Source organism: Acinetobacter cumulans, assembly GCF_003024525.3.
GTDB classification, from domain to species: Bacteria; Pseudomonadota; Gammaproteobacteria; order Pseudomonadales; family Moraxellaceae; genus Acinetobacter; species Acinetobacter cumulans.
Genome location: NZ_CP035934.2, coordinates 979,024 through 1,036,694, shown reverse-complemented (window position 1 = coordinate 1,036,694; position 57,671 = coordinate 979,024). Strand labels below are relative to the sequence as shown.

The following is a 57,671-nucleotide window of genomic DNA, read 5'->3' as shown; positions in this document are numbered from 1 at the left end:
AGATGCGTCCGATGCATCATCACTGCCACAGGCGGTTAAACCAATAGGCAATGACACCGCACTCACTCCAGCCAATGCACGCTGAATCAATTCACGTCGATTTAAAATTGGTTTCATAAAGATTTCCTTTTTTTAAGCAAAATAAGAAATCCGTATTTCAATTTCATCTCAAACACATGAATATTTGATTAATTTTCATACTTAATGGCTATTTTTGGATTTTTTTTAGACATAAACTCATGTTTTGCTTGAAAATAAAGCAATTAATGTTATTTATGCTTGCCAAGTTACATTTGCTCCTCTATTATTGCGCTCATGCCCGAGTGGTGAAATCGGTAGACACAGGGGATTTAAAATCCCCCGACCTTCAAGTCGTGCCAGTTCGAGTCTGGCCTCGGGCACCATCCTTCTCCTATAGAAACGATGGTACAAATAAAGAACCCAGCTTTAAGCTGGTTTTTTTATGTCTAAAATTTAATAAAAATATCTCATCAAAAAATAAAGCTCGAAATTCGCACCCAGCTCTAAGCTTAAGTCAGATAAATTACAGTTAATAAAAATCATGCTGGGACATAAAATTTTTAGCTAGATTTACGTGTATATACTGAAATAAAAATGTTCGCTACAACTTATCAGTACTTAAAATTGCAGAAAGATTTCTGAACGTCTCACCTCAACCAACCACTGATTAATTTACTAAGCGACTCCTAAGACTCAATCACTAAAAAATCCAATAGCCAGATACAACAAGAGAGTGGCTTACCACTCTCTATTTGCAACCAACTCTTCCATTTCAATATCCATATACCCTTCCTCTTGTACGGCCATCATCATTGCTTCAGCAATATAATCAGCAGCCGTATCATCAAGTGAAGAGTCCAAATCTTCAAACTGAGGTTTCATCTTATTCACCAGTGAAATTGTTTCATTGGCAAATTGATAAATATCAGTTTCAGAAAGATTCGCTTTAGCGACTTTTTTAGCAAACAGGACAATCAATTGTTTAACTTCAGCAACCAAGATATCTGGGTAATAATCATCGTCAAACATCGGGAGAAGAAGATCTGCAAACATACAGGTTCTCAATACAAACACATTAAGCGAGCTTATATACCATATTGATTAAATTTCGCCAAATGAAACCGCTTAAAATTTCATACCACAAGATTTACCTCCTGTGTCATGTTATGTTTAGTCTTCGGCCGAACGCATAGCATTCCACACTAAAATTGCATCTTTAGTGGCTTTTACATCGTGCGCGCGCACCATACAAGCACCCTGCTGAATACTCATCAAATGTGCTGCTACAGATCCAACTGCACGGTCTTTTGCATCCACAGCCCCCACAGCTTCACCAATAAAACGTTTACGCGACAACGCTGACAAAATTGGATAACCCAGTACATTCAGCTGATATAACTCTTTTAATAATTTTAAATTCTGCTGGGCATTTTTAGCAAAACCAAAGCCTGGATCAATCATGATATTTTCAGCTTTTACACCTGCATCTAGAGCATCTTGTACTCGCTGTAAGATTTCCGCCATGACATCCGTAGTCACATCATTATATTGATCCAAATGATTCATCGTGGTTGGTTCACCACGCATGTGCATAATAATCACGGGTATGTCTAAGCGAGCTGCAGTTTCTAATGCTTGTGGACGAGTTAAGGCACGTACATCATTCCAAATATGTGCTCCAGCATTTACAGCTGCAGATATCACTTCTGGTGAAGAGGTATCAATTGAGATCACCACACCTAATTTTGCTAATTCTTCTACTACTGGTACCACGCGTCGGATTTCTTCTTCGATAGCAACTACAGATGCACCTGGTCGGGTTGATTCGCCCCCTACATCAATGACTGTTGCCCCTTCGGCAATCATTTGCTTTGCACGTGCTACCGCTTCATCTTTACCATTGTGTTGCCCGCCATCACTAAATGAATCTGGTGTCACATTTAAAATCCCCATCACATGTGGGGTCGACAGATCTAATGTCAATTTGCCACACTTTAAGATTTTATTTGGTAAAGGCATTAAGCGCATACAACATCTCCTACATGAATCTAACTATGTTATCAATTTTGTGTATGTGAAGGCGCAATTGTGCTAACCCAAAAACAAAAAAGAGCCTCATTGAGACTCTTTTTTAAACTTACGCAGTTAATGCATTAATTTGCAGGTAACGGCGGTGGCGTAGCTGGACCATCTGTAGGCGTAACATCAATCACAGGATTTTCTGCTACATATACTTTAGGTGGTTGAGGCTCACGACCTTCCATAATGTCACGAATTTGTTCGCGATCAATGGTTTCCCACTCAAGCAATGCTTTCACCATTGCATGTGCAATATCCATGTTGTTTTCAAGAATATCGCGAGCTACACGGTACTGCTCATCAATAATACGACGAACTTCAGCATCTACTTGTTGTTGCGTTGCTTCAGAAATCGTACGGCTACCAATGCTTCCCATAAACGACTGTTGAGAATCATCTTCGTAAACCATAACGCCTAATTTATCAGACATACCGTACTTCGTTACCATTGCACGTGCCATTTTAGTTGCACGTTCAAAGTCATTTGAAGCACCAGTCGACATTTGATTAATGAACACTTCTTCCGCAATACGACCACCAAACAAAATAGAAAGTTCATTCAACATTTTGTCTTTGTAATGGCTCGTTTGGTCATGCTCTGGCAACTGCCAAGTCACACCCAATGCCCAACCACGTGGCATGATCGTTACTTTATGTACAGGGTCAGTGCCAGGTAAAATTTCCGCAACAATTGCATGGCCTGCTTCATGATAAGCCGTTGCACGACGCTCTTCTTCACGAAGTACCATCGATTTACGCTCAGGGCCCATATAAAGCTTGTCTTTTGCATCTTCAAAATCATGCATATCGACAGTGTTTTTATTACGACGAGCAGCAAATAATGCAGCTTCGTTTACAAGGTTCGCCAATTGCGCACCAGAGAATCCTGGTGTACCACGAGCTAATACTTTAACGTCAACGCCAGTTGTTGATGGCAATTTCTTCAAGTGAACATTTAAAATTTGTTCACGGCCTTTAATGTCTGGTAAGCCCACCATCACTTGACGGTCAAAACGACCTGGACGAAGTAAAGCTTTATCGAGAACGTCTGCACGGTTAGTGGCAGCAATCACGATAATACCTTCATTACCTTCAAAGCCGTCCATTTCTACCAACATTTGGTTCAGTGTTTGTTCACGCTCATCGTGACCACCACCTGTACCCGAACCACGATGACGACCTACTGCATCAATCTCATCGATGAAGATGATACATGGTGCATGGCGTTTTGCTTGTTCGAACATGTCACGTACACGAGACGCACCCACACCCACGAACATTTCAACAAAGTCAGAACCAGAAATACTAAAGAATGGAACTTTGGCTTCACCCGCAATGGCTTTCGCAAGTAAAGTTTTACCTGTACCCGGAGGACCAACCATCAACACGCCTTTAGGAATTGTTGCACCTAAGCGTTTAAATTTTGCAGGATCTTTTAAGAAATCAACAATTTCAACAACTTCTTGCTTCGCTTCATCACAGCCAGCAACATCGGTAAATGTTACTTTAATTTGATCTTCTGTCAGCATTTTGGCCTTAGACTTACCAAAGCTCATCGGACCATTTTTGCCACCAGCACCGCCACCCATATTCCGCATAAAGAACATGAATAACAAAATGATTAACAATACTGGGAAGCTTGCAATTAAAAGTTGCATCAATAAACCTTGACGCTGAGGTGCAGTACCTTCAACAACAACGTTATTTTTAATCAAATTCGGCATCAGTTCAGGATCTTGAACCGCTGGGCGAATGCTTTCAAACTCAGAACCGTTTGATTTTTCACCACGGATTCTTTCACCATCAATAGTGACGCGTTTAATTTGACCAGCATTCACCGCTGCAACAAACTCTGAATAATTCAGCGCTGTCGGCTGATTGCGGTCACTGACGTTGCTGAAGATAAGCACCAGCACACCCAGTATGACAAGCCACAACACGGCATTCTTAAAAAGATCGCTCAAAGCTTTATTCCCATTTCAATCTAATTTGATCATGCCCAATACTGGGTGACCCTAATTTAACGCTGCAGATCAGCAAGCAATAATGTAAACCGTACAAAATGCACAATTTTTAACGCATTGGCAAGTAAACTTTATTTCAAAGCTTTCTTACGCCCCTGCCCGACTAAAAATACTTCTTTAGATCGAGCACGCGATGCAGCAGGTTTAGCAGTTTTTAATACATCAAAACTGTCTACGATCTGCTTACGAAACTCATCAAAACCTGTGCCTTGGAAAACCTTAACAACAAATTGACCATTTGGACCAAGTACTTTGTTCGCAAAATCAAGCGCAAGCTCACAAAGATAAATTTGACGTGGCTGATCTACGGCCTTATTACCTGATGTATTGGGGGCCATATCAGAAATTACAACGTCAACTTTGCGTCCATTTAAAATATTTAACAATTTATCGAACACTTCTTGCTCACGGAAGTCACCTTGCAAGAAAGTAACATCGGGCAATGCATCCATTTCCAAAATATCAGAAGCAATAACTAAGCCTTTTTCACCAACCAATTTACCCGCAATTTGCGACCAACTGCCTGGTGCAGCACCCAAGTCTACAACGACCATGCCCGGCTTAATAAGCTTATATTTTTCTTGCATTTCTAGAAGCTTGTAAGCTGCACGAGCACGATAGCCTTCCTTTTGTGCTTTTTTCACAAAAGGATCATCTAAATGCTCTCGCATCCAATCACGACTACTTTTAGATAACTTTTGGTTGGTAATGCGCGTCGCCATAACTCTCTAAATAAAAATAACTTCTAATATTTTATTGTACGTGAAAAACACACTTTTTGCAGTATGCATGTGTATATAAATCATTATCCAACACATGTTTTTCCAATAAATTACATCGATAAATTGCATAGAATTTACAGCGTTTCAATCTCACTTTTGTTATACTAAGCCGTTTTAAAATTTAGGTTATACTTATGGCGGCTTTATCTATTCAAGAACGTAAACGCTTACGTCAAATTGGTCATGCATTAAATCCTGTTGTAATGCTTGGCGACAAAGGCTTATCTGAAGGCGTAACTGAAGAATTAAACCGCGCGCTTAACGACCACGAACTGATTAAAGTTAAAATTGTAGCTGAAGACCGCGAAGCACGTGCTGCGCTTATTGCTGAAGTGGCGGCAGTGTCTGGTGCTGAAGTTGTACAAACAATTGGTAAAATTGCATTGCTTTACAAAAAAGCACCAAAGCAAAATCCAAAACTTTCAAATCTTGTTCGTCACGCACATTTGTCAAACTAATCTCCCTGTATGGCTAGTTTCGAACTCAGTGCCTTTGATCGCCGGTTTCAAGCGATTTCTGTAGTTGGTGCAATTGAACAACAAAGTCCGTTTACCTTAAACACAGGTTTTTGGATACGTGACCCCAATCAACTGATCCAATGGCCAGAAGCTGCTGTATCTAATCCGCGCCGTGACTTTCTATGGGAACAGACCTGCTTCGAGATTTTTATTGGTGTACACGGTGAAGACTATTACCGTGAAATCAATCTTTCTCCCTCCGAAGCATGGCAAGCCTATCAGTTTGAAGAATACCGCTATCCGGAAAATATGCCGCCGCAAGCAGCGTATGATATTGAGCTGAACCAATTAAAGCGCACGCATTACGGATTAAATGTCAGTCTTGATCTGACCGAATTTATGCTGGTTCATAAATTAAAGTGGAGCGATCTTTATATTGGTCTAAGCGCAGTACTCCAAACCTCACAAGGTGAACAGTATTACGCAATGCAACATAGTAGCCCACAAGCAGATTTTCATAACAAGCGCGACTGGCTACATCAATTTTGATGTCCATCAAAAGCACAAAAAAATGAGGCGATTAGCCTCATTTTTTTCGCCTAGAACTTAGCTTTAATAACAAATACTTCACTCATGTTAATCGTCATTCAACGACAACTTATTTCTTTATTTGTTTTACCTTAAATTTTGCACGCATAGCCAAACTCAGAACTAACACAACAACTAGGCTAAATTCAAAACTCCAAATTAAGACAAAAAAAATGGGCAGTCCCTGCCCTACCCATTTTTTATACTAAACACCCACTTGAGTTTACTTATGTATATTCATTACTCAGTAAATTTCCCTTTCAAGTGAACTTCAGCTGAAATATTTAGTTTTTTAACGTTGAATTTTGAGCATCTGCTTTAACTGGATTCACTTTTTTCCATGCTTCTAACGTATGCTCTTTTGAGCGCTTAAACGTTTCCGTAATTTGCTCTTTGTGCTTACCTGAAATTTCAGAGACATCTGCTTTCAATTCTTTACCTAATTTAGATAAATCATCTAATACAGCATTAAATTCAGTTTTGACAAATGTTTTCAACTCAGTGAAATCTTTTTGCGATGTACCAAAATGACTTTTTAACAATTCAATTTTTTGCAAAATGTCTTGTTTCAATTGCTGTAGTTGACCTTGCACATTTGCATTCAGCACTTTCGCTTCTTCCTGAAGTTTTTCTTTACTATCTACAACTGCCTCTACAGCTTGTTCAGTTGCTTCTTTCGCCACTTTTTCAAGCTTATCAGCACCCTCTGTTGCAATAGCCTTCAGGGTCGTTTTCTCTGTACTTGCTTTTTCTTGAGTTGCCATGATTGTTATACCTATAGTTATTCATGAAACTACATATTAGCGATTGTTGATAAATTTTAATTTATGATTTGTCAGACAATAATTAATTGCTTACATTTTTTGACAAACAGCAAAAACAAACTTTTTAAAGAAATGCAAGCGCTTTATCTCATATATTCACGACTTTTAGAATGGACTTTCAAGGGGTTCCTGCGTATAATGCCGTGTTAAGTTCAAGCGAGCAGACATAGGGAGGGTAGGTTTTAAAGTAACCTTCCTTTTTTTTCGTCTTCTCGCTTTTTTACAGCCTAAATTTCAGGAGCTTTGGTTTGAGCACCCCAGCAATTTTAGCCCTTGCCGACGGAACTATCTTTAAAGGTACTTCTATTGGTGCATCGGGTAGTACGACTGGTGAAGTCGTTTTCAACACTGCCATGACTGGCTATCAAGAAATTTTGACTGACCCAAGTTATGCACAACAACTTGTAACCCTAACTTACCCACATATCGGTAATACAGGTTGTAATGATGAAGACGCTGAGTCAGGTCGAATTCATAAAGTATGGGCCAACGGATTGATCATTCGTGACCTACCTTTATTGCATAGCAACTTCCGATCTACGCAGTCATTAGGTGAATACTTAAAAGAACATAATGTTGTTGCCATTGCGGATATCGATACCCGACGATTAACACGTATCTTACGTGACAAAGGCGCGCAAAACGGCTGTATTCTTGCTGGTGAAAATATCACTGAAGAACAAGCATTAGAAAAAGCACGCGCTTTTGGTGGTTTAAATGGTTTAGACCTCGCAAAAGAATGTTGCGACCCTGAAGGCTTTGAATGGTCTGAAGGCTCTTGGACACTTGGCAAAGGCTTTTCTCAGCCTGAACTTAAATTCCATGTTGTTGCATACGATTACGGTGTCAAAACCAACATCTTGCGTATGCTCGCAGACCGCGGTTGTAAATTGACTGTCGTGCCTGCGCAAACTCCTGCTGCTGACGTACTTGCGTTGAATCCAGATGGCGTGTTCTTATCGAACGGCCCCGGCGATCCAGCTGCATGTGACTACGCAATTGAAGCTGTAAAAACAATTGTAGAAGACGCTCGCAACGTACCTGTATTTGGTATTTGCTTGGGTCACCAAATTCTTGCACTTGCAAGCGGTGCTAAGACTGTGAAAATGCCTCACGGTCACCACGGTGCCAACCATCCTGTACAGAACATTGAAACTGGCACAGTGATGATTACTTCGCAAAACCACGGCTTTGCAGTGGATGCAGAAACACTTCCTGCAAACCTTAAAGCTACGCACAAATCACTGTTCGACCAAACTCTTCAAGGGATTCATCGTACAGACAAACCTGCGTTCAGTTTCCAAGGTCACCCTGAAGCAAGCCCTGGTCCACATGACTGCGCACCATTGTTCGATCATTTCATCGAACTTATCGAAGCATCTAAGAAGTAATTAAGGAAGCATCATGGCTAAACGTACTGACATTAAAAGCATCTTAATTATTGGTGCTGGTCCGATTGTCATCGGTCAGGCATGTGAGTTTGACTACTCAGGTGCTCAAGCGTGTAAAGCGCTTCGTGAAGAAGGTTACCGAGTTATTCTTGTAAACTCGAACCCTGCTACGATTATGACTGACCCTGCTATGGCAGACGCCACTTACATCGAGCCAATCACTTGGCAAACTGTAGCTGCAATCATTGAGAAAGAACGCCCAGATGCTGTTCTTCCTACAATGGGTGGTCAAACTGCATTGAACTGTGCGCTTGCACTTGATGAGCACGGTATTTTAGAAAAATACAATGTTGAATTGATTGGCGCGACCAAAGAAGCAATCGAAAAAGCGGAAGACCGTAAACTTTTCGATATCGCAATGCGCAAAATCGGTTTGGAATGCCCACGTGCTGACGTTGCAGAAAGCATGGAACACGCTTTGGAAATCCAAGCACGTTTCGGCTTCCCTGTAATTATCCGTCCATCATTCACGATGGGTGGTTCAGGTGGTGGTATCGCTTACAACCGTGAAGAGTTCATTGAAATCTGTGAACGCGGTTTCGATCTTTCTCCGACTAAACAATTATTGATCGATGAATCGTTAATTGGTTGGAAAGAATACGAAATGGAAGTTGTTCGTGACAAAAACGACAACTGTATCATTGTATGTACCATTGAAAACTTTGACCCAATGGGCGTGCACACAGGTGACTCAATCACTGTTGCTCCTGCACAAACATTAACAGACAAAGAATTCCAATTACTCCGTAATGCATCTTTAGCTGTACTTCGTGAAATTGGTGTTGAAACTGGCGGTTCTAACGTGCAGTTTGGTATCAACCCGAAAGACGGCCGTATGGTTGTGATCGAGATGAACCCACGTGTTTCTCGTTCATCTGCCCTTGCATCTAAAGCAACTGGCTTCCCAATTGCAAAAATCGCTGCGAAATTGGCTGTTGGCTATACCCTTGATGAATTGAAAAATGACATCACTGGCGGTACAACTCCTGCTTCGTTCGAACCTGCGATCGACTACGTTGTAACAAAGATTCCACGTTTCAACTTCGAAAAATTCTCACAAGCTGACGCAACGCTTACAACTCAGATGAAATCTGTAGGTGAAGTGATGGCGATTGGTCGTAACTTCCAAGAGTCTGTACAAAAAGCCCTTCGTGGTCTTGAAGTTGGCGCTTGTGGTTTTGACGAAAAAATCGAAGTGGGTTCTGAGGGCGCGCGTGAGAAAATCTTACAAGAGCTTAAAGTTCCAGGTCCTGAGCGTATTTGGTATGTAGGCGATGCATTCCGTCATGGTTTCACACTAGACGAAGTATTTGCTGCAACCAATATCGACCGTTGGTTCTTAATCCAAATCGAAGACATCATCAAATCTGAAAACCAAATCAAAACTTTAGGTTTTGGTGATTTGAACGCGGACAACATCCGTTCATTCAAACGTAAAGGTTTATCAGATCTTCGCATTGCGAACTTGATGGGCATTTCACAAAAACAATTCCGTAAACACCGTTGGAACTTGGGCGTAACGCCAGTTTACAAACGTGTGGATACATGTGCTGCAGAATTCGAATCTGACACAGCTTACATGTACTCAACTTACGATGAAGAATGTGAAGCAAATCCTTCAACTCGTGACAAGATCATGGTAATTGGTGGCGGTCCTAACCGTATTGGTCAAGGTATCGAATTCGATTACTGCTGTGTACACGCAGCGCTTGCTATGCGTGATGACGGCTATGAAACAATCATGGTGAACTGTAACCCTGAAACTGTTTCTACAGATTACGACACATCAGATCGTTTGTACTTCGAACCAATTACACTTGAAGATGTACTTGAAATCGTGCGTATCGAGAAGCCTAAAGGCATTATCGTACAGTACGGTGGTCAAACACCTTTAAAATTGGCTCGTGCTTTGGAAGAAGCTGGTGCGCCAATTATTGGTACCTCACCTGACGCGATTGACCGTGCAGAAGACCGTGAACGTTTCCAACAAATGATTCAACGTCTACAACTTCGCCAACCAAACAACAGCATCGTAAAATCTGCTGAAGAAGGTATGGCTGAAGCTGCGAAAGTTGGTTATCCACTTGTAGTACGCCCTTCTTATGTATTGGGTGGTCGTGCAATGGAAATCGTTTACAACGACGAAGAATTAAAACGCTACTTACGTGACGCGGTTCAAGCATCAAACGAAGCGCCAGTACTTCTTGACCGTTTCCTAGATGACGCAATCGAAGTTGACGTAGACTGCGTATCTGACGGTAAAGACGTTGTGATCGGCGGTATCATGCAGCACATCGAACAAGCTGGTATTCACTCTGGTGACTCTGCATGTTCTATCCCTCCTTACTCTTTATCTAAAGAAGTACAGGACGAAATGCGCCGTCAAACAATTGCAATGGCGAAAGAGCTTGGCGTAATTGGTTTGATGAACGTACAGTTTGCTGTTAAAGGTAATGACGTTTACATCTTAGAAGTGAACCCACGTGCATCACGTACTGTTCCATTCGTATCTAAGTGCATCGGCGAATCTTTAGCGAAAGTGGCTGCACGTTGTATGGCAGGTCAATCTCTAGAATCTCAAGGATTCACTGCAGAGATTATCCCTGAGCACTTCTCTGTAAAAGAAGCAGTGTTCCCATTCAACAAGTTCCCTGGCGTTGACCCAATTCTTGGACCTGAGATGAAATCTACAGGTGAAGTAATGGGTGTGGGTAAAACATTTGGTGAAGCATTCTACAAAGCTGTTTTAGGTGCAAACGAACGTTTACCTGGCCTACCAACTGAAGGTGAAGTGAAACATGCATTTATTTCAGTGCGTGATTCAGACAAGCCACGTGCTGCAGGCATTGCGAAACAACTTATTGATTTAGGCTTCAAGATTCTTGCGACTGATGGTACATTTAACGTTATCAGTGAAGCTGGTCTTGAATGTGAGCGCGTGAATAAAGTCACTGAAGGTCGTCCTAACATTGTGGACCGTATTAAAAACGGCGAAATCCACCTTGTGATCAACACGACTGAAGGTAAAAAGGCACAAGAGGATTCATTCTCTATCCGCCGTTCAGCACTCCAAGGTAAAGTGTACAACACCACTACATTAAACGGTGCAGATGCTGTATGCCAAGCCCTAGCAATTAAATTGCCAATGGATGTATACCGCTTGCAAGACCTTACCAAAGGTTAATTAAGCTACCGAGAAGTCCCGTCACCTTCTTGGTGGCGGGCTTTTTTCATTTATATACTTTGTCTTTTTGACAATTTTTTGAGGGACAACCATGCAACGTTATCCTATGACTCCTGAAGGCAAAATTGCCTTAGAGAAAGAATTACACCAACTTAAAACTGTGGATCGCCCACGTATTACTGCTTCTATTGCTGAAGCACGCGAACACGGTGACTTAAAAGAAAATGCAGAATATCATGCAGCCCGTGAGCAACAAGGTTTCTGTGAAGGTCGTATTCAAGACATCGAAGGCAAACTAGGTGCATGCCAAGTTGTTGATGTAAAAGACCTTGAGCAAAACGGTCGTGTCGTATTTGGTGTAACAGTGACGATTGAAAACCTAGACACTGAAGAACAAAAAACTTACCGTATTGTTGGTGATGACGAAGCTGATTTTAAAATTAATAAAATCTCTGTGAACTCACCGATTGCACGTGGTCTTTTGGGTAAAAATGAAGGCGACGAAGCAAAAATTCAAACACCAAATGGTGAAGTTGAATATGAAGTTGTTAAAGTTGAATACCTTTCTTAATTGAAATGATTCACCATTGAAGCCCCTCTTTAGAGGGGTTTTTTATTGCCATTTGAAAATACTTACTTGCCAACTTGCAACAACATTCAAACGTTTAAATCATTATTGTCATTGCAAATTTTGCGCATTCTATTAGTGTAATCACATCAAATTAAAATAATTGAAGTGTGCATGCATTATGAAAAATGGACGTGCCAGCAATACCGCTCAAGCAGCAGCCGCTATTCGCGCTTACGACAACCTTAGCAATCAGCCACCGTTATTTCATGATGCTTATGCTATCAACATGACCAGTCCCGCATGGCGATTTATACTTTCAAATAAGGCGCTCATGCGACTATTAAAAACGTCGCCCGTACGACACGCATGGGATTTGCTGGTCACACAAGTTGCATTACGTTCGGCTTATAGTGAGGACTGGCTATACGAAGCGCTCGATCGTGGCGTAAAGCAATATGTGATGATTGGCGCTGGCCTAGATTCTTTTGCTTTACGTGCTGCAGCCAAATACCCTGATGTCAAAATTTACGAAGTTGATCATCCAGATACTCAAGCACTAAAAATTAAAATTTTAAGCGAACATGGAAAAATTCCAGAGAATGTCGCATTTGTGCCCATTAATTTTGAACAAGAAAAACTCAGTGAGGCACTTGGAAAAAGTAGCTACGATGCCAATCAAATTGCACATTTTTCTTGGCTAGGCACAACACATTATCTCAAACCAGAAACAACACTCAGTACTTTAAAAGATCTGGCAAGTTGCGCCGCCATTGACAGTGAACTTGTGTTTGATTATTCGGTGCCATATCAAAATTTACAGGGTATTGAACGCCTTGGCACCATGTTACTCAGTCAAGTGACACACTTACTCAATGAACCAATCATTGGTTTTTTTAATACACAACAACTGCACGACTTAATGCGGGATTTGGGCTATCTTGTTGTAGAAGATTTAACTGGAAAAGATATTACAGAGCATTATCTAGCATGGCGTAAGAATGGAATACGTCATACAGATGCAGCACATTTAATCCGTTTACAGTTTATTTAGACTTTTGCACCCAGTGATATAAAATAGCACTGCACTTGTTTAGCTTTTTAAATTGTATGTCTGAAAAATTGATTAATTCTCCTGTGAATCATTGGTGTGAATTTGAGTTTATCTCTAAAACAGTTAAAAACCCCAATATTCATATTAAGGGCAATTATAGCTATTACTCAGCTTACTGGGATCAGGGCTTTGAGCGCTGTGTCGTGCGTTATTTGCATGACAAGCCTTCAACTGTAGATAAACCAATTGATCAGCTACATATCGGTAATTTTGTCTGTTTTGGCGCAGAGTGCGTGATTATGATGGGTGGCAATCAATTGCACCGTACGGACTGGATTTCAGCTTTTCCATTCGATACGCGCAGTTTTGTACCTGCAGGCGATACCATTATTGGTGATGGTTGCTGGATTGGCTCTCGTGCCATGATTATGCAAGGTGTGACGCTTGGCGAAGGTGCTGTAGTCGCCACAGGTACAGTCGTAACCAAAGATGTGCCACCTTATGCAGTCGTAGGCGGTGTACCTGCAAAAATTATTAAATACCGCTTCTCCGAAGAAGATATAGAAAAACTGCTTTCTCTAAGACTCTATGACTTAGATGAAAAGCAGTTTTTAAAGATGCGGGATGATTTTCAAAGTAATGATATTGAAAGGCTTTTTAATATACTGTAAATTCATCCAACTATATTTTTGAAAATTTTTAAATGCTTAGAATAAATTTAAATGATGAAATTTTTGGTAATGAGGCTGGCGAAGATGAGGATATTAACGTTCTCGAAAGCTATTTCGTAGAGAATCCTAAATTTTCCAAATTTTTTAATTTTGACAAGAAAATTAGTGTAGTTAGCGCTAAAAAGGGTATGGGAAAATCTGCTTTATTATCAGTCTTTCACCAAAAACTTTTAGATAATAATAAAAAGTTTGTAATTAGGGAAACAGGAAATAATTTATTAGGTCTTGGGAATTTCCATAGTACTGACCAAGCTTATCTCGAAAATTACTGGAAACAAGTAATTTGCCAAAGAATAAATATTGAAATTGGTTCTAAAATTTCTATTGCACTGAATGATACAGATATATCTTTAGTTGAAGCATCCGAACTAAATGGTCTCAAGGGCAGAAATTTACTAAGTGCTTTGATCGATCGACTTACACTAAAGATCCCTTTATTACCCGAAAAAAAAATTACTAATAAAGTTGATCCAATTACATTGCTCAATAGATTCCAAGAAGAAAATCAAAATATTGAAATTTGGTTTCTTATAGATGATATCGATGCAAAATATCTAGATGACGCTCTCAATCAAGCACGTGTTGGCGCATTCTTCAGTGCTATTAGATCACTTTCCAATGAAATGAACGGTCTTTTTATAAGATCAACAATTAGATCTGATGTATGGTCCAATCTCAGAACATTAGAGGATTTAGATAAATGGGAACAGTACATTACAGAAATAAGTTGGTCATCTAGACAAATAAGAGACATTTTATCAAAACAAATATTAGCCTATATAAATAGGAAATATCCAACATCAAAAGAAGCAAAATATAATTATGAAAATCAATATCATGATTTAATTAAAGTTGTCTTTGAATCTCCTATTACTTGGCAAAACAAAGAACAATCTATATTTTTTGCTATCCAATCTTTTTCAAATAAGAGACCAAGATGGCTAAATCAAGTATGTCGAATGGCATTAGAAAAAGCCGCCGAAAACCCACGTAAGCAAAAAGTAAGCTTAGAGCATATCAATCAAATTTTGCACACATTCGGTGAAAAAAGAAAATCTGATCTAATTAAAGAGCACAAGCATCAATTTAAAGAGTTAGATAAATTCATTGATAGCTTTAGAGGCCATAAAAAAGAATATAATTATAACGAACTAATTTTTGCTATTGAGAGTTATTTCATAAGAGGACGTTCACCTGAACAAATAGGTAAAATTGATGGTTTAGATTACAAAGATGCACATGACCTAGGAAATTTTGCTTATAAAATAGGTTTAATTTCTCGAAAAGATGAAAATAACTTTACCTCATATAATGATGATCCTGATCTATTTAATACCCAGATGAATAGAAATAATGATTTCACTTGGTCAATACATATTTCTTATTGGGAATACTTAGGACTACGTAGTTAATAAATCTAGTTAAAGCACCTGAAATTTAGGTGCTTTTTTTAATTAAAAAATATTTACCTTAGATAAAAAAACCCGCTCAATCGGAGCGGGTTTTTTCAGAATATGGTGGCTATGACGAGACTTGAACTTGTGACCCCCGCATTATGAGTGCGGTGCTCTAACCAACTGAGCTACATAGCCTTAAACTGTGCGCGCATTATGTGGTTTTATCCACGGTACGTCAAGTACCTAATGCGCTTAATTGATCAAAATTTGTTGAAGTGAGCCGATAAGCCGGGTTCTGTCTAGAACGATCATTCCTCTAGGCGCACAATCACTCATACGCTCAAGCGACCTACCCGGATCCAGCATGGGCCATGCCTATTGGATCCCTATTTGGTCTTGCTTCCGGTGGGGTTTACCTCGCCATGAACTGTTACCAGCCATGCGGTGCGCTCTTACCGCACCCTTTCACCCTTACCTCCGATTCCGATTGCTCGAAAACATAATGAAGGCGGTCTTCTCTCTGCTGCACTTGCCGTCGGTTTACACCGCCCAGGCGTTACCTGGCACCTTGCCCTATGAAGCCCGGACTTTCCTCCCCTGCTTCAATCACGGAGATTTCCACAGCAGCGATCGTCTGGCTCACTTCGAGGCGCATCTTAGCAAAAATTTGAACTAATTGCTTGATGTTTTTTGAGCAGTCAGTTTTTCATACTTTGCAAATAGCTCATCCTGCGTTTCCGCATGATTGGGATCAAGCGGAATACAGTCGACAGGACAAAACAATTGGCATTGCGGTTTATCATGATGCCCAACGCACTCTGTACATAAATTAGGGTTAATTTCATAAATGACCTCCCCCATAAAAATTGCCTCATTTGGGCATACAGGTTCGCAAACATCACAATTGATGCATTCATCGGTGATATATAAAGACACTCTACCAGCCTTGTTTAAGTTTGCGCTTAAAGGCAGCTTCGACATTTGCAGGAACAAATTTCGTTACATCACCTTGTAAGCGAGCAATTTCACGTACCAAGGTACTTGAAATAAATGAATACTGTTCAGATGGTGTTAAAAACACCGCTTCAAAGTGTGGGTCTAATTGGCGGTTCATGTTGGCCAATTGGAACTCATACTCAAAATCCGATACGGCGCGTAAACCGCGCAATACCGCTGTGGCATTTTGCTCATGAAAAAAATTCACCAGCAAACCATCAAATCCTACAAATTCAACATTGTTCAAATGGCTCAAAGAATCCTTTGCCAACTCGACACGTTCTTCCAAACTAAATACCGGATTTTTATGATGCCCAATCGCAATTGCAACCACAACTTCATCAAACATGCGAGCTGCACGTGTAACCAAATCAATATGACCATTGGTAATGGGATCAAATGTACCCGGATAAATTACGCGAGTTTTAGACATCCATTTGTACTCAGTTTATTTTGTAGGACTATATTTTAGCAAAATCTTGTTTTTGGGTGAAGAAACTCCATCATTTAAAAACTTCATATCTATGTAAGTTCGGGTACAATAGTCTTAAGTTTGGAAGTATCAGATTATGGCGAAAGCAAGTATTGTAGTTAAAAAAAATAACGGCGGCACTATTGCACTCAACAAGCGTGCACGCCACGATTATTTTATTGAAGAAAAATTTGAAGCAGGACTTTCTTTACAAGGTTGGGAAGTCAAATCAATGCGTGCAGGCCGTATGACCATTGTTGAAAGTTATATTACTTTTAAAAATGGCGAAGCTTTTCTATTTGGCGCGCAGATTCAGCCCCTACTCAGTGCTTCTACGCATGTTGTACCTGAAGCAACGCGTACACGTAAGCTTTTACTCAACCGCCGTGAAATTGAAAAACTCATGGGCGCGATTAATCAAAAAGGTTATTCATGTGTACCACTGGCATGTTATTGGAAAGGTCCAAATGCCAAGCTGGAAATTGCCTTAGTAAAAGGTAAGCAATTGCACGATAAACGTGCAACTGAAAAAGACCGTGACTGGCAACGTGACAAAGCCCGCATTATGCACAAATAAAAATTTATTTTTTATCTGTAAAAAAACCTCCTAATGCGGAGGTTTTTTACTTATATGCTTTAACTAAACCTGTTCAATGTGTTGGATTAGCAGAATTTCAAACCACCATAGCAGTTAGATGCAAAGCTTTGGCCTTTTAAAATTAAGTTTTCAACATTTAATTTCAATGGCGTGTTACTCAAATCAATATTACCAATATTGGCAGTTAATGCACCTAGCTTTAACAAGCCCCCCAAATCATTGGTTTTGGCAGGATTCTTTTGTAAATAATCACTGACGGCCGTACCAATTTGTGGGAACAGTTGATCAATATTAATCAAATCTTGTGGGATTACTTCACCAATATTGACTGGATCTTTTGCAGACAACCACCAACCTTTTTGTGCAATATCATCATCATTGGTGCCCAACCATTTGACCGCTTGCTTTTGCAAACTTAGGGATACGGCGGAGTTGATCGGTAAATTATGAATTAAGCCCAAAGACTGATTCAATGTTAAATCCGCAGTTACGCCGGTAATTTTTCCGTTCATATATACATTTTCAAACTTAGAGTTTGTTGGTGCCAATAAACAAGCCAATAAATTACAACTGGTCACGGTTGCTGTTACCTTTCCGCCCAAAGCAGTAACACCTGTTGGGTATCCAGTGGTTGGGTCGTAATTAACTTTACCTTCAGGCGCATAACCACTCTTATCATCGCCCAACAAAATATCAGGTACATTTACCCGAGATACCAGTGTGACGGATTTCATACGTGTACCATTCACCACGATTGCGGGCGTGGTAAATGGGTTGTTATTGATATCTGGAATATTAAAACCACCCGCCGTGGTGGTAAATGCAACTTCTGCAATTCCGCCTAAACCTAAGGCTTGTAATCGGCCATTAACAGAAAGATTGCCGTATTGATTTGAGCCATATAAATTGTATCGTGTGCCTGCAGTGCTGGCTAAGCCTTTAATGGTGCCACTGCTGTCTGACTGTACTTTCATATAACCAGATAAACTATTAATCCCATTAGGTTTAGAACTATTTTCAGTCCCCGTAGTGAGCGAGCCCACAACTTTATCTGCACTCAAACGGAAACCTACAATTTCACGTGCAGCTGCACTTTTAGGGTTTTTCACTGCAAACTCAATAAATGGATTGGTGAGTTGAGCAGAAGATGATGCTCGTCCATCTGCAGTATTGCTTTGCCCGCTCAGGCTTAAATTATCAATATCGATATCACAGCCACCTGCACCATTTACACCGCCACAGCCGAGTTTTAAGCTCTTCACATTAATGTTTAAATCCATGACAGCATCCATACCAAGCTTATAAAAGCCAATATTTTCTGCTTTCATTTGCACATTGGTAAATTCTGGATCGGTTACGGTCATGCTCAGTAAAGCTTGACCATTGACTTTGGAGAGCTCCTGATCGTCCAAGAGATTTAGCCCATCTGCTGCATATACGCTATTTGCAAAACAGAGCGTAAGCGCAACGACAAGTTCTGTTCTTTTCATTTTAGCTCATCCTTCTTTTCTTTTTTAATCGCGCCGTCCTCGGCGGTTTTATGAGAAGATTAGAACAAGAAATATCTCAAATTTGTATATCATTATGTGACTAAATTCACACTAAAACCCTATAAAATGCCAATTTCAAGGCAAAAAAAAGCCAAAAGTAAGCAATTTCTTTTGGCTTTTCATTCATTTATAGTTGAAATATATATTAACAATTAATTCCAACAACACATTATTATTTAAGGCGACTTAACAATAATCCCAAATACTCACCAAACCAAAGTGCAGTTTGCAAATCTCCTGAAGGTGGTGTTACTTCTACAGGTGCATTGTCAGATTGTGTCATTAATCCTAAAAAGCTCGACATACGATTCAAATCTTGAGTGCCACGGCCTGTAGGCATCATCGGTAAACCTGACCACAACATGCCATGTTGCATGGCAAATAAGTTAATTTGCTGTAAGACAGCCAACTTATCACCACTCAATCCACCACCATTGGTAAAACCCGCAGCTAATTTGCCTTGCCATGAACGCGCGAGCCAACGCTTAGAAGACTGCTCCATAAATAGCTTTAAGCCCGAGGTAAGATTACCCATATAAGTTGGGCAACCAAATACAATCGCTTGAGCTGCATCTAGTGCTTCCCAATCTAAATGTTCAATATCCATTAAATGAACTTGAACCCCGACTTTTCGAGCCCCTTGTGCAATAAAATCAGCAACTTTAGCGGTATGCCCGTATGGACTGTGATAAACAATAGCGAGAGATTGATCAGACAAAGACATAACAATTAAAAGCTGATAGATTCACTCAAGTTTAACATTTTCAAGCCATAAACACGAATGTTGCCATGCGCCCTGTTTCGGCATGACGGCGATATGAAAAATACTCGTTTGCTTGGCTGTATGAGCATTGATCGCCACCTAAAATGGTCTGTACCCCATGTTGGGCTAAAATGTAACGCGCAATAGCATATAGGTCTGCATAATATTTATCGGCTTTTTCACCTGTTTTAAAGGCATCTTCTAAGGCAGGATATTTTGAGCAAAATGCATGTTTTACTTCTGCACCAATTTCAAAACACGCTTGGCTAATGGCCGCACCTAACCACGCCCATGTTGGCGCTGTTTGCATTTCTGCAATGGTGTTTTCAATAATACCGCCTGCCAAACCGCGCCAACCTGCATGCAAATTTGCAACTTCAGTGCCCATTGCATTGCCCAAAACCACAGGTAAACAATCTGCTGTCATCATCATCAGCGCATGGCCTTGACGCTGAGTGACCAAGCCATCTCCCTCTAATGCTTCAAAAGGAATTTGTTCATTAATGGTATGACACATCGTGCTGTGGGTTTGCGTCATCCATGTGACTTTATTTACGCCATAAACAGCAAAGTCATTAAGCAAGGCCATACGGTGGTGTTGCACACGCTGTGCATCATCCTGAACATGTAATGCTAAATTAAATCCACTGAGTGCTTCATTGCTAGTTGCCAAGGTCTGCGCGTGGTGTACACGGGTCTGACCAACATAGATCCCTTTTGGCAAGCCTTCAACAAACTGCATGTCCATTCCCTTTCATTTACAACATTAAACCCATCATAACGAAAAAAGCCCATACTCAGGCAACTTAGATTGACTTTATATGGGCTTAATTTCATATTGAAATTAGTACGCTTTATTTTCTGTGCGTAAGACTTCAACCAATTGTGTAAAGTCTTCAGGCCAAGGTGCTTCAAACATCATGTCTTCACGTGTACGTGGATGCACTAGACCGAGTTTAGCTGCATGAAGTGCTTGACGTCTAAAACCACGTAAAGTGTCTTCTAATAACTCAGAAGCACCTGCAGGTAAACGCACACGTGGCACATATACTTGATCGCCCACCAAGCCATGACCAATATAAGTAAAGTGCACACGAATTTGGTGCGTACGACCTGTTTCTAAGCGAGCTTGTACACGTGTAAAATGTTGGAAACGTTCTTTGACGTTGTAATGTGTAACCGCATCTTTACCGCCTGGCAACACGGCCATTTTTACACGGTCAACTGGATGACGCTTAATCGGTTGATCTACTGTGCCACCCGCAATAATGTTGCCATATACAACTAAATCGTAAATACGGTAAACCGATTTTTTCTCAAGTTGACGGCTTAAAGCGAACTGAGCTTCAAGATTTTTTGCAACAACCAATAAGCCCGAAGTATCTTTATCGATACGATGTACCAAACCTGCACGTGCAAGTTCAACAGATTTTGGATAGTGATACAGCAAGGCATTCACCAAAGTACCTGTAATGTTACCGGCACCTGGGTGTACAACCATACCTACGGGTTTATTAATGACAATAATATCATCATCTTCATAAACAATATCCAATGGAATATTTTCAGGCAAACTGCGTGTTTGAGGCTCTAATTCAACATCAAGGCTTAATAATTCAACACCTTCACATTTAAATTTTGGCTTTACGACTACGCCATCGACCAGCAAACTGCCGTCTTTAATCCATTGTTTTAGCTTCTCACGTGAAAAGTCTGACCAAACTGCTGCTGCAACTTGATCTATACGCTGTCCCAGATAGCTTTCATCCAATTGAAATTGCAACGATAAACGTGTTGCAGTTGAGTCTGAAGTATGGTTATCTGCATCCTCAGAATCTTCAAGTAAATTGAAATCAGTTTCAGGGAAAGTAGAATTGGAAGATTGTGCTTGACTCATTTGCTCATTCAGACAAAAGTGGTTTAATAGTGCAATTGTAGCTCATTGCCCGTAATAACAGAGGAATTTTTATGTCACTACCACATTATAAAATGACAATGCTTGCTCTAACAATTGGCATTGCATCGGCAATGGTAGGCTGCAGCAGCAATCCCAAAAAAGAAGTTGTAGATACTGGCCCACTCTCTAGTGAGCAAGTTTATATTGAAAAAGCACAAAAAGCGTTAGATCGTCATCAATATACAGATGCCGCAAAACACCTAGAAGCTTTAGAAACGTATTACCCAACAGGTAATTATGCAACACAAGCGCAGCTTGAATTGTTGTATGTGAAATTCCAGCAAAAAGATTATGAAGGTGCAGTGGCTTTAGCAGACCGCTTTATTCGCCTAAACCCACAACACCCGAAAGTAGATTATGCTTATTATGTTCGTGGCGTTTCAAACATGGAACAAAACTATGATGGCCTACTTCGTTACACTTCTTTAAAGCAAGCACATCGTGATGTGAGCTATTTAAAACTTGCATATCAAAACTTTGTCGACTTTATTCGTCGCTATCCATCTAGCGAATATGCGGTAGATGCAGCACAGCGCATGAAATTTATTGGCCAAGAATTGGCTGAAAGTGAAATGAATGCGGCACGTTTCAATATTAAGCGTAAAGCTTATTTGGCCGCTATTGAACGTTCACTTTGGGTCATTGAACACTATCCTCAAACCCCACAAATTCCAGAAGCACTGGCAACCACAGCATACGGTTATGAAAAACTTGGTGATAAAGCCACTGCTCAACAATATATTAACGTTTTAAAACAAAACTATCCTGAGCTTGTAAAAGCAGATGGCACAGTGAATATGCGTGCAGCACGTAGTGACGGCAGTTTAATCAACCGTGCCACCCTTGGTATTTTTGGTAAAGAAGGTCGTACGCACTCTGAGCAAGACAGCAAGACCCAGTCTTCTGCTGACAATGACGACCGTAGCCTCACAAATCGTTTGAGTTTCGGCCTACTGGACCGTCCAAAAACTGAAACGACGACCATTGAGAAACCAGCTGAGTAATTCCACCGCTATTCTGGGTGCAATTTTTCATAGGGCAAGTTATCATACTTGCCCTTTTATATTTTAGTTTTGGGCTTGTGCTCAACAGCTCAACAATTGTATAAAAGATAGACTTAAACCTTTTATCCTACAGCTACGCTTATTGAATCACTCAATATTTGTGCTGTAAAAACAATTTCTTATTTGTTTCACATTAAATTTCTAGATTAAATCGGCAACGGCATGGCTATCCCTCAACATACAATTGATCAAATTTTAGATCGCACCGACATTGTCGATGTGATTGGTCAATTCGTGAAATTGAAAAAGACTGGCCGTACCTATTCAGGCTGTTGCCCTTTCCATCAAGAAAAATCACCTTCTTTTCATGTTTATCGCGATAAACAATATTTTCACTGTTTTGGTTGCCAAGCCAACGGGAATGCCATTCGCTTTTTAATGGATATTGGCAGTCGCAATTTTGTGGATGTCATGAAGGATTTGTCGAGTCAGACAGGAATTGAGTTACCTAAAGATAACCGCGACGCCAATAAACTTAAATACAAACGCGAAGCAGCCAAACCCAAAGTCACTGCAGCTACAGTTGCGCCAAATAAAGACAATCCAACTAAAGCACAAACCAGCAATGACGCATTTACCCCCAATTTAGAACATGACCCATTTGCTGAATTTCAAGTATTTGACGAATCTGCTTTTCAAGACCCATTCGTAGGCTTTGATCAATTCAATGTGCCTGAAGAAGTCACTCAAGATGGTAATTTGTATGATTTGTTGGAAAATATTGCGCAATTTTATGAACAAAAATTACCTCAAAGCCAAACAGCACAGCAATATTTTAAACAACGTGGCCTAACAAGCGACACCATTGCTTATTGGCGTTTGGGCTATGCACCCGAAGATTGGCAACATTTAGAAAAAGCATTTCCGCAAGATATTGAAGGCATTAAGTTACTGGGACTTATTCGTACCAATGATAATGGCCGTAGCTTTAACTTATTACGCGACCGTGTGATTTTCCCAATTCGAGATGTAAAAGGTCGGGTTGTTGGCTTTGGTGGTCGTGCACTTAACGACGAAATTAAACCCAAATATATCAACTCCCCTGATTCCGAAGTTTTCCATAAAAACCAATTGCTGTACGGCCTATATGAAGGACGTAAGCAAAAAGCCCATGACTGGCTTATGGTCGAAGGCTATATGGACGTGATCGCCTTGCAGCAATATGGTGTTGCTGGTGCTGTAGCGACTTTAGGAACAGCCAGCAATACAGAACATCTCAATATTCTTTTTAATCAAAATGATAAAAAGAATAACCGTATTACTTTGGCCTTTGATGGTGATGCTGCAGGCCAAAAAGCAGCCCGTCGCACACTGGAAATTGCCCTACCCTTACTCAATGATGGTCGTGAATTAAAATTCTTTGTACTACCAAATGATCACGACCCAGACTCATTAATCCGTCGTGAAGGAATTGAAAACTTCCGTCGTTTATTAGACACCTCTCCGCTTCTGTCCGAATTTGTATTTGCACAACTGACACGTGAACAAGATATTGCTTCACCTGAAGGCAAAAGTCAGGTGATGGGTGAACTACGCAACTTAACTGAGCTTTTACCAAAAGCGGGGTCATATCGCTACTTATTACAGCAGTATTTCCGAGAAAAGCTTGGTTTTAATAAACGTTGGCAACCTCAAGTCAACACAGATGCTTCCCTCAGCTTCAGTACTAAAATTGATGCTGAAGAATATGTCATCGCAATTTTAATGAATCATCCTTACTTATATATTCACTTTGAACCTTTACGTGCGTTGGTTCCACAAGATCAACTGTTATTTAAAATCTTAAATGTCTTAAACATCATTTTTGATGACTTACCTGATGATCCAGAATTGTCGAGTTATTATGTGATGGGCGCTTGTGCTAATTACCATCATGAATTAGCCCAGATTCTACCTCAGGCCAATGTAGACGACTATACCTCTTCACCCGAACAGGCTGATAAACTTGCAGCCGACTTTTCGACCAAACTGCAATATCAATTCCTACAGCAAAAATTAAAATCGAAAAAATTTGCCAGTTTGTCTGAGATGAGAAATTTAAAACAGCGCATTTATGATATTGATAAAAAAAGATCGCTTACCCTCATAGACGAATAAGCGATCTTCATTTTCTTTTTGACTTAAAATACAGCACAAACTTTAAGCAACCTTTTCATGTATTTACTTTTTAGGTTTACGACGCTTTTCTGCTGTTTCAATTAAATCTTGCTGAAGCATTTCAAAATATGCTGGATCTTCTGATGCTGCTGCATGACGCAATAATACAGATGTCGGATGGAGTAGCTTTTGAGTAAGTCGATGCGTTAGCTCTTCTACCACCTTGCTCGCATCTTCACCTTTTTGCAAACGTGCCAATGCCAAGCTCAGCTCTGCTTGACCCAACTCTTGCCCCTGCTGACGATAAGCATGAATTGTCTCACCCGCAAGATTCACTTTTTGCTGTGTAATTAATTCTGTGGCCAATTGATTGACCATCACCTCTGCTTCTACTGCAGCTTGGCGACGCTGTGCAAGGTTTTCATCGATTACAGACTGTAAGTCATCTACACCGTACAAATACACGCCATCTAGTGTTTCAACTTTAGGTTCAATATCACGTGGTACAGCTAAATCAACCAATAACATCTGCTTATAACGGCGCTTTTTGAGTGCTGCTTTTACATCTGCAAAATGAATGACCTGATGCAAACTCCCCGTACAGCTCGAAATCACATCTGCACGGTGCAGATTTTCTGCTAACTGAGAAAATTCGATAATTTCTACATCAACACGATGTGCGATTTCTTGTGCTAATGCTTCGGCACGACTGCGAGTGCGGTTACAGATAATGATTTTACCCACACCCATTTCAGCCAAATGCTTTGCCACTAAGCTATTCATTTCGCCAGCAGCCACCACCATGACGGTCAGCTGTTCAGGCTTACTAAACACCTGCAACGCCAGTTGCGCTACAGCATATCCCATTGATACAGCATGACTACCTACAGCAGTTTCCGAGCGTACACGCTTGGCTGCATAAAAGGCATATTCAAAGATACGGTTTAAATTTGGTGAAACGGTAGAAGCATCTTTGGCCAAAGACAATGCTGTTTTGACTTGACCCAAAATTTGTGGCTCGCCCAACATCAATGAATCAAGACCACTTGCCACACGCATCAGATGTGTTACCGCATTGGCATTTTCATAGCGATAAACATGATTGCTTAACTGCCGAACATCTAAACCATTTGATTGTGCGAGCCAATTCATCACCATGTCTGCATTTTCAGACATCGCATAGACTTCAGTCCGATTACAAGTCGAGACCACAACCATGTCGTTTAAATCGGCACACTGACTCTGCTCCGCGAGTAAAGCACTTAACTTTTCTGGGTTAAATGCAATCTGTTCGCGTAGCTCTACAGAGGCGGTTTGATGATTGACACCTAATGCAAAGAAAGACATATCAGGTCATCATTTCGCTAAATTTATGCTATTGTGCAACATCGGTGTCATAAAAAGCATTACTTGGATCAAGAAAAATTGCGTCAAACAAATAACCGAATTAGCGGCGTGACAATAAAGCAGTATTCTACCACATTCTTGTTACTTGGTAGCATGGCTTCTAGTGCTCAAATTCGAGCATCTGGAGAATTTTACCATGCAAATTCAAATTATGATGCACTCAAGCAAAGCATGATTGCTGAGTTTGCACTGGCTTATGACGATATTCCTACCGCAGTTCATAATTACACTGTTTTGGCCATAAAAAGCAATTCAACAACGGTTAAACAACGCGCATTAAATATTGCAATTGAACAAAATGATCTACGTGCGGCTTTAGACATCGCAACATTTTGGGTGGTACAAGAACCTGAAGATGTGCCAGCCATGTTCTACTTGGCGCATATTGCCCTCAAAACACATGAATATGATTTGGCTGCAGATACCTTAAATAAGATATTAAATATTGATCCAAATGCTGATTTAGCTCAAATTTTAACTGGAATTTCTCCTGAGTCTGAGGAAGATCGTGACTTTTTAATTCGCGCATTAAGGGCAAGCAAAGAGAGTTCCAACCCATCTATTTTGGTACTTATTGCAGGCTTAGAAGCTCAAAACAACCAGCTAGAGAATGCCCTCAGCACTATTAATCTTGCACTCAATAAGCGCCCTAAAGTCACCAGTTATATTTTATTAAAAGCCAATATTTTAAATGCCTTAGGCAATGTGGATGACACCGTCAATTGGTATGCTAAAGCCAGTCATAAGCATCGCAACAATATCGATATTCGCCTTGCGGAAGCAAAGTATTTAATCAATATCAATCGATCAGAATTAGCCCTGAGCAAACTAGAAGATTTACTCAAGAAATGGCCAAAAACCGATGAGGCACTTTTTATTGCAGGCTTAACCAGTATTGATTTAGAGCATTATGAACAGGCCGAAAAATATTTGGTCGAACTACGTTATTCAGCACAATATCAAAATGAAGCCTACTATTATCTTGCAGTCAATGCTGAGCGAAAACAACACTTTGAAACTGCTAAAGCCTACTATCGCTTAGTAGACGGCAGTTTATATACGGTTTCACGTCGCAATATGATTCATATATTTGCTGAACAAGACAAACTTAACGATGCACTACGATTTTTAACCCAAGAGCGTGTGAACTACCCCCAGCATGCCAGCTTTTTATATCTTGCTCAGGCTGATATTTTAAAGCGAATGAACAATAAAAAAGCAGCTGTGCGCTTATTAGATGAAGCCGTTAAAAACTTGCCTGATGATCCAGAGCTGATTTATGCCGAAGTGCTGATGCTTGATCCTTTTCAAGATCGGGAAAAACTCGACAACTTACTCAAAAAACTACTCAGATTAGAACCCAATAGCCCAACCTATCTCAATGCTTATGCCTACACCTTGGCAATGCAAAATAGACGCTTAGATGAAGCGCGTAGTTATGTCGAACATGCGCTGGAATATGCACCAGAACAAGCATCTATTTTAGATACATTGGGCTATATTTGCTTTTTACAAAATGACTTTATCACCTCTGCACAAGTGCTCGAAAAAGCTTACAACTTAAGCCATAGCGTCAATATTGGCACACGCTATGCTCGTGCTATTTTTATGCAAGGTGATATGAATAAATTCAACCAAGTGTTACAGCAACTGCAACAAAAATACCCAAATGATCCGCAATTAGATCAATTAAATTCGCTATTGTTACCTCAATATATTAAAAAGAGTTAAACCCGCATGATGCGCCAACTGTCCAAATACACCCTTCCCTTTTTTGCATGCAGTACTTTGGCTTTGACAGGTTGCCAACAATTTAGTAAACCACAGCTTCCCCCACAAGCTATCCAACCAACCGCGCCTGAAGAAACCCAAACGCAAAACGTAGCTAAAGATCAGTTTGCCCTACAAGGAAAAATTGGTGTACGTACACCACAACAATCTGGTAGTGCATTTTTTACGTGGCAACAGCAACAAGATAAATTTGATATCGAGCTAAGTGGCATCTTAGGCGTGGGTAAAACGCAAATTACAGGCCACACAGGCCAAGTAACGCTTAACAGTGCTAAAACTGGTGAAATCCACGCAGATAGCCCCGAAGAGCTACTCGAACGCGCAACAGGATGGCATGCACCTATTACACATTTAATCAAATGGGTACAAGCAAAACCCGCGACAGCATCTGCCCAACTAAACAAAGATGAACAGCAACGCATAACTCAAATTATTGAAGATGACTGGAATGTTGACTTAAGCTATGCAGAACATGCAACCTTGCCAAATAAATTGATTTTGAAACAAGCCCTCGAATCGGGTAAAGAAAACCGCATTACCATGGTAATTCAAAATCGTTAAACACCAGAGTTAAGGTATAGCCAAGCCCAATCAACAAGTGCTTGGCTATAACCAGTGGCTAATCTTTTATTTTGATAATAAAACAGCAAATGAATACATCATGAGCTTTTTTTAATTTGCTCAACCTAAAACAAGCACAAACAAGCAAAGTACTAAACAACTCATGCCCATTTCTTTCGAGCAAAATTCCATCACTTATTTTTTTTCAAACTAAGCACATCCCTCACAATTTCAAATTGCAATCAACACAAAACAATATTCGACTATAATGCCAGCCTATATATGATGCATTTATAAGCACAAAGCTTTAGGAAAAAACGATCGTGAATGTAATTCGAGTTCCGTCCCCAGCCAAATTAAATTTGTTTTTGCACATTACGGGGCGCCGTGAAAATGGTTACCACGAATTGCAGAGCATTTTTCAGCTAATCGATTTATACGACTGGATAGATTTTAAACAAACAAATTCAGAGAACATCGAAATTGATGGCATTGGTTCGGTTGAATTAGAACAAAACTTGATTTACAAAGCCGCACAAATCCTAAAACCGTATGCAAAAACACCGACTGGCTTAAAAATAAGCATCGAAAAGCATATTCCAATGGGTGCAGGTCTGGGCGGTGGGTCATCTAATGCGGCCACTACACTGCTTATTTTGAATCAACTCTGGCAGTGCGGGCTAACAATTGAACAACTCGCAGCACTCGGCGTTCAATTGGGTGCAGACGTTCCAATCTTTGTACACGGTCAAAATGCATGGGCTGAAGGCATCGGTGAACACTTAACATTCATAGATTTAGCTCAAAAAAAGTTCATTGTGCTCAAACCTGACTGTTTTATCAGCACTCAACTACTTTTTTCACAAAAAACGTTGACAAGAAACTCAAAGCCCTCTAAATTTTGCGCCTATCAGTTAACGCCATCGAGTTTCGGCAATAACTTTGAGCCACTGGCAAGAAGTTTATATCCAGAAGTAGATGAAGCAATGCAATACTTAGATCAGTTCGGTACTGCAAAACTTACAGGTACAGGTGCTTGTGTGTTTATTGAGTTAACCGAAAATTTGAATGTAAATGACATTCTTGAAAATTCACCATGTAAAGCTTACTTGGTCAATAGTTTACAAGAATCGCCATTACGCAAATTCAAGGTGTGTTAGGGGTATCGCCAAGTGGTAAGGCACCGGGTTTTGATCTCGGCATCCGTTGGTTCGAATCCAGCTACCCCTGCCATTTAATTCACCTGTAGATGTACTGTATTAGGGGTATCGCCAAGTGGTAAGGCACCGGGTTTTGATCTCGGCATCCGTTGGTTCGAATCCAGCTACCCCTGCCATCTTACAGTCATCAAATTAGGGGTATCGCCAAGTGGTAAGGCACCGGGTTTTGATCTCGGCATCCGTTGGTTCGAATCCAGCTACCCCTGCCATTTTCTCAAAAAAGACAGAACATTCTTTTGTAGCTTCGATGTTAAATAATCTTGACAAAAAGCTGTAAAAATATTAAAGTTCTGCCGCATTAGGGGTATCGCCAAGTGGTAAGGCACCGGGTTTTGATCTCGGCATCCGTTGGTTCGAATCCAGCTACCCCTGCCATCTATTTTCCCTATATATCAACCGCCAAGGGTGCTTCATGCCCAATCTTGTCGTTTTTAGTGGAACTGCGCATCCACAATTCGCTCAAAAAGTCGTAAGCCATTTACATATTCCTCTAGGTGCTGCTGCCGTTTCTACCTTTTCTGATGGTGAAATTGCTGTAGAAATCACTGAGAATGTTCGTGGTAAAGACGTATTTATCGTACAGCCTACGTGTGCCCCAACAAATGACAACCTTATGGAAGTCTTGGTTATGGCAGACGCTTTACGCCGTGCGAGCGCTGGCCGTATCACTGCTGTAATCCCTTACTTTGGTTATGCTCGTCAAGACCGTCGTCCTCGTTCAAGCCGTGTGCCTATTACTGCTAAAGTTGTAGCAGATATGCTCACTACTGTAGGTATTGACCGTGTTGTGATGATCGATCTTCACGCAGACCAAATCCAAGGTTTCTTCGATATTCCTGTAGACAACATCTACGGTACACCTGCTCTTTTAGCTGATCTTCGTCAACAGTCACATGACAACCTTATGGTTGTATCTCCTGACGTTGGTGGTGTAGTACGTGCGCGTGCTGTTGCTAAACAAATGGGTGATATCGATCTTGCAATCATCGATAAACGTCGCCAAAAAGCAAATGAATCACAAGTGATGCATTTGATTGGTGATGTAAAAGGCCGTGACTGTGTCATTGTTGATGACATGGTAGATACAGCGGGTACTTTGTGTAAAGCAGCTGACGCATTAAAAACTTTTGGTGCGCGTAAAGTTGTTGCATACGCAACTCACCCAGTATTGTCTGGTAAAGCAATTGAGAACTTAAAGAACTCTGTTATTGATGAACTTGTTGTTACTGACACAATTCCTCTTTCAGAAGAAGCTTTAGCTCTTGGCAAGATTCGTCAAGTTTCAGTAGCAAGTATGGTTGCTGAAACGATTCGTCGTATTAACAACGAAGAATCTATTAGCGCAATGTTTGATTCTTATCTATAATATAGCGCTGAATTCCGAAGCCCTGCCTTTTGGCGGGGCTTTTACTCACTAGACTGGTCGAAGGTCTAGTCAATTAAACTTAAATTAAGGATGTCTATCATGGCAAACTTCGTATTAAATGCAGTAGCACGTGAAGAAGCAGTACAAGGGAAAGGTTCGAGCCGCCGCCTTCGTCTTCAAGCTAAAGTTCCAGCAATCATCTACGGTGGCGAAGCAGCTCCTGTAGCAGTAACTTTAGAGCTTCGTGAGCTTGTTAAAGCTTTAGAAAACAAAGCTTTCTTTGAAGAAACTGTAGAAATCAACATCGACGGTAAAGTTGAAAGCGTTAAAATCCAAGCTTTACAACGTCACCCGTCTAAAAACACTCCTATGCACGCTGACTTCAAACGCGCATAAGTGTTAATGGTGTAAATTAGTGTCAAATATTTCACTGATTGTAGGTTTGGGTAACCCAGGTTCTGAGTATGCCCAAACCCGCCATAATGCTGGCTTTTGGTTCGTAGAACGTTTAGCCGAAGCTTATGGTATCTCGCTCAAAGCAGACCCAAAATTTCACGGAATTAGTGGTCGCGGTAATATTGAAGGTCAGGACGTTCGTCTGTTATTACCTACAACCTTTATGAACCTTTCTGGTAAAAGTGTTGTTCCCTTCGCAAAATTCTATCAAATTGCTCCTGAAGCAATGCTCATTGCACACGATGAACTGGACATGAATCCAGGTGTCATTCGCCTTAAAACAGGTGGTGGTCACGGTGGTCATAATGGTTTACGTGATATCGTTCCGCATACAGGTCCTAATTTCCATCGCTTACGCATTGGTATTGGTCACCCAGGTTCTAAAGACCGTGTATCTGGACATGTATTGGGTAAAGCCCCTAGCAGTGAACAAGGTTTAATGGATGATGCTATTGCTCATGCTTTATCACGTAGCAAACTACTGATAAACGGAGACATACAACAAGCCATGAACCAAATCAATGCTTACAAATAGAACTGATCAATCCATAAATTGTTGAACAATGTTTCTTGCCATGTTGCTCATTTCAGAGCAAAATGCGCTTGCTTGCTGAACGTAATCTGTAAGTAGAAAACTGATTTAACCATAAGATCAAAATCTTAGGTCCACTAAGGAGACGCTAGCCATGCTATCTCGTTTATTAAAAGCAAAAATCCACCGTTGTGTCGTAACACAAGCAGAATTACATTATGAAGGTTCTTGTGCGATCGATGGCATTCTTTTGGATTTAGCCGGTATCCGCGAATATGAAGAAATTCACATGTGGAACGTGACTAATGGTAAGCGTTTTACAACGTATGCAATTCGTGGCGAAGAAGGTTCAGGCATCATTTCTGTCAATGGTGGTGCAGCACTTCAAGCTGACGTTGGCGACCTAATGATTATTGCAACATTTGGTGATTTCACTGAAGCTGAAGCAAATGCTCATAAACCTCGTTTGGTATATGCAAACCCAAACAATACTGTAAACCACACAGCTAACTGTATTCCAGTTCAAGTGGCTTAAAAGTCCAAGATTTTAAAAAACCCGTAAACTGCGGGTTTTTTTATACCTAAACACTCATAATTAATTGCATCACGCTTGCTCACAACGACTCAAAAAAAACCATTAATTTTATTTAACTCACTGGTTTTTCAGTACCCTCTTGCCATTTTTGTTGTGCTTCACAATGCAGTGGTTGCAATTGCTCATTCACCAAATCCGCCAGTAATGGTTTACCCTCAGCCGACACTTTAAATAAGGCGAACCGTGCTTGTTCATAACAACCTGCTAAACCCTCTGCAAAAAAGTAGCTGTCTGATGCTGGAAATGGGCGCTCACCATGCCCTATTTTGAGCTGTAAAGGATAAACACGGCCCTGCCCCAGCAATATATCTTGTTTAAAGCTGGTTTTTAAAACACGCCCTTGTGAGTCAACCAGCACATAAGCCAAAGGCAATGCACCCCAGGGGGCTTGCACTATAGCACCCACAAAATTTAAGTTATAACGGAGCGCCATATAATCCCCTTGAAGCAATGCACGCGGGTCAGCTGGTGCCAAAGAAACATAAATGCTTTGACCTGTTGCTAAATGTTGCTCATTCTTTGCAATTAAGGTTTCAAATAAAATCAGACTTAAGATGGTCAACAAGATCGGAATTATTTTTTTCATATCTGCTCCTGCTGAGTATTTGGCAACTGATTACGGCGCACCAAATAAGCCAATAACAATACAGCGAGACCAGAAATAAAAATGCTCAGACTTTTCACCAAAAAGCTCAGCCCTAAGAAATAATATAAATGAGTAAGCAATAGACATAGTACGACAATACTGCATGCATAGATCAGCCGATCTTTGCGCTCCAACGCCCATGCCAGCATCAACATGCACAGAAAAATTTCAAAATACCCTAAAGCCAATAAAACTATGGAAAATATCCCCCACAGCGCCCACTGAAAAATCGTAAATCGTTGCGAACAAAAGTGTTGATATATATAGGCAAATGCAAGCCACCATAGACTTACAAAGATCAGCTTAGCCCACCACTCAACAGTAATTAAACTGCCTGATGGGGCAAACAAGTCACGCCCCATCATGAGTGATGCTGGGCCAATTAATAAAATTGCTAAACCCCAAAACAATAAACTACGCTGATATTTTTGATCTAAAACAAATAAACCAACCACGACCAAACTATATACAACATAATGCAAGGCATACCAAAGCCAACTAAACAGCTCCTGCCCCATCTGCCATTCATAAACTGCGAAGTTCAAACACAGCAATAACATCGAATAAAAAGAAATCAACTGTAACCACAGCAACCAAGCGCGTAGACATAATACATAACTAACCAGAATCAATGGAGGCATTACTAGCATTGCCCACACAGGATTTTTTGTCAGCCCAAGTACCCCACCATACATGCCAACTTGTGAAAAAATCAGTAAGCAATACAGTAATTGATTTTTAAAATGATGGCCGATTTGCTCTCCCTTTCTGAATTGAAAAACTACTACCACATACGCAATAGCGCCACACAGCAATGCACCCCATGCGGAGCGCACCATGCCAAAAATAAAGGCCGAGAGAAATATGCCTGCTAACCATGCGCCAATCCCCAAGGGAATAGTACTCACATAAGATTTTGGTAAGACCTGCAATATAAATCGTGTAATTAAATAAAAAATTCCAAGACTCAAAATGACCAAAATTAAAAACCCGAAGGTACCTAAATTTAATTGATCAATCAGCCCATACGCTACCCACATTAAAATATTGATACCTATGCCTGCACTGAGCAAGCTCACAGCCAAGGTATCTTGCTTGCGGTAGCTTTGCCAAGCCAGCAAAGAAAGTGGCACAAAAGCACTGATCAATAAAACGGCAGCACTTAGGTGGTCTGCATAGAAAAAGCCAACCATGCTCACTACAGATAAGACCACAATCCAAAGCAAAGTATATTTTTCTAAAGCATGATATTGCCAATAAGCCAGCAACCACATGCTACACCACCAAATTTGCAATAGCACAATACTCTGCCAATCATGAAAACCCAACTGTACCGAGGCCAAGTAAAGTGCTAAAAAACCAGTCAAACCCAATAAAATAAAAATCCCTGCATTCTGCCGATACAACCAAGGAAGCAACAAAATAGACCACAACAGAAATAACAAATAACTGTTTGCTCCTGTTTGATACACCTGCCCAATCACTGCAAGAGACAAACCGAGCATTAACCCACACAAAGCGTGTAACGTTTGTATCACCGCTTCAGACGCACGAGAAAAATACACACTCAGTACAGCAATAATCAACAGTAATACTTGTGGTAAAGCCAGTTGTATAATCTGAGGTAGCATCCACCAATTGGCTGCAATTAAGTACAGGATGCTCACGCCCAATAAGCCAAAACCAATTGCAGCTAAATGATGCTGAAAACTCTGCCGATTCAGTAAATTTTCCATAATTTCTGTTTTAACCCTTTTCTTCTTTATCTTTGGGCCCGTAAAAGCTCAGTGCTACATATACATTTTTATTTTTATCATACGTAAATAACGTGCATAGCACGCTATATTTTAATGCTAAAGCTTAAAGCGACACACCCAATAATACCAGTGATAAAGCACTATAAACCTAGCTTCACAAAAGACTTTCCCATATTTTGAATATGTATAGCTTGACTAGTCATATAGAAAAGCTGGCCTTTATGCGCAATCGGCTTATAATCAAATGACATCGCTTCAGGGCGGGGTGTAATTCCCCACCGGTGGTAATTGGTTGGATATTAATCCCCCATAGCCCACGAGCCGATCTCATTGCATGAGATGGCAGATTTGGTGAGATTCCAAAGCCGACGGTATAGTCCGGATGAAAGAAGACGACGTCACATTTTAATAGCTTACTATTTTCAAGCTATGCCGTAACGCCACACTATTTCACATGTCCTGAAATGTTCAACCGTACCTTAAAACTTACGCGAGCGTTTCAATGTCTAATTTAATTCAACCCGAAATTTTCTTTAAAGCCCTTCCCCCATCAGAACAGCGTGTTTTACAAGCACTGGAAGATATTCGTCAAGGCAAACCTGTTTTAGTCATGGATGATTTTGACCGTGAAAATGAAGCCGACCTTATCGTTGCAGCAGAAACACTGAATGTCGAAACCATGGCACGTATGATACGTGATGGATCTGGAATTGTATGCTTTACGCTCACCAATGCACTCGCAGATCACCTTGAACTTCCACCTATGGTGCAAAACAACTCTAGCCAATTCAAAACAGCATTCACTGTCACAATTGAAGCTGCTCAAGGGGTTACTACAGGTGTTTCTGCACAAGACCGCACGACCACCATTCATGCGGCAATTAAAACAGGTGCTGTAGCAAGTGATTTAAACCGCCCAGGACATGTATTTCCTTTACGTGCACGTGATGGTGGCGTACTTAGCCGCCGTGGTCATACTGAAGCCTCTATTGATCTTGCCCGTTTAGCAGGTCTTCAGCCCGCAGGAGTACTCTGTGAGGTCACAAATCCAGATGGCAGTATGGCCTCAGGCAAGCAAGTCTTAGATTATGCGAATGAGCACAAGCTCACGCTCATTAACATTGAAGAACTGGTACAGTATCGTCAAGCACACAATCTATAATTCATACGCAGTTTAAAATGCATCCCAGTTGGAACTCTCCTGCTGGGATTTTTTATGGATATGCAAGATCAGCTTTAGATCAAAATTTATTTTCCTACTTTTTCATCAAGCCTAAACCATATTCAGGCCACACTGCTCCTTTGCCAATATTGTTTACAGCATAAGCAACCAATACCAAACTCACCGCGCCCGAAAGCACTGGAAAAAGCAAAAAACTCCAATCATAAGCGGTTCTACTCGCAGTTAATAAAATAACCAATGGATTCGCTCCCGCGGGCGGATGCACACAGCGTAGATATTGCATACCAACAATAGCGAGGCCTACCGCAATTGCAATTGTGAAAATATTAATAGGAAGATATAAAGCAAAAAATAAACCGATTGTCGCAGAAATGACATGACCAAAAATAAGATTGCGTGGCTGGGCCAATGGCGACTGTACTGCTGCGTACAACAGTACACAGCTCGCACCAAAAGGTGCCATGATCCATGCATGATGTGAATACTGCCCAATCAGCAACAAAATAAAGATACTGAGCGTTCCCCCACAAAATCCACGCAGCAAGGCCTGCCCTGATGGTCGAGGTGCTAGTTTCTCTTTACCCGCGAATATATTCATGCTGATTTCCTCTTGATTGATATTAGATACAGCGCGCGCTATAATTAAAATAGTACAGATCTGTACTATTTGTAAATATGCTATTTCAGATGAGGTAAAACCGCGATGTCTAAATCAGCACAGAAAATTTTAAATACTGCAGAACAGCTGTTTAATCAGCAAAGTTTTAGTGCTGTTGGTGTCGATCTGATTCGAGATGAATCAGGCTGTTCTAAAACTACGCTGTATACCTATTTTAAAAATAAGCACCAGCTGGTTTACAGCGTTTTGCAAGCGCGAGATGAACACTTTAGGCAAAGCTTACTGACAGCCATTCAAGAGTTTGAAGGTCTAGAGGCTTTAGAAAAAATTTATGACTGGCATATCCACTGGTTTCAAGCAGATCATTTCAAAGGCTGTCTATTTGTTCGAGCTGTGGGTGAATCAAATGCTGCAGACACAGATATACTTGCCATTTCTCAGGCACATAAACAATGGATCCGTGATTTAATTCAAAGCAAAACTGCCTGCCTTCCTCAGCAGCAGAAAATAAGTGCCTTGTTTTATCTTCAGCTTGAAGGACTCATCAGCACAATATTGGTCGATGGTTTTAATGCCCAAACCTGCAACCAACAAAAAGCGCTGATCTTTCAATTAATCTATTTACTGATGGCTCAGCCTTCAAAATAAAGCACTGTAAATGCCGTATAAAGCCACCACAACCAGTACGGCGCCACAGATTCCCAGTAATTTTGGATAGACTGCTGAGCGCGATAAACGATTAAAAGCTAAATAAACTAAAGACAACGTAGCAAAATCTAGAATAATCCAACTGATGGTTAAAATACTCAGGCTCAAATTTAAATCCGCTGTAATACCTGTAAATTGCGGAAAGAAAGATGCAAAGAAAATAATATCTTTAGGATTAGAAATACCCACCAGCAAGCCTTGCTTAAAGCCACCTTGCGTATCTGGGAGTGCCACCTGACTTTGCTCAGGCTGAGCTTCACGTGCTTCTTTTAAAACCTGTAGACCAATATAAGCAATATAGATACATCCCAGCACCTTAATTGCATTGAGCCATTGCTCATTAATATTCAACGCACCTTTTAAAATCAATACAGAAAATACAATAAGAACCAATGAGGCCAAATTCGTGCCAAAAATCGTTTGTAGGGCTTTTTTATATCCACCTTTTAAACCAGCACTTGCCACCAAAAGCATGACTGGGCCAGGCGTTGCAATCATCACAATCACAGCCACGCAATATAAAAAATATTCAGAGTAGTTCATATTTGTATACCAAGATCAGCTTATATTCCCTCATTAAATAAAAAGAGGACTATTCGTCCTCTTCTTCATATCCTTTCAGTAAATGATGACTAATGCCATCTGCTCGCAAAAAGGCAAAATCATAACTGGCTGTCGCAAGTGCCAACACGCGACGCTCGAATTCTTCCCACAATGGGCGCACTTGTTTGTAGTGAATACCAAGTCCACTATCATCGGTAAAATGACGGTTTTTTTCACACAATTTTAAGGCATGGTACAACTTACGCCCTTTACTCGCATCTGGACGCAGACGCACACGCTTAGACAAAACAAAACCTTCAACATGACGAAGATCTGCAAAGGGCAGCATGGGCACTAAAATTTGATCTAACTGTGCATCTAGGCGCTTCCACACAGCGGTTTGTTGTACTGGATTATAAGTATTCCACTGAATAACTTCATGATTGAATCGGCGACAGCCACGACACACTGCATCACCAAATACCGTTGAACAACGCCCTGCACATGGCGTAAGTGAAGCAATTCGACGGTCATTACTCAAAACAAACTCCTAAAATTCTGCTGTTGCTATTAAAACAAAACACAACGTGAGGCCCCGAATATACACGCAGTTGCACATGAATAGAAGTCATCTGCATGTACTGTTTTACTCGCATATTCCATCAATACACGTTAAAATATGTGCCTTTCGAAATTCCTGTTTTTTTATTTTTCTATTTTGGAGTACTCCATGAACGCTACTGTAGAACAGCTTGCACCTGTAGAACAGCAAGCGACCACAGGTTGGGTTGTTGCCGCGCTATATCAATTTAAAGAAGTTCAAGACGCAGCTGCGTTAAAAGAACGCCTATTGAACTTAGTCGGCTCAATCAATTTGTGTGGTACTCTTATTGTGGCAGACGAAGGTATTAACGGCACTGTTGCGGGCGACCGCGTTGCAGTTGACGCTGTACACCAATTTCTTTTAGACGAAGGCTTTACGTCTATGGAATATAAAGAGTCTCACAGTTCGGAAAAACCTTTCCGTAAAATGAAAATTAAACTCAAAAAAGAAATTGTCACTTTAGGTGTAGAAGTAAAACCACGTGATCTAGTAGGCCATTACTTAGACCCGAAAGAATGGAATGAGCTGATTGCGCGTGATGACGTGATTTTAATTGATACACGTAATGACTATGAATACAAAGCGGGTACGTTTAAAGGCGCGATTGACCCACAAACAGAAACTTTCCGTGAATTTCCAGACTACGTAAAAAAAGAGTTGGAACAACACAAAGATAAAAAAATTGCGATGTTCTGTACAGGCGGTATTCGCTGTGAAAAATCAACATCATTGCTTCTTCAAGAAGGCTTCAATGAAGTTTATCACCTCAAAGGCGGTATTCTTAAATACCTAGAAGAAACCCCAGCTGACGAAAGCATGTGGGAAGGTGAATGTTTCGTATTTGACGGCCGTACCGCAGTAACACATGGCATGGAAGAAGGCGCAAACATTAAATGTCACGCATGTGGTTGGCCACTTGTTCCTGCGGAAGTTGAACTTCCTAGCTACGAGCATGGTGTATCTTGTGTCTACTGCATCGACAAAACAACCGATAAGCAAAAAGAAGGCTTCCGTATGCGTCAATCACAAATTTTAGCGGCTAAACGTAAACGCCTCTAAGTTGTATTGAACTAACAGCTTGAAAAACCCTCCTCAGGAGGGTTTTTTATTGTTCCTTAAATGGCAAGTACATGCTCTAAGTCTGCCTTAAACACAAATTTCATGATTTTGTAACACACAACAAGAACAATATCTTGCATACTCAGATGAGATTTTCCTTTTATTTACCCCTATTACTTTTGGAAGGCCCATGAATTTAACCGAATGGATATTAACCATCATGCAACAGCTCGGTTATTTGGGTATCGCCTTCCTCATGTTTCTAGATAATGTTTTCCCGCCCATTCCCTCAGAAATCATTATGCCTTCTGCGGGTTATACCGCATCGCAGGGCCAGCTTCTGCTCACAGGGGTCATTATTGCAGGAAGTATTGGTTCATTGATTGCAGCCGCTGTACTCTACTGGGTGGGCTATAAGTTCAATAACGAGCATATTTTTCGCTGTGTTGATAAATATGGAAAATATTTATTCATTAAAACAGAAGATGTTAAAACAGCATTGGCTTGGTTTGAGCAATATGGTCATCGTATTGTATTTTTTGGTCGCATGATCCCTGCTGTACGCTCACTGATCAGCATTCCTGCAGGCATGAGCCGAATGCCTTTTTGGAAATTCATGCTTTACAGCGCTTTAGGCACCATTATTTGGACCACCTTTTTAGCCTGTGTTGGCTATTACTTTGGTGAAAACCAAGCACTCATGCATGAAATCTTCAGTCGCGTTGGCTACGTGATTATTGCGATCGCCATCATGATCATCTTATGGATTTTATACCGTCGCCAGCAACGTAAAAAAGCCGCATCACAACAAAAATAAATGCACAGCCAATTGAGTGATATATCAAATCGCTCAATGTCACTTCTACATGAATAAACAATCCCTTATACTCATTCATCACAAAAAAAATGCTTAACACCCTACTGTGGTGACGCCTTATACCAATAACATTCGAACCTAAAACTGATGAAAAAATACATTATATATTTTGCTATAACCTATTTAATCGCTATGGCCATCATGGCAGTAATTATTTATTTCTTTAACCTACCTAACGGTACATCTGTTGCCTGCATCATGACTGCAGGCTTTGTAACTGCCAATAAATTCGTGCAAGACCATCAAAGAGCGCCTGAAGCAGCAGAGAAAATACAACTCATCTGGGGGTGTCTTGCAACCTCTATTGCAATCAGTCTCATCACCACCATCATCATTATACTTGTAGTATTTAAATCGCTTGCTATTTTCACTTTATTCACAGCACTACCACTTTGGATCATCTGTGTTGCAGTCGGCTTTACCTTATTTATTCATTATTTAATTCTTGCCATGAGTTTTGGCTGGATGGCAAATAATGCCGTCAAAGGTTTACAAAAACAAAAACAAAAGCAAAAGCAAAAGCAAAAGCAAAAGCAACGTAAATCCAAAATAAGCTGAACGACAAACTTATATAAAAAAAGCACCAAACTCGGTGCTTTTTTTATAACTTATTTGAATTAGTTTGGTGTGTGATACATCAAATACAATTCGTTTAAGTTCTCTGGAATCTCTTCTGCAAGCTCATCCATTAATTGACCATTACGGCGGAAGGTTTCCATTTGAGGATCTTCTTCATCAATACCGCTAAACACCATAATTGGCAAAGTCAAATCAACTAATTGTTCTTCAAATTCAGGCGCGAACCATGCTTCTTCATTTAAGAACATTGCATCAACAAAACCAACGCTCCAGTCGCCTAGGCTTGACTCTACGTCTGCTTCTTCCACTTCAAAAGGAAATGAAATTCCTTCTTCATTGGCTAAGTTTTGACGCAGTGATTCTAACCAAGCTTTCACCTGAGCAATAATGTCTGCAGGAACTTTTTTATGGTTATTGTCAAATAGTTCTTCTAACCATTTGTCAAATTGCGGGCCAACTGCAATTGCACACAAAAAACCATGAGTTGCAGCAAAATCCAGACCAAACTCATTCTGATCGCCGTCTAGATAGTCGCTCAAACGGTCTAAATCTAAAGCACTCATTTTACATCCACAAACATAGAAACTTAATGTGTAAGCATAGCATTTAAAAACACTACGCCAAAACTGATTTTAGTCGTCTTCATCGCCAAAATCGTCGTCATCGTCAAAGTCATAGTCAAAATCTTTGAGTTCACGCTCTAAACGACGTTGTGCAAGAAGTTCATCAATCAAGCGACGTTTTTCTAGCGATTCTTTAGCGCTAATTTTTCCGCCGGCCTCATCGAAATTAACATCATCATCACCGTAGTTATCATCTAGTTCAAAATCTGTCGAAGACACTGAAACTACCTCATAATGAAAAAATTTAAAGGGGTCTAGGCGCTATTTATATGGGTTATAGAACCTTGTCAAGTTTTATTTGTATTTTTAGCTGTTAAAGCCGTAAATTAGGCTTTTTTCTTAACCTAAGTTATGGCATGATATAATCCACCCTGCGTCTTTCAGTTTTATGAATATCGAGATGATTTCATCTGACCAAATACGTACGGGATGAACTTGAAAACAACAATTTCAGCCCCACCTAAATTACTGAATTTAATTTTTTAATATTCCATCGAATCGTCTTTCAAATAAGACTGAATATTTGATGGAATAAGCAAGCTATTGATAAATTTTTATTGAGATGAATCGTATAAGTCTACTATACGATTTTTTACTGTCACAGATTCAACGAAGAGTAAGCATAGATGAGCGATATGAATTCCCCTACTTCACAAGTAGCGGCGCTGATTAGCCGAGGCAAAGAACAAGGTTACTTAACTTTCGCTGAGGTCAACGATCATCTCCCGGATTCAATCACAGAAAGCGAACAGATTGAAGACATCATTCAAATGTTGAATGACGTTGGTATTCCTGTACATGACCGTGCACCTGAAACTGATGATGCCATGTTTGAAGGTGGCAGCGACGCAACGGATGAAGTTGCTGAAGAAGAAGCCGCTGCTGTACTTGCATCAGTTGAAAATGAACCAGGCCGTACCACTGACCCTGTACGTATGTATATGCGTGAAATGGGTACAGTTGAACTCCTTACACGCGAAGGCGAAATTAGCATTGCAAAACGTATCGAAGAAGGTATTCGTGACGTTTTAAATTCAATCGCTTATTGGCCAAACGCAGTTGAAGTCGTTTTAAAAGAATATAAAGATTATGAAGCAGGTGAACGTCGTCTTGCTGATATTTTATCGGGTTACCTAGACCCTGAAACTGACGATGATATTCCTGAAGTTTTAGAAGATGAGTCTGAAGATCTAGACGAAGACGATGCATCATCAAACAAATCAACCAAAGATGTAAAATTGGATGATGATGATGAAGACGAAGAATCTGAAAGTGATGACGACTCTGAAGGTGATTCAGGCCCAGACCCTGAAATTGCCAAAGCACGTTTTACTGAACTAGAAAATGCGTGGACCAATACCAAATTACTGGTTGAAAAACATGGTCGTAACAGTAAAGAAGGCAAACAAGCACTCGAAGATTTAGCTTCTGTGTTTATGATGTTTAAATTTACACCGCGCCTATTTGATATCATTAGTGAAATGATTCGCGGTACACACGAACAAATTCGTACCTCAGAACGTGAAGTGATGCGTTATGCAGTACGTCGTGGTCGTATGGATCGTACGCAATTCCGTACCTCATTCCCAGGTCAAGAATCAAACCAAGCATGGTTAGATGAGCAAATTGCGAAAGCACCTGCAGAAATGAAAGGCTACTTAGAAAAAGTACGCCCTGATATTTTAGCTTTCCAGCAAAAAATCTCAGACATTGAAAAAGACCTTAATTTAAGCGTTAAAGAAATTAAAGAAATTTCTAAACGTATGGCTGTAGGCGAAGCGAAAGCACGCCGTGCTAAAAAAGAAATGGTTGAAGCGAACTTACGTCTTGTAATCTCGATTGCGAAAAAGTATACCAACCGTGGTCTACAATTCCTCGACTTGATTCAAGAAGGTAACATCGGCTTGATGAAAGCGGTAGATAAGTTTGAATACCGCCGTGGTTATAAGTTCTCGACTTATGCAACATGGTGGATTCGTCAGGCAATCACGCGTTCTATTGCCGATCAAGCACGTACGATTCGTATTCCTGTGCACATGATTGAAACCATTAACAAGATCAACCGTGTATCTCGTCAATTGCTTCAAGAAATGGGCCGTGAGCCAACACCTGAAGAATTGGGCGAACGTCTAGAAATGGACGAAGTCAAAGTACGTAAAGTACTTAAAATTGCCAAAGAGCCGATTTCTATGGAAACGCCGATTGGCGATGACGAAGATTCGCATCTTGGTGATTTCATTGAAGATGGTAACATTACCTCTCCAATTGATGCCGCAACATCTGAAGGCTTAAAAGAAGCAACACGCGAAGTACTGGAAAACTTGACTGAACGTGAAGCGAAAGTGTTGAAAATGCGTTTTGGTATTGATATGCCTACCGACCACACTTTGGAAGAAGTTGGTAAACAGTTTGACGTAACACGTGAACGTATCCGTCAGATTGAAGCAAAAGCATTACGTAAATTACGTCATCCTTCTCGCTCTGAACACTTACGTTCATTCCTTGAGAATGACTAACCCATCAGTGGGATAATACAGGCTTGAATATGGGGGAAGCTCCCCCATAATAAGAGCATGTAGCAAATGAATCAAAATACCTGCACATTGCAGGTATTTTTAATATTGAGGTGTCCTATGACTGACATGACTGATCGTACTCCATCACGTGAATTACAAGAGCATCTTTGGGTCTTCCCAATGGACTACCCGATTAAACTCATTGGTAATGCAGGCGATGAATTACGCCAAGCAGTAAATGAAATTTTCGTGAAACATTTTCCAGAATTTGATGGTGCAAAAATGACTGTAACACCATCACGGACAGGGAAATACCACTCAATTACTGCACAGCTACGTTTTGAAGAACTTGAGCAAGTACATGCTGTCTATGCAGACCTTGCAGCTTGTCCACTGATCAAAACAGCACTCTAAGAAAAACACGCTTTCGGGCGTGTTTTTTTATGCAAACCCCACCAAACGAACAGACAAAATCTGTCCATTCTCGTCCCCTATCCCATCCAATTTATCTATAATAGATTTTTATCATGCATTCCTTAAGGACTTAAAATCGTGGAGATTGAGGCTAAACCACAACTGATCATTCGTCATTACACTCAGTTAACCTCTTATGAAGAGCGTTTTCTGGAAATGAAACAATTGACCGAACAACGTGACGAACACACACCAGATGAATTGTGGATTTTGCAACATCATGATGTCCTTACACAGGGCCAAGCGGGCAAACCAGAACATATTTTATTGCACAGTGACATCCCCGTTGTACAAAGCGATCGCGGTGGACAAGTCACTTGGCATGGCCCAGGTCAATTGGTGGCTTACTTCATGTTTGATTTAAATCGCTTAGGCTGGAATGTACGTACTCTGGTCAGCTATGCTGAAAACCTCATGATTGATCTGCTTAAAAAATATGGCATTGAAGCATACGCCAAAGCAGATGCACCCGGTGTATATGTAGACGAGCGTAAAATTGGCTCACTCGGCTTTAAAATCCGCAAAGGTCGCTCTTATCACGGACTAGCACTGAATATTGACTGTGATTTATTTGGCTTCCATACCATCAATCCATGCGGTTATGCAGGTTTAGAAATGGTCCGCGTACAGGATCTGGTAACAGACTACCCTAAATTTGAAAACTTATGCGTCGATATGATTGAAACATTGCAGAACAGCGGTTACTTTAAAGACGTTCAGGTCGAACAAAAATAAAGCCTTTGCTTTCATACATAAAATAAATTAGAGTATTTACTCTAAATAAATAATATTTTGAAAAGGGATGAATACGTGATTGCAACTAAATCCGTCAAGCCCGCTTTGCAGCTAGCCTATGTCAAACTCATGATGGATGTGATTGGCAGAGGCTTAGTGATGGCGAGTCAAGTCGATGCAGAAGTTAAGCAGGAAGTCGCTCAGTTTCCAGATCATTTCACACTCTCAATGAATGTATTCCCCAATGGGCCTGCATTCATTGCACGTGTGACGGCAAATAAACAATTAGAATTGGTTCCTGATTTAGCAACAAAGCCAGATTTAACCATTACCTTTAAGCATCTTAATCATGCATTTTTAGTATTTTCTTTCCAAGAAAGTACTGCGCAAGCATTTGCCAATGACCGCATGATTGCTAATGGTGATATTTCTTATGCGATTCGACTGGTTCGTTGCCTAAATAAAATGGAAGCGCTGATTTTGCCAAAACTGGTTGCAGAGCTGGCAGTCAAAGAATATCCAAGCGATTTAAGCCTAAAAGAAAAATTAACTGGAGCTGCAAATATCTATCTTAAGGTAGCTCAATCCTATTTCAAGCGGAGCGCATAACACATGGCTAAACCATATTACGAATTTTTTTGTCCAGTTAAAGTCATTGCTGGGCATGCGGCGCTAGAGCATATCCCTTTTGAACTTGCAACTTTAGGTGCTACTCGTCCCTTAATTATTACAGACAAAGGCGTACGCAGTAACAACCTATTAGCACCGATTGAAGCAGCTTTTGAATCTACAAATGCCGTTATTGGGCATATTTTTGACGATGTACCACCCGATTCAAGCCTTGAAACTGTACGTAAAGCCGCTCAGCTTTATCGCGATAACAATTGCGACGCGATTATTGCTGTCGGTGGTGGTTCAGTCATTGATACCTCTAAGGCCACTAATATTTTAGTGTCTGAAGGTGGTGATGACCTGCTGAAATATTCGGGTGCACATAATCTGCCAAAACCTTTAAAACCTTTTTTTGTGATTCCAACCACATCAGGCACAGGCTCAGAAGTGACCATGGTTGCCGTGGTTTCCGATAACCAAAAAAATGTCAAAATGCCGTTTGCATCTTATTACTTGATGCCACATGCAGCTATTTTAGATCCGCGTATGACGCAAACTTTGCCACCGCACCTCACTGCGATGACGGCAATGGATGCCATGACACATGCAGTAGAAGCCTATACCTGCCTTGCAGCCAATCCAATTTCTGATGCTTATGCAACAGCAGCCGTTAAAAAGGTAAGTAATCATTTATTTAACGTACTGGATAACCCAACTGATGCACAAGGCCGCTTAGAATTAGCTCAAGCATCTACAATGGCAGGCATTGCATTTTCAAACTCGATGGTTGGCTTAGTACATTCTCTTGGTCACGCTTTAGGTGCAGTTGCACATCTGCCCCACGGCTTATGTATGAATCTATTTTTGCCTTATGTACTGGAATACAACAAAGAAGTGAATGCCGATAAAATCGCAGATCTTTTACTTCCACTTGCTGGCCCAGATATTTACTCGCAAACCCCTGCTCACTTACGTGCAGATAAGGCGATTTCAACTATTTTAGCCATGCGTGATCGTATCTATAGCCTAACAAAATTACCACGTACACTGAGTGAGACTGGCAAAGTAACTCAAGCTCAGCTCGACGATGTTGCAGAAAAGGCTTTAAATGATGGTTCGATCATTTACAATCCGAAAGAAGCAACACTCAAAGATTTAAAAACTATCTTAGAAAAAGCTTGGTAATTACTGAAAAATAAGCCAATATAGCGAAAATTCCAGCCTGATGTTTTTTTAAGCATCAGGCTTTTATCTGTAAGCCTTAAAAACAGCGACTTTCACTTTATCTTCATGTAAGTTGGCATGTTTTCTGCTCAGAAAAGAAATAAAATCACTGGCAAAAATTTACATCTTGGAGTAAATTGGCGCGCTTTTGTTTCAAAATGTAGGGGGGATCGTTCGTCTCAAACGATCCTGACACAATAAGACTGATCCTTGATCAACGATTAAGAGGATAACGCCGTTGACAAATTTATCTGGGACTCAATCGGCAGCTAAACTGCAAAAAACACTCGGGCTTTGGCACATCATTATCATTGGTTTGGCCTATATCCAACCGATGACCTTATTTGACACGTTCGGATTAGTATCTGAAGAAAGTCATTTTCATGTGCCTACCTCTTATATTATTGCTTTAATTGCAATTTTATTTACGTCTATTAGCTATGGTCATATGATCCGTCGCTACCCTTCTTCGGGTTCGGCATATACCTACGCACAAAAGTCAATTCACCCAAACGTCGGTTTTATGGTGGGTTGGTCGTCTTGGCTTGACTATTTATTGTCGCCAATGGTCAACATTATTTTGGCCGTTATTTATCTTGAAGCATTATTCCCGTCTGTAAATCATTGGGTTTGGGTCATTGTGCTTACAGCATTTATGACGGGTGTTAACCTTCGTGGTGCACGCTTTGTTGCCAACTTTAACAGCTTAATTGTATTGATTCAGCTGATCGTGATTGGCGCATTTACGTGGTTGGTATACAGCAAGCTTCAAGCTGGATTCAATGCAGATGGCCCAATTACAGCAGAAACACGTGCGCAATTGTGGAGTCTCGAACCATTTTGGAATGAACTCACTAGCGTTGGTGCCCTCATTACTGGTGCAACTTTACTGTGTTTCTCATTTACCGGTTTTGACTCATTAAGTTCACTGGCTGAAGAAACCAAAGATACTGAAAAAACCCTACCTAAAGCGATTTTCTTAACAGCGCTGATTGCAGGTGTAATTTTCATTATCAGTACTTATTTCATGCAATTGTACTTCCCTTCTGCACCAGGAACGTACTTTAAGAATATTGCCGAAACACAACCAGAAATTTTACTGCTTGTTGGTGGTTCATTATTCCAATCGTATGTACTTGCATTTGCAATCGTTACCGTTATGGCATCAGGGATCTCTGCGCATGCAGGTGTATCACGTTTAATGTATGTTATGGGTCGTGATGGCGTAATTAACAAGAAGATCTTTGGTCATATCAGTCCAAAAAGCTTCACACCGTCTTATAACATTATCATTGTAGGCGTTGTTGCTTTAACTGCTGGTTTCATGGATCTTGATATTGTGATTTCTATGATCAGCTTCGGTGCCTTAACTGCCTTTACGTTTGTGAACCTTTCTGTCATTTCACGCTATGCACTACGTGATGGTCGTACTAAAAACTTCAAGGATATCTTCAGTTTTGTCGTCATCCCAATGTGTGGTTTCCTCAGTATCTTTGCCATGTGGTTAGAGATTGAAGAAACAGCATTGAAATATGGTTTATGGTGGGCGATGTTTGGTATCTTGTACTTAGGCTACAAAACTAAGGGCTTTAAACACCCTGCACCACAGCATAATGAATTTGAATAATTTTAAGATAATTCATGCTTAATTAATCAAATAAATTCTTTTTCCGTCCAACGGGACGGAAAAAGAACACTTCAAAATAACTAACTTCTCAATAATCTAAAGACTCTTCCGTGCCTATTCTCTAAAAATATTGCTTTAAAATATCCACTCAAACCTTTACGTAATATATTTTCTTAACGTAAGCGGCAATTAAAGCCCATGCGCGTATCCACAATATTATCTTTATAGCCCAAGCTTTGAATAAATAAATTTCGATCGGTCAAAAGCTTCTGATCTTGCTCACTCAAACGTTCACGATTAGTAACAGCACTATTAAACATTTCATCGACTGTACGTTGAAAAATACCGCAGACTTCTTGTCGCTTGGTTTTATTCAATTGACGCCCCAACAAAAAGCTACGTTCAAAGTCCTTATCTGTCAAAGTCTTCCCCCAATCTTCAATACGCTGGTTCTGACGTTGCATCATTTGTGCTAAACCTTGCTCCATTTCGGCAGAAGTGATTGGAGAGACAGTTGTTGTTGCTTGTGTAGCACTCGCACTCGGCTCGCTATCTGTAGCACTAGATGCATACTGAGAGAACAAAAAACTAACGAACAACATACTACTTACATTGATCCATTGGCGATATTTCAAAATCATCCCTCATCAGCTCAGTTTTTATTGTTTTTAGTTATACACAGTTTCAACATCAAGCAAAATATTCAACACATTTTACTTACATAAAACACAAACTTTAGTCCCGCCTTTTGCTTATGAAATGGCATAAAAAAACCACTCTTTCGAGTGGTTTTTTTATGGAGTTTTAAACCAGTTCTTTAAAATCTTGCTGACGCCATGCTTCGTATAAAATCACAGCCGTCGCATTAGATAAATTTAGACTGCGCGAATTCGCAGCCATTGGTAAGCGAATCCAATGAGACTGTGGGAACATTAAACGTACATCTTCAGGTAAACCACGTGTTTCTGGCCCCATCAGCAAGGCAACAGGACGGTTTAAATTAGAAGTATGTGGCGTTTCTGTCCCTTTGGTCGTCAAAGGATAAATCGCATCTGCTGCAATGCCTACGCTATCTAAATGTGCTAGACACTCAGCAAAATTTTCCCATACTTTCATGTGTGCCCATTCATGATAATCCAATCCAGCACGACGCAATTTTTTATCATCTAACTCAAAACCTAATGGCTTGACCAGATGTAATTGCGCTCCTGTATTGGCACATAAACGAATGATATTCCCTGTATTTGCTGGAATTTCTGGCTCGTATAAAACAACATGAATCACAGGATTTACTCTACTCTTTTCAATGTCGCAAGGCGCTTAGCCTTGCCACTGTAATTGTTCACGCAAGCGTACTACTTCACCAATAATGGTTAGCGTTGGCGCTTGTATTTGATGATCACTCACTTTGGAGGCAATATCTGCCAGCGTTCCCACCACCACTTTTTGATCAGGTGTAGTGCCTTTAGACACCAAAGCCACTGGCATATCTGCACGTTGACCATGTTCAATCAAGCGTTGGCAGATTTTTTCCAATCCAACCAAGCCCATATACAGCACAAGTGTTTGGTTTTCATAAACCAATTCTTGCCAAGGGAGTTCAGGTGAACCTTCCTTTAAATGGCCCGTTAAGAAACGTACACTTTGCGCATAATCACGGTGCGTTAAAGGAATACCCGCATAAGCAGAACAGCCAGAGGCTGCGGTAATTCCTGGTACAACTTGGAAAGCAATACCTGCTGCAAACAGCTCTTCAATTTCTTCACCGCCACGTCCAAATATAAACGGATCGCCACCTTTTAGGCGACAAACACGCTTACCTTGCTGTGCATATTGAACCAATAAGGCATTAATACCTTCTTGGGGTACAGCATGGTTTGAACGCGCCTTACCCACATAGATTTTTTCTGCATCACGACGACACAAATCCATGATTGGGGCAGAGACCAAACGGTCGTAAATCACCACATCAGCTTGTTGCATCAGACGTAAGGCTTTCAACGTCAAAAGCTCTGGATCGCCCGGCCCTGCACCAACCAAATACACCTCACCTTTCGGCTTGGTCCATTCAATTAAAGCTTGTTCAATTAAACGATCTGCCTCAGCAAGATTGCCATTAAACACCTGCTCTTTGAGTGGACTGGCGTATAAGTCCTCCCAAAAAATACGGCGTTCATCTGGATTGATAATTTTGGCTTTTACGACACTGCGCCATTTACCTGAAAACTCGGCCAAAGCTCCCATTCCATGCGGAATACTGGCTTCAAGCTGGGTACGAATTTGACGAGATAACACAGGTGATGTGCCATTACTGGCAATAGACACAACCAACGGTGAACGATCTATAATGGCTGGGACCATAAAACGACAATATGGCGGATCATCAACACTATTTACCAACACATTCTCAGCTTCACAGGCTTCAAATACATGACGATTGACTTCAGCATGATCTGTAGCCGCAATCACCAAGCGATATTGACGCAGTCGTATGTCAGCACTGAATGGTGCTTGTACATATTGCCCCTGCGATTGCTCAACGATCTCTAATAAGTTAGCTTCAATTGCTGGTGCAACAACATTGACTACCGCGCCTGCTTTGGCCAATAAGACTGCTTTACGATAGGCAATATGACCACCGCCAACAATCAGACAAGGTTGCTGTTGCAACTTTAACGAGATTGGAAAAATATCCACAAGAGACCTCAAAAAAACTATATCTGACTGCTTAAAAAAAAGTGCACACTTTTGTGTGCACTTGATTCAACTCGAACTTAGTCGATGTAAGTTTTACCACCCATGTATGGACGTAATACTTCTGGAATTTCAATCGAACCGTCTGCACGTTGGTAGTTTTCCATCACTGCAAGCAAAGTACGACCGACAGCCAAACCTGAACCATTAAGTGTATGCACAAATTCAGTTTTCTTTTGGTCTGCACGGTAACGCGCTTTCATACGACGTGCTTGGAAATCACCCATGTTTGAACATGAAGAAATTTCACGATAAGTATTTTGGCTCGGCACCCAAACTTCTAAATCGTAAGTCTTGGTTGCACCAAAGCCCATATCACCACCACAAAGAATAATTTTACGGTATGGCAAACCTAAAGCTTGCAAAATACCTTCTGCATGGCCTGTAAGGTCTTCTAGCGCTTGCATAGAAGTTTCAGGTTTTACAATCTGAACCATTTCTACTTTGTCAAATTGGTGCTGACGGATCAGACCACGTGTATCACGACCGTATGAGCCTGCTTCACTGCGGAAACACGGTGTATGCGCCGCATAGCGAAGTGGTAAACGATCTGCATCAATGATTTCATCACGGACAAAGTTCGTTACTGGCACTTCAGCTGTAGGAATTAAATAAAATTCTTTTTCGCCTTGAAGCTTGAATAAATCTTCTTCAAATTTAGGCAACTGGCCTGTACCACGTAAAGAATCCGCATTAACAAGATAAGGTACGTACGCCTCTGTATAGCCATTTTGCTCAGTATGCGTATTTAACATGAACTGAGTAATCGCACGTTGTAAACGCGCTAAAGGCCCTTTTAATACACTAAAACGCGAACCTGTTAATTTTGTTGCAGTTTCAAATTCCAAACCGCCCATCATTTCGCCAAGGTCAGTATGGTCTTTGATTTCAAAATCAAATGTACGTGGTGTACCCCACTTTAGAATCTCAACGTTATCCGCTTCGTCTTTACCTTCTGGTACAGACTCATCTGGCAAGTTTGGAATCGATAATGATTTTTCTTCTAACTCTGCTTGTAATTCTGCTAAAGCAACTTCAGCGGCTTTAATTTCATCACCAATAGCTGACATACGCGCCATAATTTCAGAAGCATCTTCGCCTGCTTTTTTAAGCTGACCCACTTGCTTCGCACCCGCATTACGCTCTGCTTGCAAAGATTCAGTTTTTGATTGAATTTCTTTACGACGTGCTTCAAGTGATGCCCACTCTTCTACATTTAATTGCACACCACGTTTAGCTAAGGCTAAATTTACAGCCTCAATATTATTTCTGAGTAATTTCGGGTCGATCATAGCCAGTCTTGGAATAAGAAAAAAACTGGCTATAGTGTAAGCTCTTCATGCTAAAAAATACAGTGACTGGGCATACAGCTGTGCCTTATTAGAACAATATTGCGAAGATTTTGTACAAATCCTCATCGCGATTATTGATTGTTATATTTTGGCAAACTTGGCAAATATTGCGCCTGAATCACTTCACCCGCAGATTCATAGGGCAATTTAAGCTCAGACATTCCCTCAGCATAGCTGGCCAATTCATACAATGGATAAACAAACATCAGACCATTCGGGCCATAATAAAAATTATCGCTGAGTTTTAACTGCGCCTTTTCAATTTTATGGTTATATAACCAGTTGATATTGGCATCATAGAGTGAATCTAGTACTTTTTGCTCCGCACCTTTTTTCAATATATCTTGTAAAGACAATCGTTTATGCGTTTTTAAATCAAAATTTACATATTCAATATGATACATACCATGTGCAGCCCCTGCACTGTAGCTATAGCTATAAATTGCAAACGTCGCAAGATTATACTGCTGACCAATATAACGAACAGACATATTTTGCTGATTTAAACCCGCTTGACTCCCTTCAGAAACATCCACCTTTTGTGGCGCATGTTCTGCAAATGCAATCGGTTCAGCCTTACGAATACGATCATTAAAATAATCATCGATCCAAGGCACACCCGACTCAACGGTTTGCAACACAAACTGAGTACAACCTTCTTTTTCACAAACATTCTTCTGGTAATTCGCTACATTCACCGCTTTAACTTGTAACAACGGAACAGATGGTGTCTCAGCGACCACAGGCGCAGATGCTGCAGCCTCTTGATCTTTTTTAGGTAAGTCATGGCGCTGACAACCTACAAACATTGTCGCCAGCAAGGTCATTAACAACACTGGTTTAAGTTGTACTGAGTTCATCCGAAATCCCTATGGTTATTTCTAGCCGAAGTAAAGTTGAATTTTCACATTATTCAAAGTCAAAAGTATAGCCAAAACACCAAAGCTCCTAAAAATAATTCATTGATGCATCAGCGTTATATACTTAACTCACTCAGCATAGACATAAAAAAAGCAAGCCTCAGCTTGCTTTTTGTATCTCAGATTTATTCAAGATCATCATCTTACTGATCAATAATATCTGTGCCTTTTGGCGGGGTAAAATTAAAGGTCGATGCTGGAATAGACGCATTCACTTTTACATTATTAAAGCGCACATAAGTGGTTTGACCTAAAGAATCCGCTAAAATCATTAAGTTTGGTGCTTTATTGACACCAAAGCTGATGGTTAAACTTTGAAAAACACCATCTTTTTGTTTTGGATATAGCGTGTAGTAAGTTTTAGCTTTGTTTGGCTGTGTTACACGATATGACTGCATAATTTGATTGGTATTACCCGAAAGTAACAATGCAGGTGTATTTGCAACTTGATCATCCAAACCTTGTCTTACTGCTTGCTGTAAGTCTGGATCATAAATCCATACCGTCTTACCCGAAGTCACAATAGTCTGCTTAGATGGGCTGGTGGTTTCCCAGTAAAATTTACCTGGGCGTTCAACCTTCATCACCCCTTTAAAAGTTTGATTCATGTGCTGTGCAGATAAACCTTTTTTCTGCACAGGCTTTGCACCTGCAGTTGCTTTAGAAGTTTGCTCAAATGTTGCACTTAGACTACGAATGCCATTTAACTGCTTAACTAAGCTTGCTGTCGCTTGCTGCTCCGACGCTGCTGTAGCAGCAAACACAGTCGTACTCATGGCTGGTGCTAACATTACTACACCCAATGTCATTGCACATACGGTTTTACGAAGCATTTTCATAATTCACCTTTTCTAATATTTGCGTGATCGCAATTTCAATCTATGCACACATCTTAAACCAATTTGAATCACTAAAATGAGAGAAAATAAGAAGTTTTGTATTGTTATTAATGCAAAATGCATAGTTTTATTCATCATGATGAAGACGTTTGTCAAATTTTAAGCATAAAAAAACCCACTTTACAGTGGGCTTTTTTCTATATCAGCGATTAAGCGTCAACAGATACGTAGCGACGGCCAAACTGACCTTTCACTTCAAATTTTACTACGCCATCAGCAGTAGCAAAAAGTGTATGGTCACGACCCATACCTACGTTTTGACCAGCGTGGAATTCAGTACCACGTTGACGAACGATGATGTTACCAGCAGTCACAGATTGACCACCGTAGATTTTAACACCCAACATTTTTGGGTTCGAGTCACGACCGTTTTTAGTCGAACCACCGGCTTTTTTAGATGCCATGTCTCTTTACTCCTCGTAATTAGCCTGAAATAGCTGTAATTTTCAACTCAGTGAACCATTGACGGTGACCTTGTTGTTTACGATAGTGTTTACGACGACGCATTTTGATGATGCGGATTTTGTCGTGGCGACCATGGCTTACTACTTCAGCAGTAACAGTAGCGCCAGCAACAACTGGAGCACCGATTTGAATGCTGTCGCCGTTTACAAGCATCAATACGTCATCAAACGTAATTGTTGAGCCAGTTTCAGCTTTCAATAATTCTACTTTAAGGGTTTCACCCTCAACTACACGGTGTTGTTTACCACCGCTTTGGATAACTGCGTACATAACGTACTCCAAACATGCCCGTGTCGTCGTGCCGATAAAGGAATATACCGATCTTAATACGATCGCCACTGGGGTTATACAAGGGCAAGGATTTTAAGTGATAATAGAACAAACAACAAGTCATTTGCACAAAAAATTATCTAGAATTAACGATTATTTAATAAACAATATCTTAGAACATGATTAAATATTGCTTAAGGCTTATACTTCTTTGAAAAATGACATAGATTTTTAAAAACTATTCGTTACTATAGTCCTTATAAACATAAGCACATGCGCTATTATTGCCAGAAATCAGCCATGTGCATTCGCATAGGGAGATTAGAAGGATGATATTTGTCGCATGAAAGCCTTATGCTTGCGACAAAACTGGTCGCTTCTATCTGTAAATACCACCACAATTGCTCTTTTAAAATTTAGAGTAATTTCAAACCAAATGAGGTTTTTCTTCACATGACCATCGACTTTAAGCAAGATATTCTCGCTCCTGTTGCAACTGATTTTGCCGCGATGGACACATTTATTAATGAAGGAATTACCTCAAAAGTGGCTTTAGTCATGGCCGTAAGTAAGCATGTTGTAGAAGCAGGCGGTAAACGCATGCGTCCAATTATGTGTTTACTGGCAGCCAAAGCGTGTGGTGCAGAAGATTTAGAAAAACACCGTAAATTAGCCGCAATTATTGAAATGTTGCACACAGCAACGCTTGTTCATGATGACGTGGTTGATGAATCTGGTTTAAGACGTGGTCGTCCGACAGCAAATGCAACATGGAACAATCAAACTGCGGTATTAGTGGGCGATTTTCTTATTTCTCGTGCTTTTGACTTATTGGTTGATTTAGACAATATGGTCTTGCTCAAAGACTTTTCGACTGGAACTTGCGAAATTGCTGAAGGCGAAGTCCTACAATTACAAGCACAGCATCAACCAGATACAAATGAACAGACCTATTTAGATATTATTCACGGCAAAACTTCACGTTTGTTTGAATTAGCAACTGAAGGTGCTGCTATTTTGACAGGCACACAGGACTACCGTGAACCGCTACGCAAATTTGCGGGTCACTTTGGTAATGCCTTCCAAATTATTGATGATATTTTAGATTACACCTCAGATGCTGAAACATTAGGTAAAAATATTGGTGATGATTTAATGGAAGGTAAACCAACTTTACCTTTAATCTCAGCATTGAAAAATACACAAGGTGAAGAACACGACATTATTCGTCGTAGTATTGCCACTGGTGGAACAGCAGATTTAGAGCGCGTGATTGCTATCGTACAAAGCTCAGGCGCACTCGATTACTGCAGCAAACGTGCTGAGGAAGAAACACAAGCAGCATTAAATGCACTGCAAGCTCTACCCGATACAATTTACCGCCAAGCGCTGATGAATTTGGCACAGTTGGCACTTCATCGAATTCAGTAATCTTTTATCATTTTTACTTTGCCTATGCATATAAATTTCAACGATTTATTTTTATCTATGCAACATCAGCTCGAGCAACCTCGGGCTGTGTTAGATGACCAATTACTGATTGATCTCGTTGATCGTATCCGTCCAGAAAACAGTAAAAATAACGAAGAAATACATACGAAGTTTAATGCTTTTTTACAAGCACTCCTACTAACACCAGATGCAGCATCTACACTGCAAAGCTTTGTTTTAAAGCTCATTAGCCAATATAAGCAAACAGGACTGTATGCTGATACAGGTATTTTATCGCTCGATGGCTTTTGGAATCAGCTCTCACAACGTCTAGGTGCACATTTTTTACCGCTGATTAATGATCAAAGCCAGTTACAAGACCTAGTCCGCCGTGTATTTCACGAACGTAGTGATAAATATTGGCTTGATCAAATTGATGCGCATGAATGGCAAAAGCTGTTTAAGCTTCTCAATCAAGGCCACAGTAACCAAGACGAAAAAAAACAAATTCGCCGTGAATTAATTAAAGCTATAACGGTACTGTCCTATCGTGTGAGTGGAATTGGTTTATACCCCGAGTTTATTAATGCACAGCCAGATTTAACCGA

59 protein-coding genes, 6 tRNA genes, 1 other RNA gene and 1 riboswitch (2 of these 67 only partly in view) are annotated in these 57,671 nt (G+C 40.5%); of the genes, 36 read left to right on the top strand and 30 right to left on the bottom strand.

The features are described 5' to 3' along the window. Nucleotides 1-117, bottom strand: the 5' portion of a protein-coding gene (locus C9E88_RS04875) for an alkaline phosphatase D family protein (RefSeq protein ID WP_106984543.1). The gene continues 1,662 nt to the left of window position 1, outside the view; 117 of the gene's 1,779 nt are visible here — the first part of the coding sequence; its start codon is at nucleotides 115-117; the stop codon falls past the left edge of the window. A 200-nt stretch (nucleotides 118-317) separates the two neighbouring features. Between C9E88_RS04875 and C9E88_RS04870 the strand changes: the two genes are divergently transcribed. Further along, nucleotides 318-404 (top strand) — tRNA-Leu (locus C9E88_RS04870). Nucleotides 405-759: 355 nt separating this feature from the next. Here C9E88_RS04870 and C9E88_RS04865 read toward each other — a convergent pair. From C9E88_RS04865 to rlmE, 4 genes are all read right to left on the bottom strand, one after another. Beyond that, entirely contained in the window at nucleotides 760-1,074 is a 315-nt protein-coding gene (locus tag C9E88_RS04865) for a DUF5713 family protein (RefSeq protein WP_106984542.1), read from the bottom strand. Between the two features lie 117 nt (nucleotides 1,075-1,191). After that, the gene (gene folP / locus C9E88_RS04860; protein ID WP_106984541.1) at nucleotides 1,192-2,049 is read right to left on the bottom strand and encodes a dihydropteroate synthase; all 858 of its coding nucleotides are present in this window, start codon (nucleotides 2,047-2,049) and stop codon (nucleotides 1,192-1,194) included. A 125-nt stretch (nucleotides 2,050-2,174) separates the two neighbouring features. Beyond that, entirely contained in the window at nucleotides 2,175-4,064 is a 1,890-nt protein-coding gene (gene ftsH, locus C9E88_RS04855; RefSeq protein ID WP_106984540.1) for an ATP-dependent zinc metalloprotease FtsH, read from the bottom strand. Between the two features lie 131 nt (nucleotides 4,065-4,195). Further along, nucleotides 4,196-4,846, bottom strand: coding sequence for a 23S rRNA (uridine(2552)-2'-O)-methyltransferase RlmE (gene rlmE, locus C9E88_RS04850; protein ID WP_106984539.1), 651 nt, complete (start codon nucleotides 4,844-4,846; stop codon nucleotides 4,196-4,198). 194 nt (nucleotides 4,847-5,040) lie between these two features. On the opposite strand from rlmE, the gene C9E88_RS04845 reads away from it, so the two are divergent. After that, entirely contained in the window at nucleotides 5,041-5,364 is a 324-nt protein-coding gene (locus C9E88_RS04845) for a YhbY family RNA-binding protein (RefSeq protein ID WP_106984538.1), read from the top strand. Between the two features lie 9 nt (nucleotides 5,365-5,373). Continuing rightward, nucleotides 5,374-5,913, top strand: coding sequence for a DOMON-like domain-containing protein (locus tag C9E88_RS04840; protein WP_106984537.1), 540 nt, complete (start codon nucleotides 5,374-5,376; stop codon nucleotides 5,911-5,913). Nucleotides 5,914-6,236: 323 nt separating this feature from the next. Here the strand turns inward: C9E88_RS04840 and C9E88_RS04835 are convergent, their stop codons facing one another. Next, nucleotides 6,237-6,716: a hypothetical protein gene (locus C9E88_RS04835; RefSeq protein WP_106984536.1), complete on the bottom strand. Its 480-nt coding sequence runs from the start codon at nucleotides 6,714-6,716 to the stop codon at nucleotides 6,237-6,239. A gap of 308 nt (nucleotides 6,717-7,024) precedes the next feature. On the opposite strand from C9E88_RS04835, the gene carA reads away from it, so the two are divergent. From carA to C9E88_RS04805, 6 genes are all read left to right on the top strand, one after another. Then, entirely contained in the window at nucleotides 7,025-8,167 is a 1,143-nt protein-coding gene (gene carA, locus C9E88_RS04830; RefSeq protein WP_106984535.1) for a glutamine-hydrolyzing carbamoyl-phosphate synthase small subunit, read from the top strand. Nucleotides 8,168-8,180: 13 nt separating this feature from the next. Then, a complete protein-coding gene (carB, locus tag C9E88_RS04825; RefSeq protein ID WP_106984534.1) occupies nucleotides 8,181-11,411 on the top strand; it encodes a carbamoyl-phosphate synthase large subunit in 3,231 nt (1,076 codons plus the stop codon). A 91-nt stretch (nucleotides 11,412-11,502) separates the two neighbouring features. Then, nucleotides 11,503-11,982, top strand: a complete 480-nt coding sequence (gene greA, locus C9E88_RS04820) for a transcription elongation factor GreA (RefSeq protein ID WP_106984533.1) — start codon at nucleotides 11,503-11,505, stop codon at nucleotides 11,980-11,982. A gap of 178 nt (nucleotides 11,983-12,160) precedes the next feature. Further along, a complete protein-coding gene (locus C9E88_RS04815) occupies nucleotides 12,161-13,033 on the top strand; it encodes a class I SAM-dependent methyltransferase (RefSeq protein ID WP_106984532.1) in 873 nt (290 codons plus the stop codon). Between the two features lie 56 nt (nucleotides 13,034-13,089). Next, nucleotides 13,090-13,704 (top strand): CatB-related O-acetyltransferase, encoded by a 615-nt coding sequence (locus C9E88_RS04810; RefSeq protein WP_106984531.1) that lies wholly within the window; start codon nucleotides 13,090-13,092, stop codon nucleotides 13,702-13,704. A gap of 32 nt (nucleotides 13,705-13,736) precedes the next feature. Next, on the top strand, nucleotides 13,737-15,176 hold the full coding sequence (locus tag C9E88_RS04805; RefSeq protein ID WP_106984530.1) for a P-loop ATPase, Sll1717 family: 1,440 nt from the start codon (nucleotides 13,737-13,739) through the stop codon (nucleotides 15,174-15,176). Between the two features lie 103 nt (nucleotides 15,177-15,279). On the opposite strand, the gene C9E88_RS04800 is transcribed toward C9E88_RS04805, so the two are convergent. The 4 genes from C9E88_RS04800 to coaD all read right to left on the bottom strand — a co-directional run bounded on the left by C9E88_RS04800 (nucleotide 15,280) and on the right by coaD (nucleotide 16,590). Beyond that, nucleotides 15,280-15,356, bottom strand: a tRNA-Met gene (locus tag C9E88_RS04800). 73 nt (nucleotides 15,357-15,429) lie between these two features. After that, nucleotides 15,430-15,807, bottom strand: an RNA gene (gene rnpB / locus C9E88_RS04795) — RNase P RNA component class A. 26 nt (nucleotides 15,808-15,833) lie between these two features. Further along, entirely contained in the window at nucleotides 15,834-16,097 is a 264-nt protein-coding gene (locus tag C9E88_RS04790) for a YfhL family 4Fe-4S dicluster ferredoxin (protein WP_106984529.1), read from the bottom strand. A 1-nt stretch (nucleotide 16,098) separates the two neighbouring features. After that, entirely contained in the window at nucleotides 16,099-16,590 is a 492-nt protein-coding gene (gene coaD, locus C9E88_RS04785) for a pantetheine-phosphate adenylyltransferase (protein ID WP_106984528.1), read from the bottom strand. A 136-nt stretch (nucleotides 16,591-16,726) separates the two neighbouring features. Between coaD and smpB the strand changes: the two genes are divergently transcribed. Then, complete coding sequence (smpB, locus tag C9E88_RS04780; protein ID WP_106984527.1) at nucleotides 16,727-17,206, top strand: SsrA-binding protein SmpB; 480 nt, start codon at nucleotides 16,727-16,729, stop codon at nucleotides 17,204-17,206. Between the two features lie 86 nt (nucleotides 17,207-17,292). On the opposite strand, the gene C9E88_RS04775 is transcribed toward smpB, so the two are convergent. From C9E88_RS04775 to rluD, 4 genes are all read right to left on the bottom strand, one after another. Beyond that, nucleotides 17,293-18,717, bottom strand: coding sequence for a hypothetical protein (locus tag C9E88_RS04775; RefSeq protein WP_106984526.1), 1,425 nt, complete (start codon nucleotides 18,715-18,717; stop codon nucleotides 17,293-17,295). Between the two features lie 232 nt (nucleotides 18,718-18,949). Continuing rightward, on the bottom strand, nucleotides 18,950-19,501 hold the full coding sequence (locus C9E88_RS04770) for a flavodoxin family protein (protein WP_106984525.1): 552 nt from the start codon (nucleotides 19,499-19,501) through the stop codon (nucleotides 18,950-18,952). A gap of 40 nt (nucleotides 19,502-19,541) precedes the next feature. Then, on the bottom strand, nucleotides 19,542-20,282 hold the full coding sequence (gene pgeF, locus C9E88_RS04765; protein ID WP_106984524.1) for a peptidoglycan editing factor PgeF: 741 nt from the start codon (nucleotides 20,280-20,282) through the stop codon (nucleotides 19,542-19,544). Nucleotides 20,283-20,384: 102 nt separating this feature from the next. Then, on the bottom strand, nucleotides 20,385-21,437 hold the full coding sequence (rluD, locus tag C9E88_RS04760) for a 23S rRNA pseudouridine(1911/1915/1917) synthase RluD (RefSeq protein ID WP_106984523.1): 1,053 nt from the start codon (nucleotides 21,435-21,437) through the stop codon (nucleotides 20,385-20,387). A 71-nt stretch (nucleotides 21,438-21,508) separates the two neighbouring features. Here rluD and C9E88_RS04755 point away from each other — a divergent pair, with 71 nt between their 5' ends. Both C9E88_RS04755 and C9E88_RS04750 read left to right on the top strand, forming a co-directional pair. Further along, a complete protein-coding gene (locus C9E88_RS04755; protein WP_106984522.1) occupies nucleotides 21,509-22,501 on the top strand; it encodes an outer membrane protein assembly factor BamD in 993 nt (330 codons plus the stop codon). Between the two features lie 222 nt (nucleotides 22,502-22,723). Next, the gene (locus tag C9E88_RS04750) at nucleotides 22,724-24,658 is read left to right on the top strand and encodes a DNA primase (protein WP_106984521.1); all 1,935 of its coding nucleotides are present in this window, start codon (nucleotides 22,724-22,726) and stop codon (nucleotides 24,656-24,658) included. A gap of 63 nt (nucleotides 24,659-24,721) precedes the next feature. On the opposite strand, the gene hemA is transcribed toward C9E88_RS04750, so the two are convergent. Next, nucleotides 24,722-26,005 carry a glutamyl-tRNA reductase gene (gene hemA, locus C9E88_RS04745; protein ID WP_106984520.1) on the bottom strand — a complete coding sequence of 428 codons (1,284 nt, stop codon included), beginning with the start codon at nucleotides 26,003-26,005 and terminating at the stop codon, nucleotides 24,722-24,724. A 78-nt stretch (nucleotides 26,006-26,083) separates the two neighbouring features. On the opposite strand from hemA, the gene C9E88_RS04740 reads away from it, so the two are divergent. The 11 genes from C9E88_RS04740 to panD all read left to right on the top strand — a co-directional run bounded on the left by C9E88_RS04740 (nucleotide 26,084) and on the right by panD (nucleotide 32,526). Continuing rightward, nucleotides 26,084-27,796, top strand: coding sequence for a tetratricopeptide repeat protein (locus tag C9E88_RS04740; protein WP_106984559.1), 1,713 nt, complete (start codon nucleotides 26,084-26,086; stop codon nucleotides 27,794-27,796). Nucleotides 27,797-27,805: 9 nt separating this feature from the next. Beyond that, on the top strand, nucleotides 27,806-28,417 hold the full coding sequence (gene lolB / locus C9E88_RS04735) for a lipoprotein insertase outer membrane protein LolB (protein ID WP_106984558.1): 612 nt from the start codon (nucleotides 27,806-27,808) through the stop codon (nucleotides 28,415-28,417). A 323-nt stretch (nucleotides 28,418-28,740) separates the two neighbouring features. Next, on the top strand, nucleotides 28,741-29,577 hold the full coding sequence (gene ispE / locus C9E88_RS04730; RefSeq protein ID WP_106984519.1) for a 4-(cytidine 5'-diphospho)-2-C-methyl-D-erythritol kinase: 837 nt from the start codon (nucleotides 28,741-28,743) through the stop codon (nucleotides 29,575-29,577). Beyond that, nucleotides 29,576-29,650: transfer RNA gene (locus C9E88_RS04725), tRNA-Gln, on the top strand. The genes ispE and C9E88_RS04725 overlap by 2 nt, the downstream gene beginning before the upstream one ends. Nucleotides 29,651-29,678: 28 nt before the next feature. Then, a tRNA-Gln gene (locus C9E88_RS04720) sits at nucleotides 29,679-29,753 on the top strand. A gap of 18 nt (nucleotides 29,754-29,771) precedes the next feature. Beyond that, nucleotides 29,772-29,846 (top strand) — tRNA-Gln (locus C9E88_RS04715). 91 nt (nucleotides 29,847-29,937) lie between these two features. Further along, nucleotides 29,938-30,012 (top strand) — tRNA-Gln (locus tag C9E88_RS04710). A 37-nt stretch (nucleotides 30,013-30,049) separates the two neighbouring features. Then, a complete protein-coding gene (locus tag C9E88_RS04705; RefSeq protein ID WP_106984518.1) occupies nucleotides 30,050-31,003 on the top strand; it encodes a ribose-phosphate pyrophosphokinase in 954 nt (317 codons plus the stop codon). Between the two features lie 99 nt (nucleotides 31,004-31,102). Next, complete coding sequence (rplY, locus tag C9E88_RS04700) at nucleotides 31,103-31,399, top strand: 50S ribosomal protein L25 (RefSeq protein ID WP_106984517.1); 297 nt, start codon at nucleotides 31,103-31,105, stop codon at nucleotides 31,397-31,399. A gap of 19 nt (nucleotides 31,400-31,418) precedes the next feature. After that, a complete protein-coding gene (gene pth, locus C9E88_RS04695; protein ID WP_106984516.1) occupies nucleotides 31,419-31,994 on the top strand; it encodes an aminoacyl-tRNA hydrolase in 576 nt (191 codons plus the stop codon). A 151-nt stretch (nucleotides 31,995-32,145) separates the two neighbouring features. Next, nucleotides 32,146-32,526, top strand: a complete 381-nt coding sequence (gene panD, locus C9E88_RS04690; RefSeq protein ID WP_067668515.1) for an aspartate 1-decarboxylase — start codon at nucleotides 32,146-32,148, stop codon at nucleotides 32,524-32,526. Nucleotides 32,527-32,638: 112 nt separating this feature from the next. Here panD and C9E88_RS04685 read toward each other — a convergent pair whose 3' ends face one another. Beyond that, complete coding sequence (locus tag C9E88_RS04685) at nucleotides 32,639-33,172, bottom strand: GDYXXLXY domain-containing protein (protein WP_106984515.1); 534 nt, start codon at nucleotides 33,170-33,172, stop codon at nucleotides 32,639-32,641. Further along, on the bottom strand, nucleotides 33,169-34,968 hold the full coding sequence (locus tag C9E88_RS04680) for a DUF2157 domain-containing protein (protein ID WP_106984514.1): 1,800 nt from the start codon (nucleotides 34,966-34,968) through the stop codon (nucleotides 33,169-33,171). Before C9E88_RS04680 ends, C9E88_RS04685 begins: the two co-directional genes overlap by 4 nt. 269 nt (nucleotides 34,969-35,237) lie before the next feature. Continuing rightward, nucleotides 35,238-35,387: riboswitch (FMN riboswitch) on the top strand. A gap of 104 nt (nucleotides 35,388-35,491) precedes the next feature. Between C9E88_RS04680 and ribB the strand changes: the two genes are divergently transcribed. Continuing rightward, nucleotides 35,492-36,151 carry a 3,4-dihydroxy-2-butanone-4-phosphate synthase gene (gene ribB / locus C9E88_RS04675; RefSeq protein ID WP_106984513.1) on the top strand — a complete coding sequence of 220 codons (660 nt, stop codon included), beginning with the start codon at nucleotides 35,492-35,494 and terminating at the stop codon, nucleotides 36,149-36,151. A gap of 94 nt (nucleotides 36,152-36,245) precedes the next feature. Here the strand turns inward: ribB and C9E88_RS04670 are convergent, their stop codons facing one another. Then, the gene (locus tag C9E88_RS04670) at nucleotides 36,246-36,770 is read right to left on the bottom strand and encodes an HPP family protein (protein WP_106984512.1); all 525 of its coding nucleotides are present in this window, start codon (nucleotides 36,768-36,770) and stop codon (nucleotides 36,246-36,248) included. A 105-nt stretch (nucleotides 36,771-36,875) separates the two neighbouring features. Between C9E88_RS04670 and C9E88_RS04665 the strand changes: the two genes are divergently transcribed. Further along, nucleotides 36,876-37,439 (top strand): TetR/AcrR family transcriptional regulator, encoded by a 564-nt coding sequence (locus tag C9E88_RS04665; RefSeq protein WP_106984511.1) that lies wholly within the window; start codon nucleotides 36,876-36,878, stop codon nucleotides 37,437-37,439. On the opposite strand, the gene C9E88_RS04660 is transcribed toward C9E88_RS04665, so the two are convergent. Together C9E88_RS04660 and C9E88_RS04655 are read right to left on the bottom strand one after the other, a co-directional pair. Then, nucleotides 37,431-38,042 carry a LysE family translocator gene (locus C9E88_RS04660; RefSeq protein ID WP_106984510.1) on the bottom strand — a complete coding sequence of 204 codons (612 nt, stop codon included), beginning with the start codon at nucleotides 38,040-38,042 and terminating at the stop codon, nucleotides 37,431-37,433. The two genes, C9E88_RS04665 and C9E88_RS04660, sit on opposite strands and share 9 nt — an antisense overlap. A 49-nt stretch (nucleotides 38,043-38,091) precedes the next feature. After that, entirely contained in the window at nucleotides 38,092-38,583 is a 492-nt protein-coding gene (locus tag C9E88_RS04655) for a DUF1289 domain-containing protein (protein ID WP_106984509.1), read from the bottom strand. Nucleotides 38,584-38,772: 189 nt separating this feature from the next. Here C9E88_RS04655 and trhO point away from each other — a divergent pair, with 189 nt between their 5' ends. From trhO to C9E88_RS04640, 3 genes are all read left to right on the top strand, one after another. Then, nucleotides 38,773-39,705, top strand: coding sequence for an oxygen-dependent tRNA uridine(34) hydroxylase TrhO (trhO, locus tag C9E88_RS04650; protein WP_106984508.1), 933 nt, complete (start codon nucleotides 38,773-38,775; stop codon nucleotides 39,703-39,705). A gap of 190 nt (nucleotides 39,706-39,895) precedes the next feature. Further along, a complete protein-coding gene (locus C9E88_RS04645; protein ID WP_106984507.1) occupies nucleotides 39,896-40,522 on the top strand; it encodes a DedA family protein in 627 nt (208 codons plus the stop codon). A gap of 201 nt (nucleotides 40,523-40,723) precedes the next feature. After that, nucleotides 40,724-41,140 carry an ABZJ_00895 family protein gene (locus C9E88_RS04640; protein ID WP_137287950.1) on the top strand — a complete coding sequence of 139 codons (417 nt, stop codon included), beginning with the start codon at nucleotides 40,724-40,726 and terminating at the stop codon, nucleotides 41,138-41,140. 59 nt (nucleotides 41,141-41,199) lie between these two features. On the opposite strand, the gene C9E88_RS04635 is transcribed toward C9E88_RS04640, so the two are convergent. Both C9E88_RS04635 and C9E88_RS04630 read right to left on the bottom strand, forming a co-directional pair. Next, complete coding sequence (locus C9E88_RS04635; protein ID WP_106984505.1) at nucleotides 41,200-41,724, bottom strand: YecA/YgfB family protein; 525 nt, start codon at nucleotides 41,722-41,724, stop codon at nucleotides 41,200-41,202. 69 nt (nucleotides 41,725-41,793) lie between these two features. Continuing rightward, nucleotides 41,794-42,003: a PA3496 family putative envelope integrity protein gene (locus C9E88_RS04630; protein ID WP_106984504.1), complete on the bottom strand. Its 210-nt coding sequence runs from the start codon at nucleotides 42,001-42,003 to the stop codon at nucleotides 41,794-41,796. A gap of 407 nt (nucleotides 42,004-42,410) precedes the next feature. Here C9E88_RS04630 and rpoD point away from each other — a divergent pair, with 407 nt between their 5' ends. From rpoD to C9E88_RS04600, 6 genes are all read left to right on the top strand, one after another. Then, nucleotides 42,411-44,300 carry an RNA polymerase sigma factor RpoD gene (gene rpoD / locus C9E88_RS04625; RefSeq protein WP_106984503.1) on the top strand — a complete coding sequence of 630 codons (1,890 nt, stop codon included), beginning with the start codon at nucleotides 42,411-42,413 and terminating at the stop codon, nucleotides 44,298-44,300. Nucleotides 44,301-44,426: 126 nt separating this feature from the next. Then, nucleotides 44,427-44,714: a YbeD family protein gene (locus C9E88_RS04620; RefSeq protein WP_106984557.1), complete on the top strand. Its 288-nt coding sequence runs from the start codon at nucleotides 44,427-44,429 to the stop codon at nucleotides 44,712-44,714. Nucleotides 44,715-44,858: 144 nt separating this feature from the next. Further along, entirely contained in the window at nucleotides 44,859-45,509 is a 651-nt protein-coding gene (lipB, locus tag C9E88_RS04615; RefSeq protein ID WP_372658680.1) for a lipoyl(octanoyl) transferase LipB, read from the top strand. Between the two features lie 75 nt (nucleotides 45,510-45,584). Continuing rightward, nucleotides 45,585-46,118 (top strand): hypothetical protein, encoded by a 534-nt coding sequence (locus C9E88_RS04610; RefSeq protein ID WP_106984501.1) that lies wholly within the window; start codon nucleotides 45,585-45,587, stop codon nucleotides 46,116-46,118. A gap of 3 nt (nucleotides 46,119-46,121) precedes the next feature. Beyond that, a complete protein-coding gene (locus C9E88_RS04605; RefSeq protein WP_106984500.1) occupies nucleotides 46,122-47,306 on the top strand; it encodes an iron-containing alcohol dehydrogenase in 1,185 nt (394 codons plus the stop codon). Between the two features lie 277 nt (nucleotides 47,307-47,583). Next, on the top strand, nucleotides 47,584-48,972 hold the full coding sequence (locus C9E88_RS04600; protein ID WP_106984499.1) for an APC family permease: 1,389 nt from the start codon (nucleotides 47,584-47,586) through the stop codon (nucleotides 48,970-48,972). A 173-nt stretch (nucleotides 48,973-49,145) separates the two neighbouring features. Here the strand turns inward: C9E88_RS04600 and C9E88_RS04595 are convergent, their stop codons facing one another. The 8 genes from C9E88_RS04595 to rplU form a co-directional block, all read right to left on the bottom strand. After that, entirely contained in the window at nucleotides 49,146-49,613 is a 468-nt protein-coding gene (locus C9E88_RS04595; RefSeq protein WP_227865864.1) for a hypothetical protein, read from the bottom strand. A 163-nt stretch (nucleotides 49,614-49,776) separates the two neighbouring features. Then, nucleotides 49,777-50,256 carry a tRNA (cytidine(34)-2'-O)-methyltransferase gene (locus tag C9E88_RS04590; RefSeq protein ID WP_106984498.1) on the bottom strand — a complete coding sequence of 160 codons (480 nt, stop codon included), beginning with the start codon at nucleotides 50,254-50,256 and terminating at the stop codon, nucleotides 49,777-49,779. Between the two features lie 36 nt (nucleotides 50,257-50,292). After that, a complete protein-coding gene (cysG, locus tag C9E88_RS04585) occupies nucleotides 50,293-51,669 on the bottom strand; it encodes a siroheme synthase CysG (RefSeq protein ID WP_106984497.1) in 1,377 nt (458 codons plus the stop codon). 77 nt (nucleotides 51,670-51,746) lie between these two features. Beyond that, nucleotides 51,747-53,018, bottom strand: coding sequence for a serine--tRNA ligase (gene serS / locus C9E88_RS04580; protein ID WP_106984496.1), 1,272 nt, complete (start codon nucleotides 53,016-53,018; stop codon nucleotides 51,747-51,749). Between the two features lie 131 nt (nucleotides 53,019-53,149). Then, nucleotides 53,150-53,938, bottom strand: coding sequence for an RsiV family protein (locus tag C9E88_RS04575; protein ID WP_106984495.1), 789 nt, complete (start codon nucleotides 53,936-53,938; stop codon nucleotides 53,150-53,152). A gap of 203 nt (nucleotides 53,939-54,141) precedes the next feature. Then, on the bottom strand, nucleotides 54,142-54,837 hold the full coding sequence (gene lolA, locus C9E88_RS04570) for an outer membrane lipoprotein periplasmic chaperone LolA (RefSeq protein ID WP_106984494.1): 696 nt from the start codon (nucleotides 54,835-54,837) through the stop codon (nucleotides 54,142-54,144). Between the two features lie 209 nt (nucleotides 54,838-55,046). Next, the gene (gene rpmA / locus C9E88_RS04565; protein WP_106984493.1) at nucleotides 55,047-55,301 is read right to left on the bottom strand and encodes a 50S ribosomal protein L27; all 255 of its coding nucleotides are present in this window, start codon (nucleotides 55,299-55,301) and stop codon (nucleotides 55,047-55,049) included. A 19-nt stretch (nucleotides 55,302-55,320) separates the two neighbouring features. Continuing rightward, nucleotides 55,321-55,632, bottom strand: a complete 312-nt coding sequence (gene rplU / locus C9E88_RS04560) for a 50S ribosomal protein L21 (protein WP_106984492.1) — start codon at nucleotides 55,630-55,632, stop codon at nucleotides 55,321-55,323. Between the two features lie 453 nt (nucleotides 55,633-56,085). Between rplU and sdsA the strand changes: the two genes are divergently transcribed. Both sdsA and C9E88_RS04550 read left to right on the top strand, forming a co-directional pair. After that, nucleotides 56,086-57,063 carry an All-trans-nonaprenyl-diphosphate synthase gene (gene sdsA, locus C9E88_RS04555; protein ID WP_106984491.1) on the top strand — a complete coding sequence of 326 codons (978 nt, stop codon included), beginning with the start codon at nucleotides 56,086-56,088 and terminating at the stop codon, nucleotides 57,061-57,063. Between the two features lie 24 nt (nucleotides 57,064-57,087). Further along, nucleotides 57,088-57,671: the 5' portion of a site-specific recombinase gene (locus C9E88_RS04550; RefSeq protein WP_106984490.1), read on the top strand. 1,468 nt of this gene lie beyond the right edge of the window; 584 of the gene's 2,052 nt are visible here — the first part of the coding sequence; it begins with the start codon at nucleotides 57,088-57,090; the stop codon falls past the right edge of the window.

Coding starts and splice junctions, on each gene's coding strand:
- C9E88_RS04680 (WP_106984514.1), bottom strand. CDS start 34,968: ATGGAAAATTTACTGAATCGGCAGAGTTTTCAGCATCATTTAGCTGCA.
- C9E88_RS04775 (WP_106984526.1), bottom strand. CDS start 18,717: ATGAAAAGAACAGAACTTGTCGTTGCGCTTACGCTCTGTTTTGCAAAT.
- C9E88_RS04595 (WP_227865864.1), bottom strand. CDS start 49,613: ATGATTTTGAAATATCGCCAATGGATCAATGTAAGTAGTATGTTGTTC.
- panD (WP_067668515.1), top strand. CDS start 32,146: ATGCTATCTCGTTTATTAAAAGCAAAAATCCACCGTTGTGTCGTAACA.
- rpoD (WP_106984503.1), top strand. CDS start 42,411: ATGAGCGATATGAATTCCCCTACTTCACAAGTAGCGGCGCTGATTAGC.
- C9E88_RS04670 (WP_106984512.1), bottom strand. CDS start 36,770: ATGAATATATTCGCGGGTAAAGAGAAACTAGCACCTCGACCATCAGGG.
- C9E88_RS04770 (WP_106984525.1), bottom strand. CDS start 19,501: ATGTCTTTGTCTGATCAATCTCTCGCTATTGTTTATCACAGTCCATAC.
- sdsA (WP_106984491.1), top strand. CDS start 56,086: ATGACCATCGACTTTAAGCAAGATATTCTCGCTCCTGTTGCAACTGAT.
- C9E88_RS04845 (WP_106984538.1), top strand. CDS start 5,041: ATGGCGGCTTTATCTATTCAAGAACGTAAACGCTTACGTCAAATTGGT.
- rplY (WP_106984517.1), top strand. CDS start 31,103: ATGGCAAACTTCGTATTAAATGCAGTAGCACGTGAAGAAGCAGTACAA.
- rplU (WP_106984492.1), bottom strand. CDS start 55,632: ATGTACGCAGTTATCCAAAGCGGTGGTAAACAACACCGTGTAGTTGAG.
- rluD (WP_106984523.1), bottom strand. CDS start 21,437: ATGAGTCAAGCACAATCTTCCAATTCTACTTTCCCTGAAACTGATTTC.
- C9E88_RS04635 (WP_106984505.1), bottom strand. CDS start 41,724: ATGAGTGCTTTAGATTTAGACCGTTTGAGCGACTATCTAGACGGCGAT.
- C9E88_RS04705 (WP_106984518.1), top strand. CDS start 30,050: ATGCCCAATCTTGTCGTTTTTAGTGGAACTGCGCATCCACAATTCGCT.
- C9E88_RS04810 (WP_106984531.1), top strand. CDS start 13,090: ATGTCTGAAAAATTGATTAATTCTCCTGTGAATCATTGGTGTGAATTT.
- C9E88_RS04865 (WP_106984542.1), bottom strand. CDS start 1,074: ATGTTTGCAGATCTTCTTCTCCCGATGTTTGACGATGATTATTACCCA.
- C9E88_RS04685 (WP_106984515.1), bottom strand. CDS start 33,172: ATGAAAAAAATAATTCCGATCTTGTTGACCATCTTAAGTCTGATTTTA.
- pgeF (WP_106984524.1), bottom strand. CDS start 20,282: ATGCAGTTTGTTGAAGGCTTGCCAAAAGGGATCTATGTTGGTCAGACC.
- lolB (WP_106984558.1), top strand. CDS start 27,806: ATGCGCCAACTGTCCAAATACACCCTTCCCTTTTTTGCATGCAGTACT.
- C9E88_RS04750 (WP_106984521.1), top strand. CDS start 22,724: ATGGCTATCCCTCAACATACAATTGATCAAATTTTAGATCGCACCGAC.
- carB (WP_106984534.1), top strand. CDS start 8,181: ATGGCTAAACGTACTGACATTAAAAGCATCTTAATTATTGGTGCTGGT.
- C9E88_RS04665 (WP_106984511.1), top strand. CDS start 36,876: ATGTCTAAATCAGCACAGAAAATTTTAAATACTGCAGAACAGCTGTTT.
- rlmE (WP_106984539.1), bottom strand. CDS start 4,846: ATGGCGACGCGCATTACCAACCAAAAGTTATCTAAAAGTAGTCGTGAT.
- greA (WP_106984533.1), top strand. CDS start 11,503: ATGCAACGTTATCCTATGACTCCTGAAGGCAAAATTGCCTTAGAGAAA.
- C9E88_RS04840 (WP_106984537.1), top strand. CDS start 5,374: ATGGCTAGTTTCGAACTCAGTGCCTTTGATCGCCGGTTTCAAGCGATT.
- hemA (WP_106984520.1), bottom strand. CDS start 26,005: ATGTCTTTCTTTGCATTAGGTGTCAATCATCAAACCGCCTCTGTAGAG.
- folP (WP_106984541.1), bottom strand. CDS start 2,049: ATGCGCTTAATGCCTTTACCAAATAAAATCTTAAAGTGTGGCAAATTG.
- C9E88_RS04660 (WP_106984510.1), bottom strand. CDS start 38,042: ATGAACTACTCTGAATATTTTTTATATTGCGTGGCTGTGATTGTGATG.
- C9E88_RS04640 (WP_137287950.1), top strand. CDS start 40,724: ATGGCAGTAATTATTTATTTCTTTAACCTACCTAACGGTACATCTGTT.
- smpB (WP_106984527.1), top strand. CDS start 16,727: ATGGCGAAAGCAAGTATTGTAGTTAAAAAAAATAACGGCGGCACTATT.
- C9E88_RS04645 (WP_106984507.1), top strand. CDS start 39,896: ATGAATTTAACCGAATGGATATTAACCATCATGCAACAGCTCGGTTAT.
- coaD (WP_106984528.1), bottom strand. CDS start 16,590: ATGTCTAAAACTCGCGTAATTTATCCGGGTACATTTGATCCCATTACC.
- C9E88_RS04805 (WP_106984530.1), top strand. CDS start 13,737: ATGCTTAGAATAAATTTAAATGATGAAATTTTTGGTAATGAGGCTGGC.
- rpmA (WP_106984493.1), bottom strand. CDS start 55,301: ATGGCATCTAAAAAAGCCGGTGGTTCGACTAAAAACGGTCGTGACTCG.
- C9E88_RS04815 (WP_106984532.1), top strand. CDS start 12,161: ATGAAAAATGGACGTGCCAGCAATACCGCTCAAGCAGCAGCCGCTATT.
- lolA (WP_106984494.1), bottom strand. CDS start 54,837: ATGAAAATGCTTCGTAAAACCGTATGTGCAATGACATTGGGTGTAGTA.
- C9E88_RS04575 (WP_106984495.1), bottom strand. CDS start 53,938: ATGAACTCAGTACAACTTAAACCAGTGTTGTTAATGACCTTGCTGGCG.
- trhO (WP_106984508.1), top strand. CDS start 38,773: ATGAACGCTACTGTAGAACAGCTTGCACCTGTAGAACAGCAAGCGACC.
- C9E88_RS04605 (WP_106984500.1), top strand. CDS start 46,122: ATGGCTAAACCATATTACGAATTTTTTTGTCCAGTTAAAGTCATTGCT.
- C9E88_RS04835 (WP_106984536.1), bottom strand. CDS start 6,716: ATGGCAACTCAAGAAAAAGCAAGTACAGAGAAAACGACCCTGAAGGCT.
- C9E88_RS04620 (WP_106984557.1), top strand. CDS start 44,427: ATGACTGATCGTACTCCATCACGTGAATTACAAGAGCATCTTTGGGTC.
- ribB (WP_106984513.1), top strand. CDS start 35,492: ATGTCTAATTTAATTCAACCCGAAATTTTCTTTAAAGCCCTTCCCCCA.
- C9E88_RS04755 (WP_106984522.1), top strand. CDS start 21,509: ATGTCACTACCACATTATAAAATGACAATGCTTGCTCTAACAATTGGC.
- serS (WP_106984496.1), bottom strand. CDS start 53,018: ATGATCGACCCGAAATTACTCAGAAATAATATTGAGGCTGTAAATTTA.